Raw genomic sequence first — 57,671 nt, 5'->3', positions numbered from 1 at the left:
TAATGCACTACCTTGTAATAAATTACCTCTGATATATTCTACTAAAGTGTATGCAAGACCCGATAAAATCATTCTGAGCTGATTAGCCCACCATCTATGACAAGAAGTACGATCTGCAAATAATTCTAGTTGTTGCTCTTTTATACGGTTTTCCATATCACCACGACCACAGTAAACTTTGTCGTATAAATCTTCAGGTTTATCTGATAAATTAGTTACTATATACCTTGGATTTTCTCCAAGCATTGTCATTTCTGCCTTACCAATTATTCTACGTTCATGACTCCAACTACCAGCCTTATATGGAAACTCACTAAAAAGACGTTGCTTTTCTTGGGTTATAATAAATGCTGCTTTTGACTTCTCCATTGTAGGTTTCAGTAACTCATTTAGTCTGTTATTTTGGGGCATTCCTACAATATATTTTATATTATGAATATCACACCAATCAAACATCTGATGACGACAAAATCCACTATCACCACGAAAAATAATCTTTACCTCTGGCCAAGCTTGGCGAAAACGTTTTACTAACAATGATAATATTGCCCAAGAATTTTTGCTTGATCCTGCTTTGACGTCCTAAGATAACTAACTAACAGATGCTTTCCACAAAAAACATACAAAGGTAAAAAGCAATTATGACCGTAATAACCATGATAAAACTTACCTTCCTGTTGCCCATGAATTTCATCATCCGTAGCATCAAAATCAAGTATTAGCTGCTTTGGTACTATTTTATGAGACTTAATAAATTTATCAAGCATTAGTTCATGCACTTTAATTGCAAAGTGTCTATCAGCATTGTTTTCTATACGACATAAGGTAGAACTACTTGCCATATCATCAATTGTTTCCATAGCTGTTTGCATAGCAGGACATTTTCGTAGATAATTGTGGTCATTTAAATCTTCATAACCTAATGCAATACCATAAATTCGTTGCCTCAGCATTGTTGCCATATTATGGGTAATTTTACTACCATCTCGTCTATCAGGAAATATTTTAGCAAGCTCCTCTGTTATACCAAGCCTTTTATCTGCTTCTCTTAATAACAACACACCTCCATCGCTACTAATATCACCTCCAGTGAAATTTATCTCTATTGTCCGATTTTTTACTTTGGAAAACTGGTAACTATATGCTATACAATTTGTCATGACAAAATCCTTTGTATTATTCTAATGAAATACCAGTATTATACAGCTTTACGAGGATTTTGTCTCCTATATCTCATGCAATATCCGGGCTAGATTTACCGCAGCCGTTACGCCCCACTAGACAAATTTTATCACCTTTATAAAGGTAAAGCTCTAAGTCGGATAAAATAACTTTATCGGCAAAATGCAAATTACCGTTTTTAATATAATATATTGGGGTCATAAAATATGAAAAATAGTCATTGCGAGGAGACGTTGGCGTTGTTTCGTGGCTCTATGGTTGTTACAAGTATGGTGTCATGCAACAATGGATTCTTAGCTCACGGAAATGAATTAAACTTTCTTTAATACTAAACTTGCATTAGTACCGCCAAAGCCAAAAGAATTAGATAAAGCATAATCGATTTTTGCTTTTTTAGCTTGCAACCCTACTAAATCTATTTTAACTTCTTCCATGGGGTTTTCTAAGTTCAATGTCGGCGGTGCGATTTGATCTTGAATTGCTAGAATAGAAAATATTAACTCAACACTTCCGGCAGCTCCAAGTAAATGACCGATCGATGATTTGGTGGAAGACATTAAAACTTTTGGATTAGCTTCTAAAAATAATCTTTGTACCGCTGCTAGTTCAATTGCATCACCTATTATTGTTGAAGTTCCATGAGCATTAATATAATTAATCATCTCAACAGGGATATTAGCATCTTTAAGAGCATTACTCATTGCTTTATAAGCTCCTTTTCCTTCAGGATGCGGAGAAGTAATATGATAAGCATCGCCCGTTGAGCCATACCCGACAATCTCTGCGTAAATTTTAGCACCCCTTCGGACTGCATGCTCATATTCTTCCAAAACTACGACTCCGCCTCCTTCCCCCATGACAAAACCGCTGCGACCTTGATCCCAAGGTCTGGAAGCAAATTCAGGAATATCATTATATTTTGTAGATAAAGCCCTTGCCGCAACAAATCCCGCTACTCCTACCGGTGTTACCGGAGCTTCTGCACCGCCGGCAATCATAACATCAGCATAGCCGTATTTTATAAGACGCATAGCATCGCCTATAGCATGTGCTCCTGTAGAACAAGCAGTTACTGCCGCTTGATTTGGACCGCTAAAGCCGTATTTTATAGAAACAAGACCGGATAAAAGATTGATTAAGGAAGCGGGTATAAAAAACGGACTAACTTTTCCGTTATTTTCTTGATGCAATTTTACGGAGGTGTCCTCTATCATCTTAAGACCGCCGATGCCGGAACCTAGTATTAAACCGGTTCTATCGCAAGAGGCTTCATCCTTAGGTAGCCAGCTGCTATCTTCGATTGCTTCGGTTGCCGCAGCAACTCCGTAATGGATAAATCTATCCATTTTACTTAGCTTGTTTACTTCCTCGGGAGCGGTGAAATTCTCAAGCTTAAAACCGTATTCTTCTGAACTATCAATAAGACCGGCAATTTTACAGGCAAGATTTGAAGTATCAAATTCCGTAATAGTTTTGATCCCGCTACGCCCATTTACGATCCCTTCCCAAGATGTTTTTACATCAAGCCCTAGAGGAGTAACAAGTCCAAGCCCGGTAATAACTACTCTTTTAGTTGACATTTTCTTATATTTTCAAAAATTTCAGGTTAGAAAATTAGTTTACGCAGATATAGATTGTTGTTTTTGGATATAGTTTACAACATCGGATACGGTTAGTATTTTACTTGCTTCTTCATCAGATATATCAATTTTATATTTAGCCTCTATCGTCATCATCAATTCGACCGTACTTAAACTGTCAGCTTTAAGGTCCTCTTTTAATCGTGATTCAGCACTTATTGTATCTTTTTTTACTCCTAACGTATTAGCAACAATTTCAATAACATCTTGTTCGACACTATTCATTGTACTCATAATTGAACTCCGTAAATCGTTTAAACTAAATAAATTATTTATATTTCTATATCTTCAAGAATTAAATATTCTTGAAAGCAAAAAAATATATTCCCTTGAACTTAAAAAGAGCGGCTTATTTTTAGATAAACGCCATACTCGAGTGATTTGAAGAAGAGTATATCTTACCTAAATTCAAAAAAGCCTTACCTTAGATCAAAACTTTTAGCATAAAAAATTATTTTATGCTAGCATAAAATAATCATATTAACCTTTATAGTCAATCTATATAATAAATTTCCTTAAATTTAATTCAAATCCCCGCTAGTAAACTGATGGTTATACCGGTCTTGTTGTACGGCTCATAATTTACCGTATTATGGTTATTATAAGTACGGTGTCATACCGTGGCTTGACCACGGTATCCAGAAAAAACCTTAATAAAAAGACTAGATGCCGTGATCAAGGAACTAGAATGACACCGAACGCTTTGCAAAAATTCGATCCATGCAACAATGCCGGTTATACCATCAGCATACCGCCGTTTACGTGTATAGTTTGTCCCGTAATATAACCTGCTTCATTGCTTGCTAAAAAAGCTACCGCATTTGCTACGTCTTCGGGTTTACCGTAAGTTTTAAGGGGAATCTTTTGTAATATAGCTTCTTTTTGCACTTCATTTAATTTACCGGTCATATTTGATTCGATAAACCCAGGTGCTACTGCATTAATTGTTATCCCACGAGTTGCAACTTCATAGGCTAAAGATTTAGTCATGCCGATCAGTCCGGCTTTTGAAGCACAATAATTAGCTTGTCCGGCATTACCGGAAACCGCAACTACCGAAGCTATATTAATTATCCGACCGTATTTATTCGGCATCATTTTCTTTATAGCTTCACGATTTAAAATAAAATTAGCCTTTAAATTTATATCGATAACTTTATCAAACTCCTCATCTTTCATTCTTATAGCTAACATATCCTTAGTAATACCCGCATTACACACTAAAATATCTAGCTGCGGGGCAGCGGCTATTAAATTAGCACACTCATCGGGATTTGCTAAGTCGCATGTTACCGCAGTATAATTATCTTTTAAAATACTCCCTAGACTTTTTAATTTTTCTTCATTACTACCGCTAATAATTACATGACTTCCGAGTTTATGCATTAATTTAGCAATGGCACCGCCGATAGCACCCGTTGCTCCGGTAATTAAAGCCGTTTTATTTGTTAAATCTATCATTTTTATTTTCCTTTATAATTTCAACCTGATTACAAAAACATCGTCATTGTGAGGAGGTATTGGCGTTGTTGCGTGGCTCATAATTTACCGTATTATGGTTATTACAAGTATGGTGTCATACCGTGGCTTGACCACGGTATCCAGAAAAAACATAATAAAAAGACTGGATGCCGTGGTCAAGCCACGGCATGACACCGTACGCTTTACAAAAATTCGAGCCACGCAATAACGTCCCCCGGAATGACATAAAGACCTCTCTTTACTCTTCTTCACTATCTAAACTTACCTTACTGATTTGTGAAGATTTTTGGCGTATTAGCCGTTCAATTTCTGTAGAAATTTCCGGATGTTCCTTTAAATATTGTTTGACGTTCTCCCGCCCTTGCCCGATTCTTGTTTCTTTATAAGAAAACCACGAGCCTGATTTTTCAATTAGTTCAAGTTTAACGCCAAGGTCAATCATTTCTCCTTCCTTTGAAATACCGGAGCCGTACATTATATCAAATTCTGCAGTTCTAAAGGGCGGCGATACTTTGTTTTTAACGACTTTTACTTTCGTCTGGCTACCTACACTTCTTCTTTATCCTTAATAGCACCGGTTCTTCTTATATCAAGCCGTACGGATGCATAAAATTTTAACGCATTGCCGCCGGTCGTAGTTTCCGGGCTACCAAACATAACGCCGATTTTCATCCTGATCTGATTGATAAAAATAATAATACAATTTGTTCTGGAAATGGAAGCCGTAAGTTTCCGCAGTGCCTGACTCATGAGCCTTGCTTGCGAAGCCATATGAGAATCGCCCATTTCTCCCTCTATTTCCGCTTTCGGCACTAACGCTGCAACGCTATCTATTACTACCATGTCAATAGCACCGGAGCGTACTAAAGTGTCGGTAATCTCAAGAGCTTGCTCACCTGTATCGGGCTGCGATATAATCAGCTCGTCGATATTCACTCCTAATTTCTTGGCATAAGCCGGGTCTAACGCATGTTCGGCATCAATAAAAGCACATGTGCCGCCTTTTTTTTGTGCTTCGGCAATTAAATGAAGTGTTAACGTAGTTTTCCCTGAACTTTCAGGTCCAAAAATTTCAATAACTCTTCCTTTCGGTATGCCTCCTATCCCAAGTGCAATATCAAGCCCGAGCGAACCGGTGGATACAGCTTCGATATCAACATTCGGACGCTCTCCAAGTTTCATTACCGAGCCTTTACCGTAACTTTTTTCGATTTGTGCAAGTGCCGCCGCAATAGCTTTGTCTTTATCCATATTTATCCTTAATAATAACCTTAATAGTAATAAGATTTAAAATATAGGTTAAGCTCAAAAAAATCAAATTTATATTTGATATAATACAAAAAAAGTCATCCTAAGATATACTTAACATGACTTTTTAGTTGATTGATTTGTAAATCGAGTCGTGTTGTTGTATGGCTCGAGAAATTAATAAAAACCCGTCATGGCGAGACGACATTGTTGCGTGGATACCTGCAACGTCATTGCGAGCCGCTGCAAGCGGCGTGGCAATCTAGAAAATAATAATTTTCATAGCATTTTTTGCTGTTTTTTTTCCTAGATTGCCACGTCGGCACTACGTCCCTCCTCGCAATGACGGGGTTTTTTGTAATGATTCCGATCCACGCAACAACACCTGGCGAGACGCCCCTCCCCGTCATGACGTTATCAACCTACATTAAATCGCCGATATTTTCTAAGAACAGCCTAGCTCGATGCGATGCGGGTTTAGTAAAAAATTCCTTCACGGACTGATTTGCTAAAATTTGTCCTTGATCCATGAAAATTATCCGATCGGCTATGGCTTTAGCAAATTTAAGATGGTGAGTTACAACTACCATCTTCATTTGTCCTTTTAATAAAGTTATATTTTCTATAACGTCTTTAATATTTTCCGGGTCAAGTGCCGAAGTCGGCTCATCAAATAAAATAATTTCGGGATTCATCATCAAAGCCCTAGCTATTGCCACTCTTTGCTTTTGCCCGCCCGATAAATTAGTCGGAAAATAGGTAAATTTTTGCCTCAAACCGAATTTCCCGAGTAAATCTTCCGCCTTAAGGATAGCCTCAGCTTTTTGCATCTTTAAAACATTAATCGGTGCATAAATTAAATTATCGCAAACGTTTAAATGCGGGAAAAGATTAAAATTTTGAAAAACCATCCCGACTTTTAGCCGAAGTTTTCTTCCGGCTTTTGGGACTAATCTTTTACCGTCAACTAATAAATAACCGTTAGTCGGCTCTTCTAGATTATTTAAAACACGTAGCAAAGTTGATTTTCCACTACCGGAAGGTCCAATTATTACCACGGTTTCTTTAATGCTAAAATCTAAACTAATATTTTTAAGTGCATAAGCCTTACCGTAACGCTTACATACCTTGTCTAAAGCTATCATCAGTTGACCGTAAATTTATAGCCGTCATAAAGCGGCTTGATGTTACTCGGCAATATTTCCGTAATTTTATGATAATCAATTTCGTGACGCATATTGGTTAATAATATTTGTTGTGGTTTATATATTTCATTCCATTCTAGAACTTTATCAAGTCCTGCGTGGTTTTCATTTGACGTATAATCCATACAATCGATAATCCATATTTTTATATCTTTTAAAAATTTTTCCGATTCAAGCGGAAAATCACTTACGTCAGAAGAATAGACAAAGTCACCTATTCTAAGACCTAAACTATCTATATATCCATGATGCTGCCTGAAAAATTGTATTTCAATAGATTTAATTTTAACTTTATCAAAAAAATTGATAGGTTTCATAGACAACATTTGACCTGATTTAAATAATTTAGCATCAAATAAATAATTATATTTTTTATTTAATGTTCCTGCACTATTATGGTCAGTATAAATTTCCAACGGTTTATGTTGGATAAAAGAAAATATACGCAAATCGTCTATACCGTTAACATGGTCAGAATGATCATGCGTTAATATAGCACAATCCAATGCTTTTATCTTTTCACGAACTAGCTGATATTTAATATCATAACCGAAATCAACCAATATTTGAGTGTTTTCATCGTTAATATATATTGCTGATCTAGTCCTTTTGTTGTATTTTGAACTTGAGAGACATACCTCGCAATCGCAGCCAATAACCGGTACGCCGATAGATGCTCCGCATCCTAATATCGTTACTTGCAACATAAAATATTTAAAATAAATGCTTGAAGCTTTTTATAATTTTCACGGCTTAAATCAAGAAATATTTTTATTTCTTAATAGAATAACAAATATCGGTATATTACCATATTTTTTGGAGTTTATCTCCTTTTGTTTTAATATTATAAATTTTGCCGTAATATATATTTTATACTGGATATATTTTTATATTCAATTAAAGAAAATTAAAAATTTTAATCAACTGCAAGAAGCATTTTGGGGAAAATATAATAAACTAATGGAGATTGGGATAATTTATACAATCTTTGGTCTAACATTTACCGCACTTAAATTTTCGGTTAACTTTCCAAGACCCTTTTGTAGCCTGCCTTTAAATAGTTTTATAACAATTATAAATTTGCAGGTTGAAAGATGCTTATCAAGCTTTCCCAGCAGCCATGCAGGGCTTGCGTTTTTAGTTACTTACTTTGCCTGGTCTTATCTTAATTTGTCGTTAAAAATAATAGCAATTTTCATTATCGGCTTAGTATCACTAGCACGTATAAGCTTAGCTATGCATTACCCGGCCGATATAATTTACGGGATTATTATTACGGCGATAGTTATAGTAATCGGCAAACAAGTTTATAAAATTTTTGCCGATAATATAATAAGGTCTTTAGGAGAATTTATCGTAAATGCCGGTTTTAGAGAAAACTGAAGTTATAACCGACTTCAAAGCTCGGCCTCACAAGAAGCGTTGAGCGTTGTTGCGTGGATCATAATTTACCGTATTATGGTTATTACAAGTATGGTGTCATACCGTGGCTTGACCACGGTATCCAGAAAAAACCTTAATAAAAAGACTGGATGCCGTGATCAAGGAACTAGAATGACACCGTACGCTTTGCAAAAATTCGATCCATGCAACAACGCCTTCCAGCATAGGCGAGAATCCAGACTTTTTTTGTCATGCCGAACTTGATTTACAACTGTCCGAAGTTAAAAAATAAGTAGTGAAATGAAGCAGCAATTTCTATTTTTGATGTTATATTTTTATACCAAAATGACCAATCAAGGTTTAAGAACTCTTTTCCTTTCTAGAACTTCGGACAGTTGTAAACTTGATTCAGTATCTCTTGTAGTATATCCTGAAATAAATTCAGGATGACTATTATTTAACTGGATGGTCACAGCCACTTCGTGGCTTCGCCATGTCGATTCTGGAAGCCACGCAACAACACGGGTACCAGCCACGGAGTGACATTGCTAACTCTTTATTATAAGGTAATATGAATAACACTTACTACATCACCACCCCTATATACTATGTTAACGACGTGCCGCATATCGGGCATGCTTATACTAGCGTTGCGAGCGACGTGATCGCTCGGTTTATGCGTCTTAGCGGCAAGGAAGTTAGGTTTTTAACCGGTACCGACGAACACGGGCAGAAGGTAGAGAAGGCGGCATTAAATAAAAATATCGATCCACAAATATTTACCGATCAAACTTCGATAAGTTTCCGCAATCTTATGGCATCAATGAATATTTCTAATGATGATTTTATTAGGACGACGGAAACAAGGCATAAAGAAGCGGTTGCTATTTTTTGGCAAAAGCTACTGGCTAACGGTAGCATTTACGAAGGCTTTTATGAAGGTTGGTATGCGGTGCGTGATGAAGCTTTTTATGATGAATCGGAATTAACGAGTGACGGACTCGCTCCTACCGGTGCCGATGTCGAGTGGGTTAAAGAGCCGAGTTATTTTTTTAATCTGTCAAAATGGCAAGATAAATTACTAGCTTTTTATGAAGCAAATCCTGATTTTATTAGACCTATAGCCAGGCGTAATGAAGTGATCAGCTTCGTTAAATCGGGCTTACATGATTTATCCGTTTCACGCACTAGTTTTAATTGGGGCATTAAAGTCCCAAATGATGCCAAGAATGATGTTAGGCATGTAATATATGTCTGGCTGGATGCGTTAGTTAACTATATTTCCGCTTTAGGCTATCCTGATGAGAGCGGTAAATACGGTAAATTTTGGCCGGCTAATTTGCATGTTGTCGGTAAAGATATCGTTCGTTTTCATGCCGTTTATTGGCCGGCTTTTTTAATGGCAGCGGAAGTGCCTTTACCTATTTCTGTTATGGCTCATGGTTGGTGGACTAATGAAGGGCAAAAAATTTCCAAGTCGCTCGGTAATGTTATCGATCCGTTTGAACTAGTAAAAGAATTTGGAGTTGATCAAGTTCGGTATTTCTTAATGCGAGAAGTTACTTTTGGCTCAGACGGTAACTATTCTAGAGCAAGTTTAATTAGCAGAATTAATAGTGAGTTATCGAACAAAATCGGCAACTTAATGCAAAGGACTTTAGCCTTTGTTTATAAAAATAATGAAGCTCGTGTGCCTTTGATTGAGCAGAATATAATCGATCTGTTATATAAGTCGCCACTGTTAGCAACGGCTAGTAAAATTGCCGTGCAGAATCTGGAGCTAATGGAAAATCTTGAAATTAATAAAATACTCGAAAATATTCTTAATTTAACCGAAGAAGCAAATATTTATATTGATAAAGAAGCACCTTGGAATTTACGAAAAACCGACCCGATAAAAACGTTGGAAGTATTATATACTCTTCTAGAATCTTTGCGTTATATTGCTATCATGTTGCAGCCTTTTACTCCTACTGCGGCAAGTAAAATGCTTGACAAGTTAGGAATAACGAAAGAAGAGCGGAGTTTTAAACATTTAAGCCGTGAATATGCTGTAACGCCTTCCACAAGTATTTTAGAGCCTAGTGTGGTGTTTCCAAGAGTCCTAGATGTCATTCCTGCGTAGGCAGGAATCCAGAAAAAAGGTCATTCTGAATTTATTTCAGAATCTACTAAAAAAGATGATGAAACAAGTTCAGCATGACAAAAAAGTCTGGATTCCTGCCTACGCAGGAATGACATTGTACCAACTCTTTATTTACTTGAGGTATAATATGTTAATAGATTCTCATTGCCACCTTAATTTGCTTGCCGAAGCAGAGAATTTAGACGGAATAATTAAAAAAGCCGAAGGGAATAACGTTAAATATCTTCAAACTATCTGCACTAAATTAGAAGAATTGCCTGATATTCTACAGATAGCAGAGCAATATCAAAATGTTTTTGCCTCGGTTGGCGTGCATCCTTGCGAGGTAACAGATAGTGTGCGGCAATGTCATTCCCGCGAAAGCGGGAATCTAGAAAAAAAACAAGGAAGTATGGATTCCTGCCTACGCAGGAATGACATCGAGGAAAGTACAAATAAGTTATCAGATAAGCTTATTGCCTTAACTTCTCATCCTAAAATTATCGGAATCGGCGAGACCGGTCTTGATTATTACCATACGCCTTATGATAAACAGCAGCAAAAAGGTTCGTTTGTACAACACATATATGCGGCAAGCATAACAAAATTACCGATTATTGTACATACAAGGGATGCTGAAGAAGATACGATTGATATCCTAACTAGTGAAATGAAAAATGCTAATTTTCCCGGACTGATACATTGTTTTACTTCTTCTAAAGATTTAGCAAAAAAAATGTTGGATATCGGTTTATATATTTCAATGTCGGGGATCATAACGTTTAAAAATGCGTTAGAGTTACAGGAAATAGTTAAGTATGTACTGCTTGAAAGGTTATTAATTGAAACCGATTCGCCTTATCTTGCACCGACTCCTATGCGAGGCAAGCAAAATGAGCCGGCTTTTGTTCGATATGTCGCTGAAAAAATTGCCGAGTTAAAAGGCATAACTAGTGCAGAAGTAGCAAATGCTACTACACAAAATTTTATGACTTTGTTTGCTAAATTTAAAAATTTTGATGTCATTCATAACAATGGTGAGCGTCGTTGCATGGATACCCTAAACGTCATTGCGAGCGACTGAAAGGAGCGTGGCAATCCAGAAAAATAATAAATTTCATAGCACTTTTTGTCGTTTTTTTCCTAGATTGCCACGGAGATAGCTAGCATCTCCTCGCAATGACGAGGTAAAATCGAGCCATGCAACAACGTTGGAAGTGCCTCGCCATGACGATTTTGAGAGTCTCATGCAACAACGCTCGCCACAGCTAGGAATGACATCAATAGTAAAGCTAATTGCAAATAATACAAAGCTAGTGTATAGTTAGGGCTTGGAATTAGAAAATATAGGTTACTTTTAATGATAAATATACTTCTTTTTATTCATATTGTCATCGCAGTTTTATTAATTATAGTTATTTTAATGCAACGTAGCGGTTCCGACGGGATTAGCGGGTTAAGCGGCGGTAATAATATGGGAGTAGTCAGTGCTAAAACGGTCGGTAACTTTCTAACTAAAAGTACCGTGGTACTTGCAACGTTATTTTTGGTGAATGCTATAGTACTCGCTAATCTTTCATCCAAGAAAAAACCTGATTTAGCTATTAAGATTAATCAAGAAGGGAATAGTTTACCGATAGCAAAATGATTAAGATTTTTAAAGGTTAGGAATATATGCAAAAAATAGTAGAATTAAAGAATATAAAAATAGGAAACGAACTGCCTTTTACTTTAATTGCCGGTCCTTGTCAAATTGAAAATTTAGATCATGCATTATTTTTAGCGGAAAAAATTGTAAAATTAACTAGCAAACTCGGCATTCCTTTTATTTATAAATCTTCTTTCGATAAAGCTAATAGAACTTCAGCGGGTAGTGCTAGAGGTCTCGGAGTTGAACAAGGTTTAGAGGTGCTAGCTAAAGTAAAAGCAGCCTTTAATTGTCCTATTGTCACCGATGTGCATATGCCGGTGCAATGTGCTTTAGCAGCCGAGATAGTCGATATATTACAAATACCAGCTTTTTTATGCAGACAAACCGACTTACTGCAAGCGGCAGCACAAACCAAGAAAATAGTGAACGTTAAAAAAGGTCAGTTTTTAGCCCCTTGGGATATGAAAAACGTGCATGCAAAATTGCAGGCTTTTGGTGCAGAAAATATTTTACTGACGGAACGAGGTGCGTGTTTCGGTTATAATAATCTTGTATCGGATATGCGTAGCCTTGCAATAATGGCAGAGACAAACGCACCGGTAATTTTTGATGCTACCCACTCTGTTCAGCAGCCCGGTGGCTTGGGCAGTAGTAGCGGCGGACAGAGAAAATATGTTGAGCTGTTAGCTAAGGCGGCTATAGCCGTCGGTGTTGCCGGTATTTATATGGAAGTACACCAAGATCCCGACAATGCACCGAGCGACGGACCTTGTATGATAAGGCTTGATAATTTAGAATCAGTCCTTATTAAACTTAAAAAATATGATGAAATTACTAAGGAAGGATTATAAGATTTCTTAGAAGTATAAATCAATTATTATACCCACTTATTATTCTTCATAAATTCGTACCTTTGCCTTGGGGACTCGGTGTTGTTGCATGGCTCGAAAATTAATAAAAACTCCGTCACTAATTTAGGTATTTACTTTTACCTAAATTTAATTATACTTTAAATTAGCCGCGTCTAATTTAAAGTGTGGTATAAATTAGCCGCGTCTAATTTAAAGTGTAGTATAAATGAGACGAGTATATATATTATTAGTTCAAGAGCATTTTGCTAGTAATGAACAAATGTTATTTTTAGTAGGATCAAGGCAAGTAGGCAAAACTACAATTGCCAAGCTTATTGCTAAAGAATATCCAGAACACGTATATTTAAATTGGGATACGATAAAAGATAAGACGCTTATCTTACAAGGTCAAACCTTCATAGAAGAAATTTTACCTTTAAATAAGTTACGAAAAGAAAAACCGTTAGTAATTTTTGATGAAATACATAAGTTTAAGAGTTGGAAGAATTATTTAAAGGGTTTCTATGATCTGTATAAAGGTAAATATCATATCCTAGTAACAGGTAGTGCTAGGCTTGACGTATATCAAGCAGGAGGAGATAGTTTAATGGGGAGATATTTTTTGCAGCGTATTCACCCATTATCCGGACGTGAAATAGAAGAAGTTAGTGTTTCCTTAAACGAAATAAGTACATCCATAGAAATCAATACTGAAAAATTCCGTAATCTCTATGAAACGGGGGGCTTTCCAGAACCTTTTTTAAAAGCATCGAGAAATTTTGCTTATAAGTGGCATTCCTTAAGAGAAAAGCAGCTACTATATGAAGATATACGAAACTTATCCAACATACATGAAATAAGCCAATTGGAGACTTTAGCGGAGTTGTTAAAAGAACAAACGGGTCAACTTCTCAATAGAACTAGTTTAAGTAAAAAAATACAGGTAAGTGTCCCGACAATTTCCAAATGGATTAGCGTATTGGAAAAGTTTTTTTATTGCTTTATCGTCAAGCCATGGTCTACTAATATATCCAGGAGTATAATTAAAGAGCCAAAAATTTACCTAGTAGACTGGTCATTAATAAAAGATGAAGGTAGGAGGTTTGAAAATTTTATTGCCTCTCATTTATTAAAAGCACTAAACTGTTGGAGTGATAGAGGTTTAGGAAAATATGAATTATATTTTATTAGGAATAAAGATGGGAAAGAGGTAGATTTTTTAATTGCTAGGAATGATACACCATGGTTTTTGGTAGAAGCGAAATTATCGGATAATAATCGTATATCAGATAATTTAAGATATTTTCAAGAACAAACCAAAGCAACTCATGCGTTCCAGGTAGTATATAGCATGGAGTATATACAAGACGATTGTTTTAAATATCCTGATCCCATAATAGTTCCGGCTATTACTTTTCTTTCTCAATTGGTATAAAATCCAGGATAGGAGTGTGGTGGCCGCTAATTATTCTATAATTTATCTTATAGCATTTGTACTTATTATTAAATTTTCATATTGTTCTGAGAGCTTATATTTTCGTCCCTTGTTTGATGAATCAACTATCTCTAAAAAGCCGTTTTCTACCCAACTAGCACAGAGTGCAGCACTTGTTCGCGGTTTAAAGCCAAATAATTTACCGATTTGATTGCTTGTAATGGTTTCAAATTCTTGAAATAGCTGTAACGCTTTACGTTGCCGTGGATCAAGTTTTCGAAGGAGAGTAGTTTGATCCGGTGAACCTTGAGCCTCAGCTTCCACCATGCGTTTCAGTACATTTTCAAATGAAACTGCTATACCTTCAATAAAATACTCAAGCCATTTTGTAATATCAGCTTCAGCACGCCCTATATAGTAGTTGTGAGATTCACCAATGCTAATAGCTTCATAGTAAGCTCCTAAATTACGAGCATAGTATTCTTCTAATGAGTAAAGACCTTTCAAGTCATAGTTTCCAAGGTGCAGGATAAGCGTAGTAAGCAATCTAGCTGTTCTACCGTTACCATCATAATAAGGGTGAATAGTTGCAAACTGATAATGGATAATTCCGGCAATGATGGGGCAGGGCAGCTCGGTATTCTTCTCAATCCAATTTACCATTCCGGTCATGAGTTTGCTGACATCCTTAGCTTCCGGTGGCATATAGACAATAGCTTTTGTTCTTCCATCTCGAATAACGTTCTGACCGTCTCGATACTTTGTTGGCTTAACGTTTGATTTACCGTCTGCCATCACAAGTGCATGAAGAGTCTGAATCATTTTTTCTGTTAAGTTTGTACCTGAAGCTGCCCACCTCTCCACTTGAGTTAGAGCAGCATAGTAGCCTTTCACTTCATGTTCGTCCCGTTCACGTCCGGGAAAATGCCCTTCGTGTTTTAGAATCACTTCAATTTGGTCAGGTATCAGCCTGTTACCTTCAATCATTGTAGAATAATGAGTTGTATAAAGGCGTGCCGTTTCTCTTAAAGAATTAAGAACTGTTGGTGTTAAAGGTAAGTATAATACTCTTTCCTTTGCTGCCTCAATGCGCATAAGGCAATTCATAACCTTCGAAGTAATAATATAATTTGGCTTAAATTTTATCTGCATAATACCTGCATTTTATCGGCATAAACTAACCTTTATATAATGCAGATAAAACGCAGATAAAGCAAGGCTTTATTTTTTCAGTTGGATAGATTTATACATACGACGTTTTATCATCCTTGTATATTAAAAGGGTTAGTTATAATATGCAAGGATAAAATGTATTTTGTTGACATATCATTGTCCGTTAGCCATCTCTCCTAATATACCTACTTCTTCATCAAGCAACATGAAGAATATACGTGGTATTGATTCAGAAGCAAGGTCTCTTGTATAACAATTATCAGTGTCTAGAGATTCTAAGGTTTGTTCAATTATATTAAGCTCGTATCCAGGGTATCTAGTTTCTATTTTTTTCTTTAAGGTATCTTTAAGTATAGGGGGTATTTTTTGTTTTTCCGAATTTAGATAGTGTATTTGAATAATTTTGGCTTTTTCTTTGATTAATATCTCTGCCCCTATCCACCTTTCCCCCAATAAATTTAAAGGAATAATTATCTGCTTCATTGATGCATCTAGAGCAGCGGTAATGTCTTCTTTTAGTTTTTTTTCTGCGTCTATCTCATTGCTAATATAAATATAAGCAGGGTTTATGACCTTAACCCGGATATTGCATGAAGTGAGATTTAAAGTAAGAAATTGAGTAATTTATAATATTAGCAATGATACTTTTGTAAAAATTTTGCCAAAAAGTGCTTTGAAGCCGTTATTTTCAAATTTTAGATGTAATGCCCCTTACCCCATTTTTTCTAAGCACCGGGAACAGTGCTAATCTAGGTTATTCTAATGCTAATTTCTTCATCACATGATTCCATACCTGTCGGTAAGGATATGATGAAGATAACAAAAACTTAATACGCCTAGTATTACGGATAATTACTACCCCAATTTTTAATAATTTTAAACGTATTGTACCTATTTGTGCTTTTGCTAATGCACTACCTTGTAATAAATTACCTCTGATATATTCTACTAAAGTGTATGCAAGACCCGATAAAATCATTCTGAGCTGATTAGCCCACCATCTATGACAAGAAGTACGATCTGCAAATAATTCTAGTTGTTGCTCTTTTATACGGTTTTCCATATCACCACGACCACAGTAAACTTTGTCGTATAAATCTTCAGGTTTATCTGATAAATTAGTTACTATATACCTTGGATTTTCTCCAAGCATTGTCATTTCTGCCTTACCAATTATTCTACGTTCATGACTCCAACTACCAGCCTTATATGGAAACTCACTAAAAAGACGTTGCTTTTCTTGGGTTATAATAAATGCTGCTTTTGACTTCTCCATTGTAGGTTTCAGTAACTCATTTAGTCTGTTATTTTGGGGCATTCCTACAATATATTTTATATTATGAATATCACACCAATCAAACATCTGATGACGACAAAATCCACTATCACCACGAAAAATAATCTTTACCTCTGGCCAAGCTTGGCGAAAACGTTTTACTAACAATGATAATATTGCCCAAGAATGTTTTGCTTGATCCTGCTTTGACGTCCTAAGATAACTAACTAACAGATGCTTTCCACAAAAAACATACAAAGGTAAAAAGCAATTATGACCGTAATAACCATGATAAAACTTACCTTCCTGTTGCCCATGAATTTCATCATCCGTAGCATCAAAATCAAGTATTAGCTGCTTTGGTACTATTTTATGAGACTTAATAAATTTATCAAGCATTAGTTCATGCACTTTAATTGCAAAGTGTCTATCAGCATTGTTTTCTATACGACATAAGGTAGAACTACTTGCCATATCATCAATTGTTTCCATAGCTGTTTGCATAGCAGGACATTTTCGTAGATAATTGTGGTCATTTAAATCTTCATAACCTAATGCAATACCATAAATTCGTTGCCTCAGCATTGTTGCCATATTATGGGTAATTTTACTACCATCTCGTCTATCAGGAAATATTTTAGCAAGCTCCTCTGTTATACCAAGCCTTTTATCTGCTTCTCTTAATAACAACACACCTCCATCGCTACTAATATCACCTCCAGTGAAATTTATCTCTATTGTCCGATTTTTTACTTTGGAAAACTGGTAACTATATGCTATACAATTTGTCATGACAAAATCCTTTGTATTATTCTAATGAAATACCAGTATTATACAGCTTTACGAGGATTTTGTCTCCTATATCTCATGCAATATCCGGGTTAACACCGTTTATTTCTGTAGGACCAGCAAACTTAGATTTTATTTTTGCTTCAATAGTTTTTTCGTTGTGTTCAGCCAAACTTATTTCTGAAGGAGCATTTTTTCCTTGATCAGGATAGTTAGTAGGTTCTTCAAGTAACCTTTTTATAACTTTATCGTCTGTGATACACATCCGAACGATAGAACCATCGACAAAATATTCAGGATGTTGCTTTGCTATATTCTGGATTAATGAAGGATGTGCTTTAGCAAATTCTTTAACGCAAGTGTAATTTTTACTATTTATAGCCCCAAGGCAAATCGCTTCAAAACATAACATTTTGGCTATTTCTATGGTTTTATACAAATTCCCTAGTTGTTCTTTTAAATATTTATCCTCTAAATAACCCTTAACTCCCCAATCATATAAATTATATGATTTCTGATTACTCCATGTTCCTTCGCTTGATAATTTTGCTATTGTGCTTAAAACTTTAGTCTGTAGCTTTTCTTTAATTGCTAATATATATTCATTTGTGCTGCTTCTCTTTAATATAAATTCTCTTTCTTCATTGTTTTTTATAAATTCCGGAGCATTTTCCTTAAGGTAAGCTTCTATAGGTTCTAGAGCAAGATAATATTTTATTAAGCCTGAATAGGTGTTTTTCTTAATGTATTCCTTCATCAAGTCTTGAGCGTTTTCCTTAAAAACGTTAAAACTTGAAGGATTTTTAAAGCAATCTTGTATATATCGTATAGAAGGATACTTTATAAAACTTTCTCTTCCTATAACGTCTTCCTTCAAACAAAGCTTTGTCAATGTTGAAACATTTTGCTTTAAATAAAAGCTAAGTTGTTCCTCATACTCTTTTTCAGAGATTTTTCTAATAAGGTAAGCCTGTTTATAAAGTTCTAGAGCTTTATTGTTGTCACCTAAGCTATAATAAAGCGATCCGACATCATAAAAGGATTTAAAAATGTGATGGAGATCAGTTGTAGTATGGAGATGAGCTGTAGGTACTATTAACGTCGCTAAAGTTTGTTCAAAAGCTAGTAAAGCTGAATACAGGACGTTTTTATCACTTTCTGCCTTGATTTGATTGTGAGTTAAGTTATGTATTTCCAAATTCTGACTAGCATGTATACTATTTTCTTTCATAAATGTTTCAGTTTCAGTTTTAAATTTATAATTATCAAGATAAGTTAATAGATTAACTCCATTTTTACAATTAAAACTTAACTTACATAGTATTATTATTGGCAGCATTGTTTACATTTGCAACAAAGATATTTTTGTTTCGTTTTTAAATATTTCTGCTTGTATTAACGGCGTTGTTGCGTGGCTCATAATTTATCGTATTATGGTTATTACAAGTATAGTGTCATATCGTGGCTTGTACCTGTGTTGTTGCACGGCTCTAAAGAAGTGCTGTATGTCATTCCCGCGCAGGCGGGAATCCAGAAAAAACACTTAAAATAAGCAAAATTATATAAAAATTTACTATATAATTCGCTTAAATATTCTCTGGATTCCCGCCTACGCGGGAATGACACCGAAAAATTCGAGCCACCCAATAACGCCAGCCACTTCGTGGCTTCGCCATGACGGTTTGGGTATCCATGCAACAACATCGATCAAGCTACAGTATGACACCGTACGCTTTGCAAAAATTCGAGCCACCCAACAACGCCTGTATTAATATGCTGTGCAGACTCGCTTTTAAATTCATCTTGTCTAAAGCTTTCTGAATTTAGCTATAATATCTTTGATATCATATTAACGTTGACGTGTTAAGGGTGATTTCACATTATTAGGAGTGCTAGGCGGCGTAAGTGAGCTAGAGATATTTGTGCTAGAGATATTTGTGGCAGCAGGGTGATCTGTCCGAATTTTACGGATAGTTTGTTGTTGTTTAAGGTTGTTAATTTTTTGTATTCCGGCATTTGCTATGGATTTAGTGATTTTAGCAGTTTCTGCTAATAATTCCTTCGAGCTTTGTAGTCGGTCGATTTGTTCGTAGTGATTTTTAAGAAATTTTTCTTTAACCTTATTATCAACTCCTTTCAACTCGGCATATGTTTTGTATAATCCCTTTAAATTTGCTTTAGCTGCTACCATTTGTTTTTCAGGAGATTCTTTAAAGATTGACTTAATAGAATTTATAAAAGTACTACCTATTTCTTTGATTATATCTATTGCAGGTGATACTACTCCTTTTATTCCTCCGTAAATTTTTTGTAAGCCGTTAGTAATAATGCTTGATGCTTTAGCTTCGTATTCTTGAGGTATAGGGGAGGTGTCAGCAATTATATTACGCATTTCTTTTAGTTTACTAGCTAGATTCGTTAATGGTTTCTTTTCTTCTACGTCGTTATATTGATTAGCGAATGCATCGGCTATACCTGCTTGTACGTCAAGGTTAGCTGTGATGATTGATTGAGTATCATCAAAGGAAAATCCTACAGATGTTTTTTCGTTAGTTTCATTAGAAGTATTATGAGCGATATATGATAAGTCTGTTGCTGATGTCTTTTGTCTTATGGGACTATCAGCTTTTAGCCTGTTCAGTCTATCACGTAGTGCTTGATCTTGTCGGTTGCCTAATTCTGTACTTTTTGCTTCGAGTTTAACCTCCGACTATATTTGTGCTAGCAATTTATCTACTTCATCGTCGGAATGCGAATCTTTACCCCATAATTTATCTAATCTTGCATTAAATTGCTCAAAGTTGTTCATCTCATTTTGTAAATCTTTTTCTGATCGTTCTGTAAGTTTCGCAACCCTTGCTTCCAATTCTTGCAATGACCTAGCATTAAATATTTCGTTATTTCTTTTAGACATTGTTACCTATAATAAGGACTACTATATGTTGCCGACGGTGCGGTGTTCTTCTGCTTCTAAAAACTTCTCTAATTCATTTCTAGTATATTTTTTTTCAACAAGCTTTACTTCCTTATCAAAAATATGCCGGACGGCTTTTTCTTCTAGAGCCGGTCCTTTAAGCTGTTCAACTGCCTTTGGATTATTTTTATAAAATTCAAATATCATATTTTCTTGACCCGGGAAGTTTCTAGCTTGCGACATAATCACGTTTCTAAGGTCATCCGGCTCTATCCGTAAACCTTTAATTTTTACGTACTCTGCTAGCATTAAGCCGATTTTCACACGACGCAATGCTAATTTATTATAATATTCGCTTATTTCTTCCGGCGATTTACCTTTAAATAACGATTCTTCGCCGTCGCTTCCGTTGGTTTCATTTTTGTCGGTTTCGGACTTTAAAATATTCTTTTCTTGAACAAGTAAAGATGCCGGTACGTCAAAATTTAACAATTTATCTAGCTGATCGAATAAACTCATTTTCATGATAGTATTAATGGCTTCTTCTGCTTCGCTTTCTATTTTTTTTGTAAAATGACCACGTAATTCTTCTAAACTATTAGCGTGAAATTTTTTGGCAAATTCATCGTTAACAACGGTAGGCTCAGCGGTATGCACCGCTTTTATCGTTACTACGAAACGAGCCGGTTTACCGGCAATATCTTTTGCATGGTAATCTTCCGGAAAAGTCACGTTTACTTCTACTTCGCTTCCTACTTTTGAACCGATTAGTTGTTTTTCAAAACCTGGAATAAGGTTATTACTACCGATTACTAATTTATAATCGGTAAGTTTACTATCTTCAAAAATTTTATCGTCTATATATCCGACCGCATCAATAGTAGCTTGATCGCCTTTTTTAATTTTTGCCGTGCTTTCTTGAGTATAGCTTTTTGTTAATTCGGCAAGCTTGTTGATTTGTTCGTTAACATCATTTTCTTGCACTATCAATTTTGGTCTATCAATCGAAATTTTTGTAAAATCAGGCATTGCAATTTCAGGTAATAACTCTAGTTTTAAAGTAAATTCTAGGTCTTTGTTATGCTCATTTTGTAAATCTTCAACCTTTGGATTACCGATAATATTTAACTTCTTATCTTCAATAACATGGCTAACGTTATGGTTAATTTTATGCTCAACTATGTCTTGCCTAACTGATTTTTCGTATTTTTGTTTAATGATTGCAATAGGTACTTTACCGGCACGGAAGCCCGGCAGTCTAACTTTTGTTGTTAAATTAAGTAGTTCTTTTTGAATCTCGTTATTAATTTCATTTGCAGGAATTGAAATCTTTGCATGAAAATCCAATCCTTCGCTTTTCAGTACGGTAACTTGCATTCCATTAATCTCGTCAACTAAATGTTATAAATTTACTGGTACCTGCGGCCGGACTTGAACCGGCAAGGGTTTGCACCCCACGGATTTTAAGTCCGTTATGTCTACCATTCCATCACGCAGGCAAAACTACACAGTATATTAGTACACAGTATACTGTGTTTAATTCAAGGTGACAGACTAATAAAAAAAACATAAAAATGCAAGTACTTTTATAAACTTAACTTTGATAGTGACAAAATAGTAATAATGTGTTAAATTAAGGTCAGGAAGTAAAACTTTCTTTTGCATATTATTGACAAGTAGCACAATATGAGGTAGTTATTAATGTAATGAGTTTATGCGATACACTCTTTAACGGTATAAAGCCCTGTTATCAATTGATACTAGGTTTAATTTTCGCTAAAGATTTTACAATTAAATTCAGTTAAGCAATTTCTATCTCAATAAAGGTTTTTATGTCTACAGGTAAAGTTAAATGGTTTAATTCAACAAAAGGTTATGGGTTCATTCAACCGGATGACGGGAGTAAAGATGTGTTTGTTCATATCTCAGCTGTTGAAGAAGCTGGTATTCGCAATCTTAATGAAGGACAAAGTGTAAGTTTTGATCTCGAAGATAACAAAGGGAAAGTTTCCGCTGTTAACCTCAAAACTATATAAACATACTTAAATACCAAAAGCAGTTATCCAAAACTAACGTTAATAAAACCTTAAGTTTTGGGTAACCTTGTCACTATTCATCAAGATAAAAATATTTTGTTTTTATACATAATATACCGTTTTAGTTTTCAAGAATAAGTTTTTACTATGCCCTGAAGCTGAAAACTTAAGCTTATTTAAAGTACGTAAAGTATTCTTAAATAAATTATGTAGCTTATTCTCACAGATTATATAGGTCTTTTTGAAGTTATGATAAAAGTAGCTCTATAGATTAGAGGCTATTTTATTATAATAATTTAATATACTGCTTGTATTTCAAGGATTAGCTTTTAATTAAATAATTTTTGAAAGGCGGGCAGTATAATGTGCATATTCTAACTTAATCATATAGTCGATCCTGAAAAATCGGGTAATAAGATAATATTGTCTTAAAGTCCGAAGAAATTGACTATAAATAACAAAACTAATATTGGATTTATATATAATGAAAAATTTTAATTTACCTGATGAACTAATTACATCACTCGAAAAAATAAATATTACTATCCCGACTGAAATTCAAAAACAAGCAATACCGCTTGCGATGAGCGGTGCGGATATTCTTGCTTCCAGTCAAACAGGTTCAGGGAAAACCCTTGCTTATTTACTACCTATTATCAATTCTTTTATCAATACTAAATCTACTGCTTTGGTGCTGGTGCCAACAAGAGAACTTGCAAGTCAAATATGCAATGCTTTAAAAAGCGTAACCATGCAATTAAAAATGAATAGTGCAGTTTTAATCGGCGGTGAGCCGATGCCTCCGCAATTTATGCAGCTAAAAAATAACCCTAAAATAGTTATCGGTACGCCCGGACGAATTATTGACCATTTGACACGTGGAACTTTAAAGTTAAGTAATATCGGTATAGTAGTGCTTGATGAAATGGACAGAATGCTTGATATGGGGATGAAAGAACAGTTAGAAGAAATTAATAAATATCTTCCTGAAAGAAGGCAAGTATTAATGTTTTCTGCCACTATGCCGAAACACATTGTTAGTTTATCTCAAAAATATTTAAATAATCCTATTCGTATTACCGTAGGCTCAGCTAATAAGGCAGCTCCGGAAATAAAACAAGAATCTTTAAAGATATCGGATAGAGAGAAATTTAGTGAACTTACAAAACAGCTAGACACTCGCAACGGTTCAATAATTATTTTTGTAAAAACAAAACGTTCGGCAGATCAGCTTGCTAGGATGCTAAAATCTGAAAATCATAAAGCGGAAGCGATTCACGGAGATTTAAGCCAACGCCAACGTGAACGAGTAATTTTATCGTTTCGCCAGTCACGCCATAGAATAATGGTGGCAACGGATGTTGCGGCTCGTGGGCTTGATATACCTCATACCCAGCATGTTATTAACTATGATTTACCGATGTGTCCGGAAGACTATTTACATAGAATAGGTAGAACCGGTAGAGCCGGTGCAACGGGTAATGCGTTATCATTTATCTCTCCTGACGATACCATGAAATGGAAAGCAATTGATCGTTTGATAAATCAAGGAGAATCTACAGCACGTAGTGAATTTATGGGAAAAAATAATCGCAGAAAACCGTTTAATACTAATAATAGAAGAGAGGATAATAACTCAAGAAGTAATCCAAAGAATAACTCGCCAAGAGGAGCGGCGGCTTTTGACAATCCTCGCAAAAGAACTTTTAATAATAGTAATAGAAGTAGCAAAGCATCATAAAGATAATTTGCTTACGAGAAGGTGGCGTTGCACGGATCGAATTTTTGCAAAGCGTTCGGTGTCATTCTAGTTCCTTGACCACGGCATCCAGTCTTTTTATGTCATTCCCGCAAGGCGTTGTTGCGTGGATCAAAAAAAGTGCTGTATGTCATTCCCGCGAAGGCGGGAATCCAGAAAAAATACTTAAAATAAGCAAAATTATATAAAAATTTACTATATAATTCGTTTAAATATTCTCTGGATTCCCGCTTTTGCGGGAATGACATCAAAAATTTGAGCCATGCAACAATGCTTTTAGTCGCTCGCAATGACGTTTGGGGTATCCATGCAACAACGCTCGTACCTCCTCGCCATGACGACATATATCAATAAGCATCATTATAGACTCAAGAAAATAACTTACCTATACCATGACGCATCAAGCTTTTTGGATTCATATTACTTGCTTTTTTCATCACATCGCTTATTTGTTTAAATTGCTTTAGTAATATATTTACTTTCTGGACGTTTGTTCCTGCTCCTTGTGCAATACGTTTCCGCCTTGAAGCATTAAGTATATCGGGGTTTTTTCTTTCTTTCGGCGTCATGGACAAAATAATAGCTGCCTGCTGATCAATTAGTTTACCGCTTAATTTAGATTGGTCAATTTGATCCATAATCTTACCTGCCCCGGGTAACATACTAACTATACTACCAAAACCACCGAGTTTTTTTATACTTTTCATTTGCTGAAGATAATCATTTAAATCAAATTTCCCTTTTTTTATTTTAGCGGCTGTTTTTTCTGCTTCTTCTCTATCTACTATACTTGCTGCCTTTTCAACAAAAGATAGTATATCTCCCATATCCAGTATTCTTGAAGCTATACGTTCAGCGTCAAATTCTTCTAAATCGGTTAATTTCTCGCCGCTACTCAAAAATTTTATCGGTTTTTTGGTAATATATTTGACGCTTAAAGCAGCTCCTCCTTTGGAGTCACCATCAATTCGTGATAAAATTAGTCCTGAAATTTCTAATTTTTGATTAAAACTATTAGCCGTTACTACCGCATCTTGACCGGTCATACTATCAATTACTAATAATGTTTCAGAAGGCAAAACCAAGTTTTTTATAGCTAACGCTTCTTCCATCATTTCGTTATCAATTTGCAACCTACCTGCCGTATCATATATTACAACGTCATAAGCTGATATTTTTGATTCGGCAAGTGCTCTTTTGGCAATAGCAATGGGCTTTTCGTTTGGTATAATAAGAAGCGAATCAACTCCTATCGATTTTGCAAGTATGGCTAATTGTTCTTGAGCAGCAGGACGATAAACATCAAGGGATACTAGCAAAACTTTTTTATTTTGGTTCTTAAGTCGCAAAGCAAGCTTGCTACTTGCCGTAGTTTTACCGCTGCCTTGTAAGCCTACTGCCAAGATATTTACCGGCGGTTTTGCATTTAATTGTAACTTTGCATCATCTGTATTAGATGCAAGAAGATTTATCATTTCACCATGGATGATTTTAATTATCATCTGCCCGGGTGAAACGGATTTGATAACTTCCTGCCCTAAAGCTTTTTGTTTTACTTCCGCTATAAAATCTTTTACTACCGGCAATGCTACATCGGATTCCAGAAGAGCAACTCGTATATCTCTCATAGCATCGTCTATTTGAGTTTCCGATAAAGTACCGGAACTTTTAATACGGTCAAAAATTTTTGTTAAATTTTGCGTTAATGTTTTAAACATATTAAAATCATTTTATTAAATTATTAAAGTAACGCACTGGTATCTTAATATATTGACGCCCATATAATTTGGCAACAATATATAATATTTTATTTTTCTAGATTGCCGTGCTCCTTTTAGTCGCTCGCAATGACGTTTAGGGTATCCATACAACTTAAATCATCTTTGCTAAAGCTAGATAATTCTGAGGGGTAAGGTTTTCTGCTCTTTGGTTACCGTCAATTTTTAACTCAGCAAGTAACTCATTAATTGCAGGACTCAAGTTTTTTAAAGACGACTTAATCATTTTACGTCTTCCGGAAAATGCTAATCTCGTTATTAATTCCACTTTATTTATTAACTCTAAGGAGAACAAATTTTCTAAAGGCGTTAGCTTAACTATAGCAGAATATATTTTAGGCGGCGGATAGAAAGCCGTAGGTGCAACATCAAAGCATTTTTCCGTTTTAGCTATTAATTGACATATTACCGATAATCTGCCGTAAGCTTTAGTGCTTGGTACGGCACAAATCCTTTCGACGACTTCTTTTTGCAGCATAATGGTCATGCTATTTATCAATCTCGCTTGTTTTAGCCATCTAATAACTAATTCAGTACCTATATTATATGGTAAATTAGATATAATAGTTATTTTGTTACCCTGCGATAAGGCTGATTTGACTGTAAACAAATCAGCTAAATTAATTTTAAGTGCATCCCCTTGGATAATCTTTAAAACAGGGTAATTTTCTTTAATCTCTTCTAGTAACGGGATACATCTCTTATCGGTTTCAATGACGGTTAAGGATTTAGGATTTTTTTGCAATATCGACCTAGTTAAACCGGCAGTACCCGGACCGATTTCTAAAATATAGGTATTTTCTTCAAGACCGGATATGCGGACGATCTTATCGCATAAGCTGCTATCAAAAATAAAATTTTGTCCGTATCTTTTAAGAGCGATAATATTATGAGCTGCAGCATGTTTGGATATTGAAGGTAACATAGATATACCGGTTAACCAGAAGGGTTATTATCTCGTAGTCAAGCCGACATTGCTGTGTGGCTTGAGAAAAGTGCTGTATGTCATTCCCGCGAAGGCGGGAATCCAGGAAATGATAGTCATCCTGAATTTATTTCAGGATGAAATTATAAAGAGATGCTGAAACAAGTTCAGCATGGCAAAAAAAAGTCTGGATTCCCGCTTTCGCGGGAATGACATTAATTTTAACTTTTTAAATTAACTCAATATAACCCTACGACGGTAGCATTATTTTTATATAAGCTTTTTTATGTAAATTATCAAAAAACTTCTGAGCTTTTTGCGATACTTTTTTATTTGTTAAAAAATTCACTACGTAATTATTTTCGTCTTCACTGACATTTAAGATTTTTTTATTACATATTAATATTATTTGAAATTTATTATTCCTTTCAAAAACACTACTTGCCTGATCTATATTTAAATCTTTAGTAATAGTTTGCAAAGTTCCGTCTAAACTATTCAGCTTCCCGTCAACCAACTCCATAGTAGCAAAATTATCGTACATAGGTTTTTTTACGCTCGAACAACTTTTTAAGTGCTTCCTTAAATTATACATTTTCGTAAGCGTTTTATCGCTTTCATCTTTTGCAGTGAAGATTTGCATAGAAATTTCGGCGTCTTTCATATTACTTGCCAAAATTGTAGCATCTATTTCCTTGTTACTAATATTTATCGATCTTGATAAACCGGATAAGATATTCATCTTAACCAATTCAGCTTTAATTTGTGAGATAAAACTATTGGTGTCGACAGATTTACTTTTAAGATACTGAAGAAGGTAACCTTTCGGCATTTTATTACGCTCTTCGATAGTTCTTATAGCGTTATTTACTTCTTCCTCGGGAATAGCTTTATCTTTAGTATATTGAAAAAGCAGTGCCTCATCAATTAGGCTTTTGATTGCCAAATTGCTAAGCTGCTTATCTTGTGCAGCGTTTACGCTTTCAACATTATTTAGTGCCATAATCATTTTCTTACGAGCTCGAAACTCATTTAAAGTAATCGGCTCGTTATTCACTAGTGCAACTATATTTGGTAATTCTGCCTTTGCTATATTCAAAGTTAAAAAAACAGTAATTATAAACAATAATTTTTTCATATTTTTAAACTCACATATTTAATATTTTTAAACCGATAGTAACACTCCAAGAGGAAGTAGTTTTTTTTATCCCACGACTTGCATCCACCATATAGTCAGAAGAAATTTTTGCAGCAATTCTAACACAATCTTTAAAATATGTCACTTTAATAGTTCTTGAAAGTAATTGCGGTTTTTGTGTCGATATATCGATGCGTCCGCCGAAACCGACCAACCAATTTTCCGTTAACCGATATCCTAAATCTCCGTAAAATTGCCTTACTCTATTATTAGAGAGTTCTTTATTTTCTATACTATAATATTTTTTAAGGTTTGTAAGCTGAATAAAGCTACCGGCAATATTAATTTTATCATTTTGAAAATTACTGCCTATTTCATCACGAATAGGTTTAAGATGTTCATCTTTCCTAAAACCGTAAAATAATTCAAATTGCTCTAAAAATCTTGCGGAAATTTTCCCGACATTTTCGGTATTATGAACGGACTGATCAATACTATATTTAGTATTTTTTGACTGCCCCAAGAATAAACCTAAATAATTTTCATGTTTAGATATAGTAGTATTAAGCCCGTAATTCAACCTATTACCGAATTCATGACAATCAATCCCGCTATAACGATTTGAATAAAATATATTCTTCTCCGACAATTCATATTTATTAGGATCAATGATAATAAATTTATTATCTCGGTGCTGCAATTTTCGTCCCACCGTGAAAGAGGCTATGGGCTCGGTAAGTAAAGTAATATTATTAGCGATAACTCCCGCTAACGGATAACGCCAGACGGTTTGAAATTCCGGTATGTTTCTAGCTAAGGTTTTTTGATCTCTAATTTTATTTAGATACTCATGCCGAATAAAATAAAAATCACCTCTATCTTTAAGATTAAAATTAAAAATTTGTCCGGAAGGGGTTAACAAATTATGGATAAAAGATAACTGCAATGAAGTTCTTGCTAGTTGCTTACCTATTCTTTCTTTGTAAAATAAAGTATTATTTTCAATAACTATATAACTATCATCATTTAAACTTATAACATTTTTTGTGTTAATTTTTGGTAATACTAACGGATCGGTGTATTTGCTATCATTAGTGCCTAATCCTTGAAGGTCTATAGCTTCCGCTACTAAATAATCAGTATCGTGAATTTTATTTAAAAATACCTTAGAAGTTAAATAAGAACTATAATTATTATAATAGTTTTTTAAATATGCTTTATCGGAAGTACGCTCTAATTTAAATCCATAAGCATATTCTTTATTAATAAAATTACCGCTTGTTACATAATGATAGCTATTAACTTTTTCATTTTTTATTGTTTTACCGTTTTTTTCTAAAAAATACGGTAAATTACCATAATTACCTTCAAAAATTATAGAATCGGTATTATTAAAGCGATAACGCCCTTCAAGCTCAAAAATTTGATATTTTTCAAAAATCCTCGGAGTTAAGGTAAAATCCATATTAGGCTTGGCTCGCAAATATAGAGGTATGCCTAAACCTTCATTTTTTACATTAGGAATTAATATACCGGACGAAGCAGGAGCAGAAGGAGTAGGATGTGAAAAATACGGCAAATATATAATCGGTACGCCGTATACCTCAAAAAACATATTTCTGTAAGTTATCCTATTTGCATCAAAATCAACATAGGTATCTTTGGCGGCAATCTGCCAAATAGGGTTTTTATTGCAAGTAATTTCACAAGGCGTAAATTTACTATAATAAAGGCGAGCTTTGTTTTCATCAATCCTTTCGGCGAGTTTCGATACTAAAAGAGTATTATTACCGAAAAATAAAATAAAATCCGAAATCACCCCGGCTTTAAATTTATCCTTTAAAACTACTTTTTCACCTATAACAACTTTACCTTTTTCGTCCTTAATTTTAACATTTCCTTCTGCCCATAAAATATCATTTTCTATATCGTAAAGTAAATTATCCGCTATTAACAAATAATTATTCATGGTGATGCTAATATTACCTTTAGCGTATATTAGCTTTTCACTTTCATTATATTCAATAAAATCGGCAGCTACATTATCTATTTTAACGCCCTTAGCTTGTTTAACCGCATCCGAAAAACCTATAACCGGCAATATGATAATGATAATTAATAAGCTGCATACAAGACGCATTTAATGTTACTCAAGATATAATTATAGTGAAAAATAATAGCAAGCTATATTAAATATATCAAAGTAATTATAAAAGATTATAAAAATTTACTTGCTCTTGTTATAGATAGACTAGTATTCTAAGCTAAATGCTTGTCATTCCCGTGTGGTATTGACCTTATTGCATGTCTCTAAGAGTCGTCATGGCAAGGGGTATTGGTGGTGTTGTATGGCTCAAATTTTTGATGTCATTCCCGTGCAGGCGGGAATCCAGAAAAAAATATTTTTAAGTCATCCTGAATTTATTTCAGGATATACTAAAAAGATGCTGAAACGAGTTCAGCATGACAAAAAAAGCCTAGATTCCCGCCTTCGCGGGAATGACATACGGCATTTTTTAGAGCCACGCAACAACGCCTTCGTGGCTTCGCCATGACGGGGGTTTTATTAATTTCAATCCACGTAACAATGTATCGTTTAAGTAATATGTGCCATGTTAGATAATTTTATCGATAACCAATCGGCTAAAGAGTTTTCCGTTAGTGAGATTTCTAATAAAATTAAAGAATTATTAGAAAGTAATTTCGGTTATGTTAGAGTAAAAGGCGAAATTTCCGGTCTTAAAATAGCAAGTTCAGGTCACGGTTACTTTAATTTAAAAGAAAATACGGCTATTTTAGCTTGCACTTGTTGGCGTCCCACTCTTGCTAAAATTAAATTTCCATTGACGGATGGAATGGAAGTAGTCATCAGCGGCAAACTATCCGGCTATTCAGGCAATTCACGTTATCAATTATCGGTAGATAACCTTGAGCCGGCGGGTCTTGGTGCCATGATGCAAATTTTAAATGAACGTAAGGCTCGGCTGGACAAAGAAGGTTTATTTAATAAGGTAAGAAAAAAATTGCCTTTCTTACCGACTAAAATCGGTGTCGTTACGTCAATAACCGGTGCAGTTATAAAAGATATCATTCACCGAATTACCGACCGTTTTCCGTCTTGGATAATAATATGGCCTGTGAGCGTACAGGGAGAAAATGCCGGCAATGAAATTGCTGAAGCTATAGAAGGATTTAATAATTTAGAAGAAGTAAATAAACCGGACGTAATAATTGTTGCTCGAGGCGGCGGCTCAATAGAAGATCTTTGGCCTTTTAACGATGAGATATTAGTACGAGCTACTTTTAACTCAGAAATTCCTATTATTTCAGCAGTCGGTCATGAGGTAGATTATACTTTAATTGATCTGGCTGCCGATAAAAGAGCACCTACCCCGACTGCGGCAGCCGAATTTGCCGTGCCGGTACTTTCTATTTTAAATTATACGTTACAATCTCACTTGCATATTTTACTAAACCGTATTAATCAATTAATTAAATATCAACAACAACATATTTCTAACTATAACAAAATACATAGATATTTTGTAAATTATATTAATAATAAACAACAACTACTTGATGAAGTAGGTTTTAATTTGATAGATTCCTTACCTTATCTGATTAGTAAAAAACAAACAAAGCTTGAATATTTTACCAAAGATAGGATTAATCCCGTTAAAATAATTACTTATAAATTATTAGAATTGACACATCAAACCGGTTATATGATGAAATCAATCGATAATAGTTTGAAAAATTTTGAATATAAACTAACGTTAAATAGTTCGCTTCTAACAAGCTTAGATTATAATAACGTGCTTAAACGAGGCTTTGCTATGATTAAAAGCGAGGATGGTAAATTTTTATCTTCAAAAGCTGCGGCAGAAACTAAAGAAAAATTTAGCATTAAATTTTTTGACGGCGAAATGAAGGTGATTAGAGAGACATAAATGTTATTCTGTGGCTTGATCGGTGTTGTTGCGTGGCTCGAATTTTCGATGTCATTCCCGCGAAGGCGGGAATCCAGAAAAAAATATTTTTAAGCCATCCTGAATTTATTTCAGGATCTTTTATAATAGATGCTGAAACGAGTTCAGCATGACAAAAAAAGTCTGGATTCCCGCCTTTAGCTAGAATGACATACAGCACTTTTTTTGAGTCATACAACAATGCTTGAAAACGGCAATGGCATAGAACATGAAATTTATACAGGTAGGTTGGTATATGAAAATTTTTAAGCTTTTTGTTTTTATATTAATTATTTTAAAAACTTTTAATATCTTGAGTGACAATTTACCAAATCAACCTTTGGATAATAATCAAACATTTTTAGAATGCAACGATGTACCGGATAAGAAAACTTTAATAAACGGTTGGTATACAAATGTCCCTTATCAATATATTACTACTATTCCGAACGGTAATGTTAACGTCGCCGGCATGGATATTGAATTAATTAATGCTTTTGCTAAAAAAGCAGAAATTAATATAGTTGACGAAGAAAATAATTGGTTTCAAAACCAATTAGATATCGAACAAGGCACATTAGATATGGTAAGCGGAGCTACTTATACTAAAGAAAGAAGTGAATATGCTCATTTTTCAAAACCTTATAGGTCAGAAGAACTTTCACTATTTATTATCGATCCACTCGCAAAAAAACTAAATTTTCAAAACATTAATCAGTTTATGGCACAAGTACGTTTATTTAATCTGTATCTTGGCGTGATTAAAGGTAACGTATACGGTTTTCCGGAATTTACCGATTTTCTACACAGTGAAAAAAATAGCGATATAATTACCGTATATCAAAATGATATGGAATTAGTTAACGGATTTATGAAAAAAGAAATTGACGGGTTTGTTAGCGATAGAATCGTCGGTGCCGTAAATATTTTGAACGAGAAAGTTAAGCAAAAAGTAACGGAAGTTCCTTTAAACATAAAAACACCGATACATTTAATGTTTAGTAAAAAAACCGTATCTTTAAATGTCGTACAAAAATTTAATTATGCAATAGACGCATTTATTACTAGCAATGAATATAAGAAAATTACAAAAACTTACCTGTATCATATTTTATTACCTAAATCTGTCGACTCTACATGGTGTCATATTATCGTTATGATCGGAAGTTTAGCTTTTGCAGTTTCGGGTATTATAATAGGTGCCAAGAATAATAGTACTTTATTCGGTACTTTTTTATTGGCAATATTACCGTCTATTAGCAGCTGTATTATACTTGATTTAATAGTAAATCATGATACGGGGCATTTAAATTTTGATTTTACGCCCTTTTATTTTTACTATGTCTTTATATCCGTATTAATAAGTTTTACCGCTATTAAACTATTTAGCTCTTACAATAAACAAGCTTATGAAGATAGTTTTTTAGATCAAGTATTTATTAATGTCCTTGCTATTTGTGACGCATTTGGGCAGGCAAGTTTTATAGCTATCGGCGTTGTCATGATTATTATACAAAAAATTGAACCGCTTGGATTTTGGGGACCGTTTTTCGCCTGTATAACTGCCAATAGCGGAGTAATGTTCCGAGATTTTATCAGCGGAAGACAATTTACCAAAGGAGTCCCGAAAGGTCTAGCTATTGAAATATCAATATTATGGGGGGTATGTTTTAGCGTATTGCTTGATACATACGGCTCAAGTCCTGATTATAACACCATAGAATATTCTATGGTGGCGGTAATTGCCGGAGCATTTTTTACTCATCTTTTAGTTTATTATTTTAGTTTTCCGGAATTGAGATTTCGTAATGACAAAATAACGGAAGAAAATACGACAGGGCAGAAATGAAAATAGCCACTTGGAATATTAACTCCGTAAAAATAAGATTTGAGCATTTACGTAATTTTTTAACTGAAGTAAATCCTGATATTTTATTACTACAAGAAATAAAATGCGAAACCGATAATTTTCCGTTTAACGAACTATCCGACCTACCTTATAACTTTTATGTTCACGGACAAAAATCATATAACGGCGTTGCTATTTTATCGAAATTTCCCGCAGACGAAGTAATAAAGGATTTTCCTGCTAATTATTGCTTTGATCAATCAAGATTTTTGGAAATTAACGTATCCACTCCTATTGGTTTTTGCAAAGTAATTTCATTATACGCTCCTAACGGTTCACTAGTCGGTAGCGATAAATTTGAAGCAAAACTAAAATTTTATGATAGCTTTATCAAATATTTATCCTTGCAAAAATCTTTTGAAGAACAAATCATCATAGGAGGAGATTTTAATATTGCACCGTTTGATATTGATGTATATTCTCCGCTAGCACTTAGAGACACTACCTGTTTTACTCTTGACGAGCAAAAAAAATTCCGAACAATTTTGAATCTAGGATTTGAAGATTTATATAGAGTCGGCAACCCTAATACTCAAGAATTTTCCTGGTGGGATTATAGAGCCGGATGCTTTGAACAAAATAAAGGTATGCGTATTGATATGCTACTTGGCTCTAGCGGCACAGTTGACTATTTAGAAAATTGTTATATGGATTATAGTTTAAGAACTAAAGTAAAACCTTCTGATCATATACCGATAGTGGCAAATTTTCAAAGGACGAAGTAATAACGTCATTACAATGAAGCAATAGCGTTGTGTTGCATGGCTCGAATTTTTGATGTCATTCCTGCGAAAGCAGGAATCCAGAAAAAAATATTTTTAAGTCATCCTGAATTTATTTCAGGATCTATTAATGAGATGCTGAAACAAGTTCAGCATGACAAAAAAAGCCTGGATTCCCGCCTTCGCGGGAATGACATACGGCACTTTTTTAGAGCCGCACAACAACACAAGTACAAATCACGGCATGACACCATACTTTTAAATAGGATATTAAAATAATGTCACCGAAATTTATGAATTTTTATGAAAAATACATGACTGTTGCAGGAACAATAGGTAATTTCATGTTTTACGTACAGGCATATAAAATATTTACCTGTAAATCTGCAAGTTCGGTCTCTCTACCGGCTTTTACGATTAGTGCCATTGCCCTTAGCAGTTGGCTATTATACGGTATTTTATTAAAAAACACTCCTATCATAATAGCTAATATAGTCGGATTAGTGGGGGCTTTGATTGTTTTAACGGCTATATTAATATATTAGCAAGCATTATAGCAACAACGCCTTTTCATGTAGCATTGTTGCGTGAATACCCAAACCGTAAATGATACTTGTTGCCCCTATGCCGGTATATCCTCTACCATCCGTTGTTTTTTAGTAGGCTTAGCCGCATTATTAGGAGTAATTGCCAGCTGCGTTAGACCGTTTACTACATCCTTTGTAATATGAACCCGCATTTTTTTTAGCTCTGCAACTTTATACATGCTATCTAATAACAGATTCTCAAGAATTGAGCGAAGCCCCCTAGCACCTGTTTTCTTAGCTAGAGCTTTTTCGGCAATCGCCTCTAAAGCATCTAAATCAATATTAAGCTCGGTCTCGTCTAATTCAAATAGTTTTTGATATTGTTTTATTATAGCATTTTTAGGCTGAGTTAAGATCGTAACTAATGCTTGTTTATCCAGATCGTCCAAAGTAGCTACTACCGGCAATCTACCGACAAATTCAGGTATTAAACCGAATTTGGTTAAATCCTCAACCTCAAGTAATTTTAATAATTCACCGCTATTTTGCTCTTTATTCATATTAACGTTGGCAGCAAATCCCATAGAACTTTGGTTTGTCCTTGCCGTTATAATGTTATCTATACCCATAAAGGCCCCGCCGCAAATAAACAAAATGTTAGAAGTATCTAGCTGAACAAAATCTTGTTGCGGATGTTTTCTTCCTCCCTGAGGCGGCACGGAAGCAACAGTTCCTTCCATAATTTTAAGCAAAGCTTGTTGCACTCCTTCGCCCGATACATCCCTTGTAATAGAGAGGTTTTCCGATTTGCGGGCTATTTTATCGACCTCATCAATATAAATTATGCCTTTTTGAGCTTTGGCTATATTAAACTCGGCAGATTGTAACAACCGCAATAATATGTTTTCAACATCTTCTCCGACGTAACCTGCTTCTGTTAAAGAAGTAGCGTCCGCCATTGTAAAAGGTACATCAAGAATTTTAGCCAGCGTTTGAGCAAGTAATGTTTTTCCCGAACCGGTAGGACCGATTAGCAAGATATTTGATTTAGTAAGCTCAACGTCGTTATTGCCTGATTCAAGATATTCAAGCCTTTTATAATGATTATAAACCGCTACCGCTAAAACTTTTTTAGCTTGATCTTGTCCAATGACATAATCATTTAATATTGCACAAATTTTTTGCGGTGCCGGAATCGAAGAAGTAATTTGCTTAAGTGCAACTTTAGTTTCTTCCCTCATAATATCGGTGCAAAGGTCAAGACATTCATTACAAATGAAAACGGCCGGTCCCGCTATTAATTTTTTTACCTCATGTTGTTTTTTACTGCAGAAAGAACAAATTAATCCTTTTTTATTAATTTCCGTTGCCATTAAATCTTCCCTTTTTATTTTTAATTAATAATTTATAAAACTCTTGCATACATGTAATAATCCTTATGTTGTCCTGCAACAATTTCATATTTTTTTAAGATGCCTTCCGGAGCAAAACCGCATCTCTCTAAAAGATTAATAGAACGACGATTATCAGTTATCACCGTTGCTTGTACTCTAATTAACCCCATATAATCGGCAAATCTTAAGATATTCTTTATAGATTTCAGCATTATCCCCTGTCCCCAAAAATCAACATCAAGGTCAAAGCTTATTTCCGCTTTTAGGTGCGTAGTTGTTATTATATTAAATCCGGCAGTACCGATAAGCTTATTATTATCTTTAAGGGCTATCCCCCAATAAAAGCTTATCCGATTTTTATATAAACTAGCCCAATAATGAACTTCCCTAAGTGCCTCTTCAAGACTAGACGGTCTATTATTATCCGTTAAATATAACGCCATTTCCGGCTTGTTCATATAGTTAAAATAGTCTTCCGCATCCGCATCAGTTAACTCTCTTAGAACTACGTCATTTAAGTCTAATACGGGAAACGGTCCATATAAATATTTTCTAATTGTCATATATATTTGATAGGGTCTTGCATATTATTTTTTTTAAAGGCGTCTAACCTAATAAGGCAAGAATGGCATGTTCCGCACGATAGCCCTTCTTCTGTCGGATCGTAACAGGATATTGTTTTAGAGTAATCTACTCCAAGATCGAGGCCGGCTTTAATAATTTCTTCTTTCGTCATATGGAGTAGCGGTGCATGAATTTGAATGCGTTGCCCTTGCACCCCTGCAGCAGCAGCTAAATTTGCCATTGCTTCAAAAGATTTTATATATTCCGGACGACAATCCGGATAATTAGCGGAATCACTTGCGTGTACGCCAATAAAAATATCTCTTGCTCCTATTATTTCAGCAAAGCCGAGTGCATAACTTAAGAATATGGTATTTCTAGCCGGTACGTAACTTAGGGGTATATTAGTACCTATTTCATGATAGTCCTTATATTTCGGAACGTCTATTTGATCATCGGTTAGAGCCGAACCGCCAAACTGGCGTAAATCAATATCGATAATTCTATGTTGCTTTACATTATATAGCTTTATCAATTCCTTGATTTTTTGTAATTCTACCTTATTACTATTACGTTGCGAATAATCGAAACTTATTGCATGAATTTCGTAACCCCTATTTTTTACCATAGTAAGGACAGTAGAGGAATCCGGTCCGCCGCTTACTAAAATTACCGCTTTTTTCATTTCCTACACTAATTTGCTTACAAAAATAAATTATAATGCAAGTAAAGGAAATTATGAAATAAAAAATATAATTTTTATTACCATATTAATTGCCCTTGACTAAATCCTTCGAATAATCTAAGTTTACGTTGTTAATTTACGGCGGGTGTAGCTCAGTTGGTTAGAGCATCAGATTGTGATTCTGAGGGTCGCGGGTTCGAGCCCCGTCACTCGCCCCATACTATACTAACTATAGCGTTGTTGCATGGCTCATAATTTACCGTGTTATGGTTATTAAAAGTATGGTGTCATGCCGTGACTTGATCACGGCATCCAGAAAAAACCTTAATAAAAAGACTGGATACCGTGGTCAAGCCACGGTATGACACCGTACGCTTTGCAACATTTCGAGCCGGGCAACAACGCCCCTACGCAAGAATGATATAAACTTATACTTTTTAGATTAACTGAACAGTATAGGCTACATTTCTCACTCCTTTCGCCTAAATCAATGACATCATGAATATCACATTTTTACATAGGCTGATTAAATATTTAGGGTGCTATAAAAAAGACCTTATTATTGTTATGGCGTCTTTATTATGCGTATCAATTTCATTATTATTAATGGGCGGTGTTTTTAGGAAGCTAGTTGATAACGGCTTAACCGAAAATTATCAGCTATCAATTAATAAATCCATATTATTTATTTGCCTATTAATTGTTATCTTAAGTATAAGTAGTTTTTTTCGCTCTTATTATATTAATAACGTTGCCGAAAAAGTAGTTACTCAAATTAGAAAGGAGGCTTATAGCAACTTAATTAATTATGAAATTGCCGAGTTTGAAGAATTAAAAATCGGTGAAATTATTGCACGCCTTACCGGCGATATAGATTTAATAGCTAAACTTATCGTTAATTTTCTATCTTTTTTCATTCGTAATTTAGTGATGTTACTCGGCGGTATCGCCTTAATGTTTTTTGAAAGCTACAAGCTTGCGGCAATCGTAATTATTACTATTCCCTTATTATTAATCCCGTTAATTAAATTCGGCAAACATGTAAAAGCTCTATCAAAAAAGACTTTAAATGCTCAAGCGGAAATAGCCTCTAATATAGAGGAAAGCTTTACTAATATCCGTGCTATCCATGCTTTTAATCGCCAGGTAAACAAAATTGCCGATTTTGATAAACAAGCGTTTTCTTATTTAAAACATTCTGCTAGCCGTTTAAAAATCCGTGCATTATTTTTTGCCGTCTCGATAGCGGTGATACTTACTTCTATCACCCTAGTTATTTGGATCGGTAGCATGGACATAGTCGCAGGGAATTTATCTGCCGGCTCTATGGTGTCATTTATTTATTATGCCGTTATTGCCGGAATAAGTAGCGGCGGAATTTTTGAACTCTTAAGCGAGATGCATTTACCGCTCACGGCACTTGAAAGAGTGTTAACCTTGACTAGTTCATACGATAAAACCGCTCTATGTCATACCCGCGAAGGCGGGTATCCGGGTATTAATGTGGAAAGCAAGAAGGAAGTACAAATTACCCTAGAATTTAAAAATATAAATTTTGCTTATCCTTCAAGACCGAATTTAAAAATTATCAATGATATATCTTTTAAAATATCCGAGGGTAAATTTAGCGGTATAGCGGGCAGGTCAGGCTGCGGCAAAACTACTTTAATGCAGCTATTATTAAAATTTTATTTCCCCGATAGTGGTTTAATTACTATCGCTAATCAAGATATATCACTGATAAACTCTAGTTTAGTTAGGAATTTAATTGCTTATGTTCCGCAAGAAGCTAGTATTTTTTCAGGTACTGTTAAATCAAATATTATTTTTGCCAAACCTGATGCTACCGATGAAGAAATAGCAAAAGTTACGGAAATAACAGGCATAACGGAATTTACTGCCAAAATTCATGACGGTATTGACACGAAAATCGGCGAAAGAGGGTTAAGATTGTCAGGCGGTCAGAAGCAAAGAATAGCACTTGCACGTGCTTTGCTTCGTAACCCGCAAATTTTACTTCTCGATGAAGCAATGAGTGCTTTAGATAGCGAAAGCGAGCAAAAATTACTAAGTTCAATAAAACAAATAATGAAAGGAAAAATTATATTATCGATTGCCCACCGCATTAGCGGCATCGAGCACGCCGATAATATTTTAGTAATAGATAAAGGGCATTTAGTTGCCGAAGGCTCTCATGATGATTTACTATTAAATTCAGAAATTTACCGCCTAATTTGTCGTGAGCAACTGACAACAGCAAAAGACGAGTAGCATATTTGTTGCAATAATAATTCATTTTCGATAAAAAAATTAAATTGTTATATAATTTATCTTGAAAGCTCCTATACTTAAGTTATAATCACTTATACAAAAACAATAAAGGTTCATAAAAATGAAAAATTTACTAAAAGTTCTACTAGTTCTAGCTTTCTCAACATCGGCTTTTGCTGACATGGTAAAAATGCCTGCACCGGAAGCTGTTACTACAGATTCGATCATGCAAATGAATACTGCAGATCAAAAAAGTTGGGTTGATAGCTTAACTTCCGATCAGTATAATATGTTAAGTGCTGATGTTCAAAAGTGGGTTATGGATAATACTACTCCTGAGCAAAAAACAAAATTAGGTCTTTCTCAATAATATTATTATTTAGATTAAGCTATTCTTAAATAGTAAATTTAATATAATAATATTATTTTAAATTCTGGGCATTGTTGCGTGGATACCCAAATCGTCATGGCGAGGCATCTCTTGGCATTGTTGCATGGACCGAAAAAAGTGCTGTATGTCATTCTAGCTAAAAGCGGGAATCCAGAAAAAACACTTAAAATAGGCAAAATTATATAAAAATTTACTATATAATTCGTTTAAATATTCTCTGGATTCCCGCTTTTAGCTAGAATGACATACAGCACTTTTTTCGGTCCATGCAACAACACAGGTACAAGCCACGGTATGACATTGAGACCATTTCTTAATCCATGCAACAATTCCTAAATTCCGACAGAATGCCGGTATAAAGTATATGTTTATTTTATGCCGGTTATTTATTTGTATAATAATTTTGCAAGTTTCTAAGTAACATATCATCCCTATCCCTCTTTTTTATTTTTCCACCGATATTGAAATAGCTATAGTAGTTCTTAAAATAATGTCATTTTAGTGTGGCATCGGTGTTGTTGCGTGGCTCGAATTTTCGATGTCATTCCCGCAAAAGCGGGAATCTAGAGAATATTTAAGCGAATTATATAGTAAATTTTTATATAATTTTGCTTATTTTAAGTGTTTTTTCTGGATTCCCGCTTTCGCGGGAATGACATATAGCACTTTTTTAGAACCAGATAAACTTTTGAATAAAGCATATGAAACTCTTTTTTACTGTTATAATTATGGAAATTTTAGCGGGTGCGGAAGTAGATTTATTCGTCCCGAGTTTCCCTGATTTACAAAATACCTTTAATCTTTCTCCTTTTATGGTAGAGTGGTTATTAGGAGTGAATTTAATAGCCTATTGCATAACGTCGCTTATAGTCGGTAATTTAGGAGATCGCTACGGGCGTAAACCGATTATTATTATCGGACTATTTATTTTTAATTTAGGTAGTTTATTATGTATAGTTGCAAATAGTTACCAGCTGTTACTAGTAGGCAGGTTTTTGCAAGGTGCCGGTATATCATCGGTAGCGGTGCTTGTATATGTAGTGCTGGCAGATATTTATTCATTGCAACAACAACAAGAAATGATGGGAGTATTAAACGGCACTATTACTCTTTCTATGGCTTTTGCACCGGTTATAGGTAGTTACGTAAATTTATTTTGGGGTTGGCACGGTAATTTTATCTTATTATTTTTATTCGGTATAGTTAGCCTAATACTAGGTTTATTATTTATTCCGGAAGGTAAAACAAACAAAGAAATACGGATTTCTTTAAAAGAATATTTACCGGTTTTCAAATCACGAAAAGCGATTTATTATTTACTTACATTGATGTTCCTTGCAGAAGGATATTGGGTTTTTATCGGTATAGCACCGATCTTATATATGCAAGATTTAGGGGTATCACTTCAAAATTTCGGGCTTTACCAAGGCTCACTAGCGGCATTATTTGCAGCTATGAGTTTCACTAGCAGTTATTGTTTTAAAAAATTCGGCATTAAAAATTGTTTTTATTTTGGAATTTCATTTATAGTATTATTCTTAATTGCCGATACTATTCTAATTATAGATAAAACCACTAATCCACTTATAATAACAATAGTTATGTTGTTACTGTCACTAGGGATAATATATCCGTTTAATATATTATGGCCGTTATTACTCGAAGCGATCCCTAACGGTAAGTCTCGTATGACGGGCGTTTTTACTTCCGCTAGGTTAGTTGCAACGGCAATAGGTTTACAATTGGTCGGCTGGTTGTATAACGGCACTTATGCACCTTTAGGTATAACTATATGCATTATAACCGTATTTGGGTTATTAACATGTTACAAATTATTTCAGTATGATAAAATTTTTGAGCTTTCTATTCAAAAAGATTAGTAAGGCAACACTTGATATCAAGCCGTGGTTAAACCGGCTTTGTTGCGTGGCTCATAATTTACCGTATTATGGTTATTACAAGTATGGTGTCATACCGTGGCTTGACCACGGTATCCAGAAAAAACTTTAATAAAAAGGCTGGATGCCGTGATCAGGTCACGGCATGACACCGTACGCTTTGCAAAAATTCGAACCATACAACAATGCTTCTTCACAATAACATAGTAAAAAATTTAACTTAAATATTCAAGATGACTAATAAAAATTTTATTTTAAAAGTAGCGTTTAGATATTTTAGAGCCAAGAAAAATGAAAAATTTGTTTCTATTATTGCCGGTTTTTCATTGCTTGGAGTAACTATCGGCGTTGCAGCTTTGATAGTGGTAATGTCGGTCATGAACGGCTTTCATACCGAGCTTACCAAAAATATTATCGGTCTAAACGGTGATATAGTGGTCAGCCCGACGGCAAGCGTTATCGATGATTATCAAGAAATTAAAACTAAGTTGCTTAAGCAGGATTACGTAAAACACGTAACTATCATGGCACACGGACAAGCTTTGGCACTTGGAAAAAAAAATAATAGCGGTGCACTTATCAAAGGTATTGATATAAAAGACTTAAAGGTTAAAAACGAAATCTTAAAAAATGTCAATTTCGGTAGTTTTAACAATTTTCACGGTAAAAACGTCATAGCTTTAGGGAGCCAGCTAGCAAGTAATCTCGGCGTTAATGTCGGCGATAAGCTTAAGCTAATTTCACCGAATGCGATTTCGACGGCTTTCGGTAGTATACCACGTTCGAAAGAGTTTAAAGTTATCGCTATTTTTACCAGCGGCATGTATGATTATGACAGTACAGCTATCTTGATGCCTCTAGAAGCCGCACAAAATTTTTTATCACTTGGCAATAATATTAACCTTATTGAGCTCAATACCGCACGCCCTGACCAATCTCTTCTCTATTCATATAAAGTGCAGCAATTACTAGGTAGCGACGTAAGAGTAACTAGCTGGCAAATATTACACATGCAATTTTTAAATGCACTAGCGGTTGAGCGGATAGCAATGTTCACCATTCTTTCCTTAATTATTACGGTTGCTGCTTTTAATATTATTTCTAGCTTATTTATGCTAGTTAAAGATAAAACTTCGGATATCGCAATATTGCGAACTATCGGTGCAAGTACTAAACAAATTATGATAATTTTTATTTGTAACGGTATGTTTATCGGTCTGCTCGGTACTATGCTCGGCGTAATACTCGGTACGGGATTTTCCTATAATATTCAAACTATTAAAACTTGTTTAGAAAAAATAACCGGTACTAAACTTTTTGAAGCTGCAATTTATTTTCTCTATACTCTACCTTCGGAAGTAAGAATAGAGGATATAGCATTAATTACTTCTTTATCGATAATATTATGCTTCTTGGCAACAATTTATCCTTCTTACAAAGCTTCTAAATTAAATCCTGTGGATGCCCTACGTTATGAGTAAAGCTGTTTTAATTTTAAAAGACATTTCAAAACAATATAAGCAAGGAAACACGCTTGTTAGAGTGCTAGACGATCTTAACCTGACCGTTAACGAAGGTGAATTAATTGCAATAATCGGCTCTTCCGGTAGCGGTAAATCGACTTTACTACATATTGCAGGTCTCCTTGATAAACCGACAAATGGAGAAGTCACTATACCGAATACGGATCAGAAACAAAACCATCTAATCCGGCTGTATCATTTAGGCTTTATTTATCAACAACACCATTTGCTTAAGGATTTTACCGCTCTTGAGAACATTATCTTACCGAAATTAATCGCCGGAGGTGATGAAGAAGAAGCAATAAAAGAAGCAGAAGAGATTTTACTTAGCCTTAGCTTAGTTAAAAAATCACATAATATGCCCGGAGAATTATCAGGCGGCGAGCAGCAGCGTGTTGCTATTGCTCGCAGCTTAATTAATAAACCTAAAATCATTTTAGCGGATGAACCCACAGGTAACCTTGATCCTAAAACTAGTAATGAAGTATTTAATTTGCTCCTTAAAGTTGCAAAAGAACAAAATACCGCTATTATTATGGTCACCCATAACCACGAAATAGCTTATAAAATGGATAAAGTATATGAGTTGAAGCATGGAACATTAAAAATAAAATAATATTATATTTTTTAGTCAACCGTTATAAAGACAAAGGTTAGTAATAAACCTTGATTTAAGTTTTAAAAATTATCATAATGGGGTAAATTATTTAATACTTTTTAAATAAGGTTAATACATGACTAAACAAAAAGAAAATGTTCCTATAATATTTACTCTTTCTTTAGGCGGTAAAGATGAAATATTACAAAGAGTAAATAAAAAAGAAGCTGAACAAAAAATATCCGTTATTGCACTTAAACCAAACAAAGAAAGCAATATATCTGATAAAGATCGAATTTTAAGAGAAATAATTGAAGAATCAGGGCGTCGAATGCCGATACTCAATATTCAACATCCTTCAAATGATCATTACCCTATATTTGATTTACAAGATTTAACAAATTTTGAAATTCTTGGCATAAAAACTTCTCTCACCTTTGGTAATTATAAACCGTTACTACAAAATCCGAAGTTAGAAAATATTTGGAAAGAGCTGTTAGCAAAAGTTGAGCATGTATTTTTTGCTAATGAGCAAGATCAAAATTATGCTATTTCTCACGGAGATATAGCTAGAGAGAAAACTACTAATATTCAAACTATATCAGACGCAAATAGCGTAATATCAAAAATTTTACAGAAACCGGTTAATATTTTAATTTCAGGGTCATTACCTGATAAAGCTAAATTAGACGAACTAGTAAAGACTGCTAAAAATCAAAATAGTCGGATAGTTATAAAGAGCAACCCGCTTTCAGTAGAAGGAGCTAGTAATGCCATAGCCCTCAAATTCGGCATTGAAAACCCGGAGCAATTATTCGGTATAAAATTAGAAGTTGAAGAAATTTTAAAAGATCAAACAAACGGTGCTAAGAACTTAGAAAAATACGTATCGCAATTATCTGAACAATTCCAAAAAGATTTAAGTAAAGCCGAAATAAATCCCGTGGATATATATTTTGATCTTTCGGATAAACAAAAAATTTCAAATATGGAGAAAGGTATGAGTCCTACTTTGCCGAGTAATAACGATCAATCACCTTCTAGTCTTGCAAATAAAAATATCCCGAATATAGCTCCTTTACAAGGTGCAATAAAGCCGGAAGCGGTAGAAGAATATAATCCACGATCTGTAAGCTTTTTTAGGAAAGTTTTTAATTATTTTAAAGAAATAGTCAGTACAATTAAAGAAATATTTGGCAAGAAGCAAGAAGAATCTAAAACAATGAATGCACAATTAACAACGCCTTCTAATAAAACCCCTTGGGAAGAAATAGGTATTACGCAAGAAGAATATACAAAATCCATACAAGCGGAACAACAATTAACAAAGTCGACTGAAGAAAGAAGAAGCAGTATTATTGCTCCTCCTATTTCATCTATTTCTATTGCTCCTAACTCTACACAAGACAAAGGTCTTCTTTTAGATATTAGTGCCGGTGATATTGATAACGTAAAAAAAGCTAATTACCTATATGAGGATTATCAAATTCAACATATTTTGAAAGGATCTTTGGATGAAAATAAAGTATCTATTCAACCCGCTATATCGTTAGCTTCAAATCCTAGTAGAGATGAAATAGTTACAGCAGTCTTGAATAATACTATTGCTCAGGTGAAGGCGGGGAAAGAAGCTGCCGTTATTCCTATTGAAACCGGCGGAGAACACTGGACGGGCTTAATAGCAACTTACAATAAAGAAAATGAGGAAGTAACGTTTACTTATAATGATCCTATAGGTACTCCTATAGAAAATAGACCCGAGTTACTAGATTTAATTAAGAAAGCGGCTCCAACAGCAATAATAGTAGATTTAGAAACTCCCCAACAAGAAAATGCACATGATTGCGGGGTATTTGTCTGCGATAATTTAATTAAACTCGCTAAAGGTCAAGAAATTCTTTCTACAGACAGAGCTAAAAATATGGGAATAGAATTAAGAAAAGCTCAAGCAGGAATATTAAGCCAAGAATTCGCAAAACAACAAGCTAAAGAAGTTGGCAATAATATGAACATGCAAGATTCAAGTTTTACCTCACGTATTAATACCGGTAGCAACAACAAAGAACGAACACGCGGATGATTAGGCAAGTTAACAGTGACGATAGCGTTGTTGTGTGGCTCGAAAAAAGTGCTATATGTCATTCTAGCTAAAGGCGGGAATCCAGAAAAAACACTTAAAATAAGCAAAATTATATAAAAATTTACTATATAATTCGCTTAAATATTCTCTGGATTCCCGCCTTCGCGGGAATGACACCAAAAATTCGACCCATCAACAATGCCGATCAAGGAACTAGAATGACACCGTACGCTTTGCAAAAATTTGAACCATGTAACAAGGTCAAGGCAAATAAGCTTCTACCCATCCTTCATGCCCACATAATAATAAAAAAACATTAGGTAAAAAATTTTATTACTAATATAATCTAAGTTCTATAAACAAATTTACATCTGTGTCAAAAAAATGACTACATTATTAGTAATCATTATTATTATAATGATGGGTATATCTGCACTCCTTGCCGCTACAGAAACTGCTATTACCGCCTCATCTCCGGGAAAAATTCAAAAGCTAAAAATAGAAGGTAACAAACGTGCAACACTCGTTTTGGAAGTCCTTAAAAAGAAAGAAAAAGTTATTGGGACTTTATTAATCGGTAATAGTTTAATTAATACCGTTTGCACCACTATTGCAACCTCATTATTTATTAGCTTTCTCGGGCATAGCGGCACAATAGTTGCCTCAGCCGTCATGGCTTTTATAATAATCGTTTTCGGTGAAGTAGTACCGAAAGCAATAGCGGTTGCTAAAGCCGAACAATTAGCATTATTTATGGCTCCGACTATTATAGTTTTTTTGAAAATCCTAAAGCCCATTAATGCCACCCTTGATTATATTATCAAAATATTTTGTTTCATATTTCGTATTAACTTAAAGTCCCAAATATCAGGTACCGAAGAAGTTAGAGGAGTGATTGAGCATTACCATCAGGAAGGCAATGTTTACAAGTCCGATCGTAATATGTTAGGAGGGATTTTAGATATCCGAAATATGGTGGTATCGGAAATTATGACGCATAGAAGTAATATTATAGCAATCAATATAGATTTACCGAATGAGGTAATAGTAAAAAATGCTTTAGCCTTAAGTTCCAATACCCGTGTACCTTTGTGGCAAGATAATAGGGACAATATAATCGGTATTCTGCACTTAAAGGATTTACTACGTGCTTTATATGACAATAACAATGACGCAAAAAAAATTAACATTAAGGAATTAGTAACTCCTCCTTGGTTTATTCCGGAAAATGCTTTAGTCGTCCACCAATTACATGCTTTTAGAGAACGCAACAACCATTTTGCTTGCGTCGTTGATGAGTATGGCGATCTGCAAGGTATTATTACGCTTGAGGATATTTTAGAAGAAATTGTCGGACCAATTACCGATGAGCATGACCGCCACAATAACGAAATTATTAAACAATCCGATTCAGAATTTATCATTAACGGCACTACGACCATCAGAGATATTAATAGAGAATTAGACTGGAATTTACCGGATAATAACGCAAATACTATCGCCGGCTTAATTATTCATAAAATTGCCCGTATTCCAAGCCAAGGCGAGGTAATTGAAATATTTAATTTAACTATTGTTATTAATAGAAAAATAGCCAACAAGATTGAGAGCGTAAAAATTACCGTTCTACCGGCAACCGAAGGAATAATTAACGGTGAGTGATATCGGTAATTTTTTTCAGATACTTGCAATGATTGCAAGCGGCATGGCGGTGGTTTTGTTTTTTTTGCGTGGTATTGCTGAAAAAATCAAAATTAATGATGTCATTCCCGCGAAGGCGGGAATCCAGAAATCCTTTAAACAACTCAATAGTGGAACTGCTTATATAATTCCACTCGTTTTAAGCTTTTTTCTGGATTCCCGCCTTCGCGGGAATGACATCAAAGCCTCCTTCTACCTTAGCGTTTTCAGCACTTTATTATCCTTCACCCTGCTAATTTATAGTTTTGTCATATCAGACTTCTCTTTGCAAACCGTTTTTTTAAACTCTAGCACGCTAAAACCCTTGCTATTTAAAATTGCCGGCAGCTGGTCAAGCCATGAAGGTTCAATTTTATTATGGTTATGTTTACTACAAATTATTAGCTGCTGTTATGTTTGCTTAATTAACAATAAACAAGACAAGCAGCTAGCCATTCTTATTTTATCGATATTACAATTACTATTCGGCAGTTTTATTTATTTCACTTCCAACCCGTTTAATGCTTTTTCATTTGCACCGACTCAAGGTTTAGGGTTAAACCCGATGCTGCAAGATATCGCACTTAGCATCCACCCCCCGATACTATATTTGGGATATGTTAGTTATGTAGTACCTTTTACCTGTGCGTGTATAATTTTATTACGCTCCATTACGTTATTTTCCGCTCCTTTGTCATTATCCTCTCTTTTGTCATTCTCTTCTCCTTTGTCATTCTCTTCTCCTTTGTCATTCCTGCGAAAGCAGGAATCCAGAAAAAAACACTCAAAATTAAGCCTGGGTTCCCGCCTTCGCAGGAATGACATAAAACTATTAAAAACTTTCGCCAATATCGGTATTTTATTTACGACTATCGGCATTGCCTTAGGTTCATGGTGGGCTTATAGAGAACTCGGTTGGGGTGGATTTTGGTTTTTTGATCCGGTCGAAAATATTTCGTTATTTCCGTGGTTATCAGCTATTGCTCTCCACCACTCAATTTTAGTGACGATAAAAACAGAACGAATGCAAAGCTGGACAATAATTTTATCGATTCTTACTTTTTTATTAGTAGTATTTAGCACCTTTTTAGTGCGTTCCGGTTTTATTACTTCTATCCATTCTTTTGCTTTTTCTCCAGAGAGAGGGATTTACCTACTGACTATATTTGTAATTATTGCGTTTAGCTCGATCGGATTAATGTCATACCGTGGCTTGACCACGGTATCCAGAGAATCCTTGATAAAAAGACTGGATACCGTGGTCAAGCCACGGTATGACATTAAAGAAAAAGGAATAACACTCGGCAATATCTGCTTTCTAACTAGCTTAGTCATACTAATATGTGCTACTCTTTATCCGGTAATTTACTCTTTATTTGATGACAAACCCGTTATTATTAATGAAGAATTTTTTGTTAATAATTTTATTATTTTCGTTATTCCAATTCTTTTTATTGCCGGCTTTTTTACTAGTAAAAGCTCTTTAAAAAAACATAGTTTGATTTTATTACTCTCTTTAGTAATATGCTATGCTATTTCTTTTAAAGTAAAATATGGTTTTATTTCGGCGGGAACTATAATATCTGCTGTTTTTTTGATGCTACATAATATTTATTCGCTACTTACTAAAACGGCATATTTGCGAAAAAGTTTAAAAGCCGGTAGTGCAGCAGTGATTTTAGGGCATTTCGGTTTTGCACTAATTGCTTTTAGTGTTACTATTAATTCATTATTACAAAGTGAAGTCGATTTTACGGGCAAGGTAGGAGAAACCAAAATACTTGGAGAATTTAAAGTTACTTTACAAAATATTAAATTTGCACAAGGAGAAAATTACTACCGACAAATTGCCGAATTCTGGCTTGAAGATAGAGAAGGGAAAATTACTATATTAAAACCGGAAAATAGATTTTATATAATTGAGAAAACTTTATCGCAGGAAAGTGATATTTATTCTTATTTAACATACGACCTTTACGCCGTTTTAAGTAATATAGATAATGATATAATTCATGCTAAAATATATTATAGACCCATGATGAGCTTCATCTGGCTTGGGGTGATTATCACCGCTAGCGGGTTTCTAATTGGGTTAGTTAATAGAAGAAAATTTAAATAATATTTGACTATTACCGGTGGCTATATGTTATAATATTAATTATTAACCGATAATATTATAAATATGTCTACTAACGTAGCTATTAGTGAATTTAAATCTCATTGCTCAGAGATACTTGAAGACCTACAAAAAACTCATCAATCTATAATTATTACTAAAAGAAACATACCTATTGCTAAATTAGAAGCCTTAAACGTACAACCTAAAGCTTCTAAGAAACCTAAAACTTCTATAGTAGGCATATTTAAAGGTCAAGGCAAAATAACAGGAGATATTATTAGTCCTATATGGGATACTGGAGATGAATGATCTTATTCTTCTTGATACTTTAATCACCAGAGAGGCATTGTTGCATGAATCGAATTTTTGATGTCATTCCCGCGAAGGCGGGAATCCAGACTTTTTTTGTCATGCTGAACTTGTTTCAGCATCTTTTTTAGTAGATCCTGAAATAAATTCAGGATGACTTAAAAATATTTTTTTCTGGATTCCCGCCTTCGCGGGAATGACATATAAAGTATAAATACATTATCAATGCAAAATAAATCACCAAACATAGATTTAATTACCGAACCCGAAGCAAAAGAGCTATTAAAAGAGCTAGCCTATAAAATAGCAGAGTATAATCATGCTTATTATATGGAAGATGCACCTTTAGTGTCGGATGCCGAGTATGATCAATTATTTAGCCTAAATCTAGCACTTGAACAAAAATTTCCTCACATAATTTTAGAAAACAGCCCAACCAAAAAAATAGGCAGTATAGTTCAAAGTAAATTTGCCAAGGTTAAACACGCTACGCCGATGTTATCGCTCGGCAATGCTTTTGACGAAAAGAATGTTAAAGACTTTATCGATAGAATAAAAAATTTTCTACGACTAGAAGAATTTACGCCTATTTTTTGTGAACCTAAAATAGACGGCTTATCTTTTGCAGTTACTTATGAAAACGGCATACTCGTAACAGGTGCAACAAGAGGTGATGGGTATATCGGCGAAGATATAACGGCTAATATTAAAACTATCAAAAATTTTCCTCATAAAATTGTAAATGCTCCTGCAAAATTGGAAGTGCGAGGAGAAATTTACATCGATAAAGCAGATTTTGCTATATTAAATGAGCAGCAAGAATTGCTAGGCAAAGATAAGTTTGCCAACCCACGCAACGCCGCTGCCGGCTCGCTTCGTCAACTTGATGCAGCTATTACTAAATCTAGACCGCTAAAATATTTTGTTTATGCAATAGGCGATAATAGTGCAAAGCTAGCAAGCTCACAAGATGAGTTGCTTACAAAGCTTAAAGAATTTGGCTTTATCGTCAATGAGTTCGGAAAGTTAGCTCGGTTAGAAGAGGAAATATTTGCTTTTTATGAATATTTAAAAGCAAAAAGGGAGCAATTACCCTACGAGATTGATGGAGTAGTTTACAAGTTAAATGATTTTTCTCTGCAAGATCGTATGGGCTTTATCGCCAGAAGCCCGAGATTCGCTATAGCTCACAAATTCCCTGCCATAATCGGACAAACAAAATTGCTATCCGTTACTATACAGGTCGGAAGAACAGGAACCTTAACGCCCGTAGCCGAACTAGAACCTATATCGATCGGCGGGGTTATGGTCGCCAGAGCAACTTTACATAATTATCAAGAGATTGCTCGAAAAGATATTAGGGTTGGGGATTATGTATTTTTGCAACGTGCCGGCGATGTGATCCCGCAAATTACCGGTGTCGATTTCACTAGGCGTCAAGAGGATAGTATAAAAATTGAGCCACCGCCATTTTGTCCTTCATGCAATTCTACGCTACATTATGACCTAGACGCAATAATTATCAGGTGTGACAATGGTTTGAATTGTCCTGCACAAAATTATGAACGAATCCGCCATTTTGTTTCAAAAAATGCTATGGATATTGACGGGCTTGGTAAAAAACAAGTAGAGTTTTTAATAGATAAAGGCTTAATCAAAAACCCATTCGATATTTTTTTCTTGAAAAATAAAAATGAAGAGAGCTTAACAAAACTTGAAAATATGGACGGATGGGGCAAAAAATCCGTCGAGAATCTTTTTACTAATATTGAAAAATCAAAGAATGTTAGCTTAGCAAGGTTTATATATTCTTTGGGTATCAGACATATCGGCGAGCAAAATGCCAAGCTACTAGCTCGAGAATTTCAAACTTATAATAACTTTATAACGCAAATGACCTCACTTGCCGAAGGTGATACGGATATCTATCAAAAGCTAAATAATTTAGAAGGTGTGGGCGATAAAATTTTAGTAGATATTATTGATTTTTTTGATGTTAAAGAAAATATTGACCTTATCCGTAAACTTGGCGAAGTGTTAACTATTGAAGATTATCAAGAGCATATTAAACAAAGCAATTTAAGCGGTAAAGTATTAGTATTTACCGGCTCACTGCCGACTCTTTCAAGAGCCGAAGCAAAAGCTCAAGCAGAGAAATTAGGTGCAAAAGTAACGGCTAGTGTCTCGGCTTCTACCGATTTAGTAATTGCAGGTGACGATGCCGGTAGTAAATTAAAAAAAGCTAAAGAGTTAAATATTAAAATTATCGACGAACAAGAATGGTTAGAGCTTACTACAAAATCTAATAATAAGGATGTCATTCCTGCGAAGGCAGGAATCCAGGCTAAAAAGCCTTAGCTTATAAGGCTTTTTTCTATATAATTGCAAGTTATATACTTTTAGTTTAATTTTTCTGGATTCCCGCCTTTAGCTAGAATGACATCAAAAATTCGAGCCATACAACAATGCCTACAGCGGTGAGCCATAACATTTGAAGTATCAAGGCAGACATTGCCCCATCACAATAACGATTTAGACCAATTCTTAAAATTAATCGAAATATCGTATGAATTATCGCCATATTTACCATGCAGGGAATTTTGCCGATGTCGTAAAGCATTTAATACTAATTGCAATCTTAGAGCAACTAAAGAAAAAAGAAAAACCTTTTGCAGTTTTGGATGGTTTTGCCGGAATCGGTATTTATGACCTTAATTTAGCAGCAGCTCAAAAAACTTCCGAGAGCATAACCGGCATAAAAAAATTACAGAGCTTTACGGAGTCTGTTGCCGACTTACCGCATATTTTACAAATCTTTTTAGATATAGTAAATACGATTTCTACAGACCATTACCCCGGTTCACCTTTAATAATTACTAAACTATTAAGACCGCACGATCGTTTAATTGCCTCTGAACTTCACCCGGCAGATTATTTAAGCTTAAAGAATTTATTAGGAGAAACCGCAAATATACATAATTTAGATGCCTATAAAGCCGTGAAAGCGTTTGTTCCTTTTAAAGAAAAAAGAGGTTTAATTTTTCTCGATCCACCTTTTGAAGTAAAAAATGAATTTGATAAGCTATTAGAAGTAATAACGGCAATAAAATCCCGTACACTTAATAACTGTGTTCTTATTTGGTATCCAATTAAAGATCGGACTTTGGTTCGGGATTTTTATCACAATTATAAGCTGATAGGTTTCAAAGAAACGCTTATTATTGAATATGAGCTTCTACATTCCGATAAAAATATGGTAAAATGTGGGTTGATGACAATTAACCCACCTAATATTAAAGGTGACATAATGCAATTAAGTGATTACCTAACTAATGCCTTAAATCTAAAATTCACTTATAATTATTTATAATGCGATTAAAGTATAAAAATTATCTATTGCTATTAATTGTATTTTTTATTCAAGGATGCAATTGCTTTAATTTATCTCTAGATAAAACTTTACTTGCTACTACTACCCGTGAATTAGAAAAAAAATATAAAATAAATCATGCCGAATTAGTCGTGCAGTATGACCTTGCTAATAACGCCGGTAAGACAAAATGTTTATATGCTAAAAATCTAGTGGTAATAATTAATAATCCTAATCAAAATAAAATTTTCTTACAAAAATTTCACAATAGAAAGCCACAAGAGTTTAATCAAGCTGCCGGTACGAAAATAGTCATGATCAAGGATTTATTATCGCAATTACAGATAAAATATAAATTCCTCTCTAGTGCTGAAGCTCGTTACTTTGCAAAAAGCTATAATATCACCGCTCAAAAAAATAATATATCCGAACTTTTAAAAATTGATAAAATAATTAGTTCTATACCTTTGATGACACCGGAATACGAGGCAAAAGTTACCAGCCATTACGGTCCCCGCAAAAGCCCTCATAAAAAGAAAAGAAAGAAAAATTGTTTTCATAGAGGTATTGATTTACAAGCTAAAAAATCGTCATCGGTCTATGCAGCGGCAAGCGGAGTCGTTACTAAAGTCGCAAGAGTTCGTGACTACGGCAATTTTATAGAAATTAAGCACTTTCGTAAAATTACCACTAAATATGCCCATCTAAAGGAAATACATATTAAAGAGGGATGCCGCATAACAAGAGGGCAGCTTATCGGAATCCAAGGCAGAAGCGGCAATGCGACGGGCGAACATTTACATTTTGAAATTTTATTAGATAATAAGCCTATTAACCCGTTTGATTTTATATCACATTGCTATAAATGTTAGAGTCTGTTAAAATGTCGTATTATTGCGGGAATAGTTAAAACAACCGATGATTAAGCTTTTATATCCTAAATTCTGGCAAAGTAGAAATATTATTGCTTATCTATTATGGTCATTTAGCCTTATATATTTATTTATAAGTTCTTTAAGGAAATTTTTTGCACAGACCGTTATTTTTCCTGCTAAGGTAATCTGCGTCGGTAATATTAGTGTCGGGGGGACGGGTAAAACGCAAATAGTTATTCACTTAGCAAAATTATTATCGGCACAAAATATAAAATTTGTTATTATTACTAAAGCTTACGGCAGCAGCCTTGTTACGGCAACTATAGTAAGAAAGCACCATACTGCTATAGAGGTGGGGGATGAATCATTAATATTATCCGAGTACGGCACGGTTATTGCTACCAAGAAAATTCAGCAAATCATTCCTTTAATTAATGACATTAAACCTAGTGTAATCATAGTTGATGATTTCTTACAAAATCCTAATTTTCACAAGGATTGTACTATTTTAGCAGTTGACGCTCATAGACTTTTCGGTAACGGCTTTTTAATTCCGGCGGGACCTTTGCGGGAATATCCAGAGAAAGCTCTAGCAACTGCTGATTTAATTATGGCAATAAGTGCTGAAAATTGGAAGCTACCTAATATTTTAACGCCTTATGCTGCTATAGTGCAAGCGAAAATTATCCTCTTAAAAAAAATAGACAAAACAAAAAATTACTTTGCCTTTAGCGGTATCGGCAATCCGGAGCGTTTTTTTCTCACTCTAAAAAATTATGATTTAACGCTAGCCGGATGTCAAATTTTTCCTGATCATTATAATTATTCGAAGAAAGATTTAGAAAATTTGCTTGCAAACGCAAAAAAACATAACGCCGTGCTTATCACTACCAGAAAAGATTACGTTAAGCTTTCATCTTTGAAGGATCCAGATACTGAAATAATTTGTTGCGATGTGGAGCTATCTATTGATAAGCCGGAAAAATTAACTAATTTAATTTATGCAAAAATTTTTAAAAAATATTAGATATTTATTTGAATATTTTGTTGTTATTACGGCAATGAAAATATTAAGCCTATTCGGTATTGATCGAGCCGGAAATATCTGTAGCTTTATAGCCAGAAAAATCGGCATATTACTTGCCGTTAATAAAATTGCTCGAAAAAATATTCATGCTGTTTTTGGAGATAGTCTTGATATCGAGAATATTATCGATCAAACTTGGGATAATTTCGGTCGTTTTATCGGTGAATTCCCATATATTAGCACTATGTCCGAACAAGAATTATTGCAAAGAATTGAAATAATCGGCACAGAAAATATAGATGAATTTAGAAAAGCCGGACAACCGTTTTTATTATTTACCGGTCATTTTGCCAATTGGGATATTGCACTTAAACTTATCCATAAATTTTACCCTAAATTTTCTATAATATACCGTAAAGCTAACAATCCGTATGTTAATCGGTTAATTAATGAAATTCGCAGTAGCGATAAATTAAAGTTGATTCCAAAAGGAGCAGAAGGAAGCAGAGGTTTAATTAATGCGATAAAGCAAGGCGATGCTATTGCTATGCTTGTCGATCAAAAAATGAATGACGGTATAGAAGTGCCGTTTCTAGGAACTCCTGCCATGACTCCGCACGCCATTGCTAAAATTGCTCTGCAATTTAAATATCCGATTATACCGTGTCAGATAGTCCGAACACGGGGTAGTCATTTTAAAGCAATAATTCATCCCCCCCTTATGTTTCAGCAAACAGGTGATGATAAAGTTGATTACTATAATATAATGCTAAATATTAATCAAATTTTGGGAGAATGGGTTAAACAAAACCCCGGACAATGGTTTTGGTTTCACAATAGATGGAAAAAGTGATTATAGTTTTGTAAAAGAAGAATTTTGCAAGACCCTTTGAAAGCCCGATAGGAACTGGTGGAATCAGGGGGCCTCGAACCCCCGACCTCTTGGCTGCCAGCCAAGCACTCTACCAACTGAGCTATGACCCCGATTATGGATAGTATTGTTATGTGGATAAGGTTTAAAGCATGTTCTATGCATTCTTGTAAGGCTTCCGAAATCGTCATGGCGAGACGCCTCTTGGCGTCGTGGCCATCCAGTTTTTGTCATGCTGAACAAGTTTTGTGCATCTCGTATAGTAGATCCTGAAATAAATTCAGGATGACTATTATTTTCCTGGATTGCCACAGCCACTTCGTGGCTTCGCAATGACGTTTGGTGTGTTTATACTATAATTATAAAGTTGAATCCATAAATTTCTTAAATATATTGCTTTTTTCTAATATATTTATTTCTTCGATACACCAAGGAGTAAAATTTGGCAAAGATTCTTTTAAATAAACTAAAAAATCGTTCCATTGAAATAATTTTATTTCTTCAACTTCATCTTTATTTATTCTTATATCATCATTTGACAAAGCTAAATAAATTGGACATATTTCATTCTCTATAATATTATTTAAGGCAAATTTGTAACGATAACTATCTATAAAATATAATTTTTGTAAGGTCATACCTAATTCAAACTTACCGTGTCTATACACCCCATCTTCATATGTTTCGTTAAGCCTCGGGTGACCGCAAAAACTATTTGACCAGAATGCCGGCCAAGTTTTTTTATTGGGGTTTCTTTTTTGTATTAACAATTCTTTTTTATTATTAAAAAGAAAAACTGAAAAACCTCTATGTAACGGCGTAGCAGAATTATGAACAGTAGCTTTGTCCTCTATCCCTAGCACATTATCTTGTTCATCAACTAATACAACGTGATTATGC

The 57,671-nt window shown here is 34.6% G+C and carries 52 protein-coding genes, 3 tRNA genes and 2 pseudogenes (2 of these 57 cut by a window edge); 32 read left to right on the top strand and 25 right to left on the bottom strand.

What is annotated here, in order from left to right:
- The 8 genes and pseudogenes from AAGD48_RS00535 to AAGD48_RS00500 form a co-directional block, all read right to left on the bottom strand.
- Positions 1–1,160: pseudogene (locus AAGD48_RS00535) on the bottom strand (IS1380 family transposase); it reaches 153 nt to the left of the window's first position.
- Between the two features lie 73 nt (positions 1,161–1,233).
- A complete protein-coding gene (locus AAGD48_RS00530; protein WP_341790035.1) occupies positions 1,234–1,383 on the bottom strand; it encodes a hypothetical protein in 150 nt (49 codons plus the stop codon).
- A 110-nt stretch (positions 1,384–1,493) separates the two neighbouring features.
- A complete protein-coding gene (gene fabF / locus AAGD48_RS00525; RefSeq protein ID WP_341790034.1) occupies positions 1,494–2,762 on the bottom strand; it encodes a beta-ketoacyl-ACP synthase II in 1,269 nt (422 codons plus the stop codon).
- A gap of 39 nt (positions 2,763–2,801) precedes the next feature.
- Positions 2,802–3,056 carry an acyl carrier protein gene (gene acpP / locus AAGD48_RS00520; protein ID WP_341790033.1) on the bottom strand — a complete coding sequence of 85 codons (255 nt, stop codon included), beginning with the start codon at positions 3,054–3,056 and terminating at the stop codon, positions 2,802–2,804.
- Between the two features lie 501 nt (positions 3,057–3,557).
- Positions 3,558–4,283: a 3-oxoacyl-ACP reductase FabG gene (fabG, locus tag AAGD48_RS00515; RefSeq protein WP_341790032.1), complete on the bottom strand. Its 726-nt coding sequence runs from the start codon at positions 4,281–4,283 to the stop codon at positions 3,558–3,560.
- A gap of 259 nt (positions 4,284–4,542) precedes the next feature.
- Positions 4,543–5,555, bottom strand: a pseudogene (recA, locus tag AAGD48_RS00510) (recombinase RecA).
- A gap of 419 nt (positions 5,556–5,974) precedes the next feature.
- Positions 5,975–6,697: an amino acid ABC transporter ATP-binding protein gene (locus tag AAGD48_RS00505; RefSeq protein ID WP_341790031.1), complete on the bottom strand. Its 723-nt coding sequence runs from the start codon at positions 6,695–6,697 to the stop codon at positions 5,975–5,977.
- Complete coding sequence (locus AAGD48_RS00500; RefSeq protein WP_341790030.1) at positions 6,697–7,464, bottom strand: MBL fold metallo-hydrolase; 768 nt, start codon at positions 7,462–7,464, stop codon at positions 6,697–6,699. The genes AAGD48_RS00505 and AAGD48_RS00500 overlap by 1 nt, the downstream gene beginning before the upstream one ends.
- A 16-nt stretch (positions 7,465–7,480) precedes the next feature.
- Between AAGD48_RS00500 and AAGD48_RS00495 the strand changes: the two genes are divergently transcribed.
- The 6 genes from AAGD48_RS00495 (at position 7,481) to AAGD48_RS00470 (ending at position 14,202) form a co-directional block, all read left to right on the top strand.
- Positions 7,481–8,140, top strand: a complete 660-nt coding sequence (locus AAGD48_RS00495; RefSeq protein ID WP_341790029.1) for a phosphatase PAP2 family protein — start codon at positions 7,481–7,483, stop codon at positions 8,138–8,140.
- A gap of 571 nt (positions 8,141–8,711) precedes the next feature.
- The gene (gene metG, locus AAGD48_RS00490; RefSeq protein ID WP_341790028.1) at positions 8,712–10,265 is read left to right on the top strand and encodes a methionine--tRNA ligase; all 1,554 of its coding nucleotides are present in this window, start codon (positions 8,712–8,714) and stop codon (positions 10,263–10,265) included.
- Between the two features lie 148 nt (positions 10,266–10,413).
- On the top strand, positions 10,414–11,349 hold the full coding sequence (locus AAGD48_RS00485) for a TatD family hydrolase (RefSeq protein WP_341790801.1): 936 nt from the start codon (positions 10,414–10,416) through the stop codon (positions 11,347–11,349).
- 276 nt (positions 11,350–11,625) lie between these two features.
- Positions 11,626–11,913: a preprotein translocase subunit SecG gene (gene secG / locus AAGD48_RS00480; RefSeq protein WP_341790027.1), complete on the top strand. Its 288-nt coding sequence runs from the start codon at positions 11,626–11,628 to the stop codon at positions 11,911–11,913.
- Between the two features lie 26 nt (positions 11,914–11,939).
- Positions 11,940–12,767 carry a 3-deoxy-8-phosphooctulonate synthase gene (kdsA, locus tag AAGD48_RS00475; protein WP_341790026.1) on the top strand — a complete coding sequence of 276 codons (828 nt, stop codon included), beginning with the start codon at positions 11,940–11,942 and terminating at the stop codon, positions 12,765–12,767.
- 226 nt (positions 12,768–12,993) lie between these two features.
- Positions 12,994–14,202 (top strand): ATP-binding protein, encoded by a 1,209-nt coding sequence (locus AAGD48_RS00470; RefSeq protein WP_341790025.1) that lies wholly within the window; start codon positions 12,994–12,996, stop codon positions 14,200–14,202.
- 42 nt (positions 14,203–14,244) lie between these two features.
- Here AAGD48_RS00470 and AAGD48_RS00465 read toward each other — a convergent pair whose 3' ends face one another.
- The 4 genes from AAGD48_RS00465 to AAGD48_RS00450 all read right to left on the bottom strand — a co-directional run bounded on the left by AAGD48_RS00465 (position 14,245) and on the right by AAGD48_RS00450 (position 18,671).
- On the bottom strand, positions 14,245–15,354 hold the full coding sequence (locus tag AAGD48_RS00465) for a Fic family protein (RefSeq protein ID WP_341790024.1): 1,110 nt from the start codon (positions 15,352–15,354) through the stop codon (positions 14,245–14,247).
- A gap of 174 nt (positions 15,355–15,528) precedes the next feature.
- Positions 15,529–15,858 (bottom strand): hypothetical protein, encoded by a 330-nt coding sequence (locus tag AAGD48_RS00460; protein WP_341790023.1) that lies wholly within the window; start codon positions 15,856–15,858, stop codon positions 15,529–15,531.
- 271 nt (positions 15,859–16,129) lie between these two features.
- Positions 16,130–17,443, bottom strand: coding sequence for an IS1380 family transposase (locus AAGD48_RS00455; RefSeq protein WP_341789277.1), 1,314 nt, complete (start codon positions 17,441–17,443; stop codon positions 16,130–16,132).
- Positions 17,444–17,516: 73 nt separating this feature from the next.
- The gene (locus AAGD48_RS00450) at positions 17,517–18,671 is read right to left on the bottom strand and encodes a hypothetical protein (protein WP_341790022.1); all 1,155 of its coding nucleotides are present in this window, start codon (positions 18,669–18,671) and stop codon (positions 17,517–17,519) included.
- Between the two features lie 388 nt (positions 18,672–19,059).
- On the opposite strand from AAGD48_RS00450, the gene AAGD48_RS00445 reads away from it, so the two are divergent.
- Positions 19,060–19,212 carry a hypothetical protein gene (locus AAGD48_RS00445; RefSeq protein WP_341790021.1) on the top strand — a complete coding sequence of 51 codons (153 nt, stop codon included), beginning with the start codon at positions 19,060–19,062 and terminating at the stop codon, positions 19,210–19,212.
- A gap of 77 nt (positions 19,213–19,289) precedes the next feature.
- Here AAGD48_RS00445 and AAGD48_RS00440 read toward each other — a convergent pair whose 3' ends face one another.
- The 4 genes from AAGD48_RS00440 to AAGD48_RS00425 form a co-directional block, all read right to left on the bottom strand.
- On the bottom strand, positions 19,290–19,832 hold the full coding sequence (locus AAGD48_RS00440; protein ID WP_341790020.1) for a hypothetical protein: 543 nt from the start codon (positions 19,830–19,832) through the stop codon (positions 19,290–19,292).
- Positions 19,833–20,150: 318 nt separating this feature from the next.
- Positions 20,151–20,354, bottom strand: coding sequence for a hypothetical protein (locus AAGD48_RS00435; RefSeq protein ID WP_341790019.1), 204 nt, complete (start codon positions 20,352–20,354; stop codon positions 20,151–20,153).
- Positions 20,355–20,375: 21 nt separating this feature from the next.
- Positions 20,376–21,731 carry a trigger factor gene (gene tig, locus AAGD48_RS00430; protein ID WP_341790018.1) on the bottom strand — a complete coding sequence of 452 codons (1,356 nt, stop codon included), beginning with the start codon at positions 21,729–21,731 and terminating at the stop codon, positions 20,376–20,378.
- A 36-nt stretch (positions 21,732–21,767) separates the two neighbouring features.
- A tRNA-Leu gene (locus AAGD48_RS00425) sits at positions 21,768–21,853 on the bottom strand.
- A gap of 333 nt (positions 21,854–22,186) precedes the next feature.
- On the opposite strand from AAGD48_RS00425, the gene AAGD48_RS00420 reads away from it, so the two are divergent.
- A complete protein-coding gene (locus AAGD48_RS00420; RefSeq protein ID WP_341790017.1) occupies positions 22,187–22,390 on the top strand; it encodes a cold-shock protein in 204 nt (67 codons plus the stop codon).
- A gap of 484 nt (positions 22,391–22,874) precedes the next feature.
- On the top strand, positions 22,875–24,131 hold the full coding sequence (locus tag AAGD48_RS00415) for a DEAD/DEAH box helicase (RefSeq protein WP_341790016.1): 1,257 nt from the start codon (positions 22,875–22,877) through the stop codon (positions 24,129–24,131).
- A gap of 386 nt (positions 24,132–24,517) precedes the next feature.
- On the opposite strand, the gene ffh is transcribed toward AAGD48_RS00415, so the two are convergent.
- The 4 genes from ffh to AAGD48_RS00395 all read right to left on the bottom strand — a co-directional run bounded on the left by ffh (position 24,518) and on the right by AAGD48_RS00395 (position 30,130).
- Positions 24,518–25,867 (bottom strand): signal recognition particle protein, encoded by a 1,350-nt coding sequence (gene ffh / locus AAGD48_RS00410; protein WP_341790015.1) that lies wholly within the window; start codon positions 25,865–25,867, stop codon positions 24,518–24,520.
- Between the two features lie 154 nt (positions 25,868–26,021).
- Entirely contained in the window at positions 26,022–26,852 is an 831-nt protein-coding gene (gene rsmA / locus AAGD48_RS00405; RefSeq protein ID WP_341790014.1) for a 16S rRNA (adenine(1518)-N(6)/adenine(1519)-N(6))-dimethyltransferase RsmA, read from the bottom strand.
- 250 nt (positions 26,853–27,102) lie between these two features.
- Positions 27,103–27,990, bottom strand: a complete 888-nt coding sequence (locus tag AAGD48_RS00400) for a SurA N-terminal domain-containing protein (protein WP_341790013.1) — start codon at positions 27,988–27,990, stop codon at positions 27,103–27,105.
- 10 nt (positions 27,991–28,000) lie between these two features.
- Positions 28,001–30,130 carry an LPS-assembly protein LptD gene (locus AAGD48_RS00395; RefSeq protein ID WP_341790012.1) on the bottom strand — a complete coding sequence of 710 codons (2,130 nt, stop codon included), beginning with the start codon at positions 30,128–30,130 and terminating at the stop codon, positions 28,001–28,003.
- Positions 30,131–30,338: 208 nt separating this feature from the next.
- Here AAGD48_RS00395 and AAGD48_RS00390 point away from each other — a divergent pair, with 208 nt between their 5' ends.
- The 6 genes from AAGD48_RS00390 (at position 30,339) to AAGD48_RS00365 (ending at position 35,134) form a co-directional block, all read left to right on the top strand.
- Positions 30,339–30,545 carry a hypothetical protein gene (locus tag AAGD48_RS00390; protein WP_341790011.1) on the top strand — a complete coding sequence of 69 codons (207 nt, stop codon included), beginning with the start codon at positions 30,339–30,341 and terminating at the stop codon, positions 30,543–30,545.
- Positions 30,546–30,602: 57 nt separating this feature from the next.
- Positions 30,603–31,940, top strand: coding sequence for an exodeoxyribonuclease VII large subunit (gene xseA / locus AAGD48_RS00385; protein ID WP_341790010.1), 1,338 nt, complete (start codon positions 30,603–30,605; stop codon positions 31,938–31,940).
- A 331-nt stretch (positions 31,941–32,271) separates the two neighbouring features.
- Entirely contained in the window at positions 32,272–33,807 is a 1,536-nt protein-coding gene (locus AAGD48_RS00380) for a transporter substrate-binding domain-containing protein (protein ID WP_341790009.1), read from the top strand.
- Positions 33,804–34,592 (top strand): exodeoxyribonuclease III, encoded by a 789-nt coding sequence (gene xth / locus AAGD48_RS00375; protein WP_341790008.1) that lies wholly within the window; start codon positions 33,804–33,806, stop codon positions 34,590–34,592. The genes AAGD48_RS00380 and xth overlap by 4 nt, the downstream gene beginning before the upstream one ends.
- Before the next feature lie 36 nt (positions 34,593–34,628).
- Entirely contained in the window at positions 34,629–34,868 is a 240-nt protein-coding gene (locus tag AAGD48_RS00370; RefSeq protein WP_341790007.1) for a hypothetical protein, read from the top strand.
- Positions 34,868–35,134: a SemiSWEET family sugar transporter gene (locus AAGD48_RS00365; RefSeq protein WP_341790006.1), complete on the top strand. Its 267-nt coding sequence runs from the start codon at positions 34,868–34,870 to the stop codon at positions 35,132–35,134. The genes AAGD48_RS00370 and AAGD48_RS00365 overlap by 1 nt, the downstream gene beginning before the upstream one ends.
- A 77-nt stretch (positions 35,135–35,211) precedes the next feature.
- Here AAGD48_RS00365 and clpX read toward each other — a convergent pair whose 3' ends face one another.
- Genes clpX through queC form a run of 3 tightly spaced genes read right to left on the bottom strand, consistent with a single transcriptional unit; the run spans position 35,212 to position 37,759 of the window.
- A complete protein-coding gene (clpX, locus tag AAGD48_RS00360; RefSeq protein ID WP_341790005.1) occupies positions 35,212–36,489 on the bottom strand; it encodes an ATP-dependent Clp protease ATP-binding subunit ClpX in 1,278 nt (425 codons plus the stop codon).
- A gap of 32 nt (positions 36,490–36,521) precedes the next feature.
- Positions 36,522–37,073 carry a GNAT family protein gene (locus AAGD48_RS00355; protein ID WP_341790004.1) on the bottom strand — a complete coding sequence of 184 codons (552 nt, stop codon included), beginning with the start codon at positions 37,071–37,073 and terminating at the stop codon, positions 36,522–36,524.
- Complete coding sequence (gene queC / locus AAGD48_RS00350) at positions 37,070–37,759, bottom strand: 7-cyano-7-deazaguanine synthase QueC (protein WP_341790003.1); 690 nt, start codon at positions 37,757–37,759, stop codon at positions 37,070–37,072. The genes AAGD48_RS00355 and queC overlap by 4 nt, the downstream gene beginning before the upstream one ends.
- Positions 37,760–37,900: 141 nt before the next feature.
- On the opposite strand from queC, the gene AAGD48_RS00345 reads away from it, so the two are divergent.
- The 17 genes from AAGD48_RS00345 to AAGD48_RS00265 all read left to right on the top strand — a co-directional run bounded on the left by AAGD48_RS00345 (position 37,901) and on the right by AAGD48_RS00265 (position 56,753).
- A tRNA-His gene (locus AAGD48_RS00345) sits at positions 37,901–37,977 on the top strand.
- Between the two features lie 280 nt (positions 37,978–38,257).
- Entirely contained in the window at positions 38,258–40,030 is a 1,773-nt protein-coding gene (locus tag AAGD48_RS00340) for an ABC transporter ATP-binding protein (RefSeq protein ID WP_341790002.1), read from the top strand.
- 121 nt (positions 40,031–40,151) lie between these two features.
- The gene (locus AAGD48_RS00335) at positions 40,152–40,400 is read left to right on the top strand and encodes a DUF2673 domain-containing protein (RefSeq protein ID WP_341790001.1); all 249 of its coding nucleotides are present in this window, start codon (positions 40,152–40,154) and stop codon (positions 40,398–40,400) included.
- A gap of 673 nt (positions 40,401–41,073) precedes the next feature.
- Positions 41,074–41,202: a hypothetical protein gene (locus tag AAGD48_RS00330; protein WP_341790000.1), complete on the top strand. Its 129-nt coding sequence runs from the start codon at positions 41,074–41,076 to the stop codon at positions 41,200–41,202.
- A complete protein-coding gene (locus tag AAGD48_RS00325; protein WP_341789999.1) occupies positions 41,150–42,301 on the top strand; it encodes a multidrug effflux MFS transporter in 1,152 nt (383 codons plus the stop codon). Before AAGD48_RS00330 ends, AAGD48_RS00325 begins: the two co-directional genes overlap by 53 nt.
- Positions 42,302–42,552: 251 nt before the next feature.
- Positions 42,553–43,800 (top strand): lipoprotein-releasing ABC transporter permease subunit, encoded by a 1,248-nt coding sequence (locus AAGD48_RS00320; RefSeq protein ID WP_341789998.1) that lies wholly within the window; start codon positions 42,553–42,555, stop codon positions 43,798–43,800.
- Positions 43,793–44,458, top strand: a complete 666-nt coding sequence (locus AAGD48_RS00315; RefSeq protein ID WP_341789997.1) for an ABC transporter ATP-binding protein — start codon at positions 43,793–43,795, stop codon at positions 44,456–44,458. Before AAGD48_RS00320 ends, AAGD48_RS00315 begins: the two co-directional genes overlap by 8 nt.
- Positions 44,459–44,576: 118 nt before the next feature.
- Positions 44,577–46,520 (top strand): Ulp1 family isopeptidase, encoded by a 1,944-nt coding sequence (locus tag AAGD48_RS00310; RefSeq protein ID WP_341789996.1) that lies wholly within the window; start codon positions 44,577–44,579, stop codon positions 46,518–46,520.
- Between the two features lie 170 nt (positions 46,521–46,690).
- On the top strand, positions 46,691–46,840 hold the full coding sequence (locus tag AAGD48_RS00305; protein ID WP_341789995.1) for a hypothetical protein: 150 nt from the start codon (positions 46,691–46,693) through the stop codon (positions 46,838–46,840).
- 64 nt (positions 46,841–46,904) lie between these two features.
- The gene (locus AAGD48_RS00300) at positions 46,905–48,182 is read left to right on the top strand and encodes an HlyC/CorC family transporter (RefSeq protein ID WP_341789994.1); all 1,278 of its coding nucleotides are present in this window, start codon (positions 46,905–46,907) and stop codon (positions 48,180–48,182) included.
- Positions 48,183–48,246: 64 nt separating this feature from the next.
- The gene (locus AAGD48_RS00295) at positions 48,247–50,319 is read left to right on the top strand and encodes a heme lyase CcmF/NrfE family subunit (protein ID WP_341790800.1); all 2,073 of its coding nucleotides are present in this window, start codon (positions 48,247–48,249) and stop codon (positions 50,317–50,319) included.
- 63 nt (positions 50,320–50,382) lie between these two features.
- Positions 50,383–50,628 carry a type II toxin-antitoxin system prevent-host-death family antitoxin gene (locus AAGD48_RS00290; protein WP_341789993.1) on the top strand — a complete coding sequence of 82 codons (246 nt, stop codon included), beginning with the start codon at positions 50,383–50,385 and terminating at the stop codon, positions 50,626–50,628.
- A gap of 225 nt (positions 50,629–50,853) precedes the next feature.
- The gene (gene ligA / locus AAGD48_RS00285; RefSeq protein ID WP_341789992.1) at positions 50,854–52,986 is read left to right on the top strand and encodes an NAD-dependent DNA ligase LigA; all 2,133 of its coding nucleotides are present in this window, start codon (positions 50,854–50,856) and stop codon (positions 52,984–52,986) included.
- Positions 52,987–53,194: 208 nt separating this feature from the next.
- Positions 53,195–53,998 carry a 23S rRNA (adenine(2030)-N(6))-methyltransferase RlmJ gene (gene rlmJ / locus AAGD48_RS00280; RefSeq protein ID WP_341789991.1) on the top strand — a complete coding sequence of 268 codons (804 nt, stop codon included), beginning with the start codon at positions 53,195–53,197 and terminating at the stop codon, positions 53,996–53,998.
- The gene (locus AAGD48_RS00275; RefSeq protein WP_341789990.1) at positions 53,998–54,870 is read left to right on the top strand and encodes a M23 family metallopeptidase; all 873 of its coding nucleotides are present in this window, start codon (positions 53,998–54,000) and stop codon (positions 54,868–54,870) included. Before rlmJ ends, AAGD48_RS00275 begins: the two co-directional genes overlap by 1 nt.
- 46 nt (positions 54,871–54,916) lie before the next feature.
- Complete coding sequence (lpxK, locus tag AAGD48_RS00270) at positions 54,917–55,900, top strand: tetraacyldisaccharide 4'-kinase (RefSeq protein WP_341789989.1); 984 nt, start codon at positions 54,917–54,919, stop codon at positions 55,898–55,900.
- Positions 55,875–56,753, top strand: a complete 879-nt coding sequence (locus tag AAGD48_RS00265) for a lipid A biosynthesis lauroyl acyltransferase (RefSeq protein WP_341789988.1) — start codon at positions 55,875–55,877, stop codon at positions 56,751–56,753. The genes lpxK and AAGD48_RS00265 overlap by 26 nt, the downstream gene beginning before the upstream one ends.
- 55 nt (positions 56,754–56,808) lie before the next feature.
- Here the strand turns inward: AAGD48_RS00265 and AAGD48_RS00260 are convergent.
- Together AAGD48_RS00260 and idi are read right to left on the bottom strand one after the other, a co-directional pair.
- Positions 56,809–56,884: transfer RNA gene (locus tag AAGD48_RS00260), tRNA-Ala, on the bottom strand.
- 246 nt (positions 56,885–57,130) lie between these two features.
- A protein-coding gene (idi, locus tag AAGD48_RS00255; protein WP_341789987.1) for an isopentenyl-diphosphate Delta-isomerase crosses the window boundary here: on the bottom strand, positions 57,131–57,671 show its 3' portion. It continues 8 nt past the right edge of the window; the window shows 541 of its 549 coding nt (coding positions 9–549); the start codon falls outside the window, past its right edge; its stop codon occupies positions 57,131–57,133.

Origin of the sequence: Rickettsia endosymbiont of Polydrusus tereticollis (assembly GCF_964026385.1) — a bacterium.
GTDB lineage: Bacteria > Pseudomonadota > Alphaproteobacteria > Rickettsiales > Rickettsiaceae > Rickettsia.
This window is presented reverse-complemented; position numbering and strand designations above follow the sequence as displayed.

Coding starts and splice junctions, on each gene's coding strand:
- tig (WP_341790018.1), bottom strand. CDS start 21,731: ATGCAAGTTACCGTACTGAAAAGCGAAGGATTGGATTTTCATGCAAAG.
- AAGD48_RS00470 (WP_341790025.1), top strand. CDS start 12,994: ATGAGACGAGTATATATATTATTAGTTCAAGAGCATTTTGCTAGTAAT.
- AAGD48_RS00325 (WP_341789999.1), top strand. CDS start 41,150: ATGGAAATTTTAGCGGGTGCGGAAGTAGATTTATTCGTCCCGAGTTTC.
- fabG (WP_341790032.1), bottom strand. CDS start 4,283: ATGATAGATTTAACAAATAAAACGGCTTTAATTACCGGAGCAACGGGT.
- AAGD48_RS00320 (WP_341789998.1), top strand. CDS start 42,553: ATGACTAATAAAAATTTTATTTTAAAAGTAGCGTTTAGATATTTTAGA.
- AAGD48_RS00340 (WP_341790002.1), top strand. CDS start 38,258: ATGAATATCACATTTTTACATAGGCTGATTAAATATTTAGGGTGCTAT.
- xseA (WP_341790010.1), top strand. CDS start 30,603: ATGTTAGATAATTTTATCGATAACCAATCGGCTAAAGAGTTTTCCGTT.
- rlmJ (WP_341789991.1), top strand. CDS start 53,195: ATGAATTATCGCCATATTTACCATGCAGGGAATTTTGCCGATGTCGTA.
- fabF (WP_341790034.1), bottom strand. CDS start 2,762: ATGTCAACTAAAAGAGTAGTTATTACCGGGCTTGGACTTGTTACTCCT.
- AAGD48_RS00435 (WP_341790019.1), bottom strand. CDS start 20,354: ATGTCTAAAAGAAATAACGAAATATTTAATGCTAGGTCATTGCAAGAA.
- AAGD48_RS00400 (WP_341790013.1), bottom strand. CDS start 27,990: ATGAAAAAATTATTGTTTATAATTACTGTTTTTTTAACTTTGAATATA.
- metG (WP_341790028.1), top strand. CDS start 8,712: ATGAATAACACTTACTACATCACCACCCCTATATACTATGTTAACGAC.
- clpX (WP_341790005.1), bottom strand. CDS start 36,489: ATGGCAACGGAAATTAATAAAAAAGGATTAATTTGTTCTTTCTGCAGT.
- queC (WP_341790003.1), bottom strand. CDS start 37,759: ATGAAAAAAGCGGTAATTTTAGTAAGCGGCGGACCGGATTCCTCTACT.
- AAGD48_RS00505 (WP_341790031.1), bottom strand. CDS start 6,697: ATGATAGCTTTAGACAAGGTATGTAAGCGTTACGGTAAGGCTTATGCA.
- AAGD48_RS00485 (WP_341790801.1), top strand. CDS start 10,414: ATGTTAATAGATTCTCATTGCCACCTTAATTTGCTTGCCGAAGCAGAG.
- AAGD48_RS00460 (WP_341790023.1), bottom strand. CDS start 15,858: ATGAAGCAGATAATTATTCCTTTAAATTTATTGGGGGAAAGGTGGATA.
- AAGD48_RS00455 (WP_341789277.1), bottom strand. CDS start 17,443: ATGACAAATTGTATAGCATATAGTTACCAGTTTTCCAAAGTAAAAAAT.
- AAGD48_RS00305 (WP_341789995.1), top strand. CDS start 46,691: ATGACACCAAAAATTCGACCCATCAACAATGCCGATCAAGGAACTAGA.
- AAGD48_RS00310 (WP_341789996.1), top strand. CDS start 44,577: ATGACTAAACAAAAAGAAAATGTTCCTATAATATTTACTCTTTCTTTA.
- AAGD48_RS00335 (WP_341790001.1), top strand. CDS start 40,152: ATGAAAAATTTACTAAAAGTTCTACTAGTTCTAGCTTTCTCAACATCG.
- AAGD48_RS00465 (WP_341790024.1), bottom strand. CDS start 15,354: ATGCAGATAAAATTTAAGCCAAATTATATTATTACTTCGAAGGTTATG.
- kdsA (WP_341790026.1), top strand. CDS start 11,940: ATGCAAAAAATAGTAGAATTAAAGAATATAAAAATAGGAAACGAACTG.
- AAGD48_RS00450 (WP_341790022.1), bottom strand. CDS start 18,671: ATGAAAGAAAATAGTATACATGCTAGTCAGAATTTGGAAATACATAAC.
- AAGD48_RS00415 (WP_341790016.1), top strand. CDS start 22,875: ATGAAAAATTTTAATTTACCTGATGAACTAATTACATCACTCGAAAAA.
- ffh (WP_341790015.1), bottom strand. CDS start 25,867: ATGTTTAAAACATTAACGCAAAATTTAACAAAAATTTTTGACCGTATT.
- AAGD48_RS00395 (WP_341790012.1), bottom strand. CDS start 30,130: ATGCGTCTTGTATGCAGCTTATTAATTATCATTATCATATTGCCGGTT.
- lpxK (WP_341789989.1), top strand. CDS start 54,917: ATGATTAAGCTTTTATATCCTAAATTCTGGCAAAGTAGAAATATTATT.
- xth (WP_341790008.1), top strand. CDS start 33,804: ATGAAAATAGCCACTTGGAATATTAACTCCGTAAAAATAAGATTTGAG.
- AAGD48_RS00495 (WP_341790029.1), top strand. CDS start 7,481: ATGCTTGAAGCTTTTTATAATTTTCACGGCTTAAATCAAGAAATATTT.
- AAGD48_RS00265 (WP_341789988.1), top strand. CDS start 55,875: ATGCAAAAATTTTTAAAAAATATTAGATATTTATTTGAATATTTTGTT.
- AAGD48_RS00300 (WP_341789994.1), top strand. CDS start 46,905: ATGACTACATTATTAGTAATCATTATTATTATAATGATGGGTATATCT.
- rsmA (WP_341790014.1), bottom strand. CDS start 26,852: ATGTTACCTTCAATATCCAAACATGCTGCAGCTCATAATATTATCGCT.
- AAGD48_RS00500 (WP_341790030.1), bottom strand. CDS start 7,464: ATGTTGCAAGTAACGATATTAGGATGCGGAGCATCTATCGGCGTACCG.
- AAGD48_RS00390 (WP_341790011.1), top strand. CDS start 30,339: ATGGCTCAAATTTTTGATGTCATTCCCGTGCAGGCGGGAATCCAGAAA.
- AAGD48_RS00530 (WP_341790035.1), bottom strand. CDS start 1,383: ATGACCCCAATATATTATATTAAAAACGGTAATTTGCATTTTGCCGAT.
- acpP (WP_341790033.1), bottom strand. CDS start 3,056: ATGAGTACAATGAATAGTGTCGAACAAGATGTTATTGAAATTGTTGCT.
- ligA (WP_341789992.1), top strand. CDS start 50,854: ATGCAAAATAAATCACCAAACATAGATTTAATTACCGAACCCGAAGCA.
- AAGD48_RS00290 (WP_341789993.1), top strand. CDS start 50,383: ATGTCTACTAACGTAGCTATTAGTGAATTTAAATCTCATTGCTCAGAG.
- AAGD48_RS00370 (WP_341790007.1), top strand. CDS start 34,629: ATGGCTCGAATTTTTGATGTCATTCCTGCGAAAGCAGGAATCCAGAAA.
- AAGD48_RS00275 (WP_341789990.1), top strand. CDS start 53,998: ATGCGATTAAAGTATAAAAATTATCTATTGCTATTAATTGTATTTTTT.
- AAGD48_RS00420 (WP_341790017.1), top strand. CDS start 22,187: ATGTCTACAGGTAAAGTTAAATGGTTTAATTCAACAAAAGGTTATGGG.
- AAGD48_RS00440 (WP_341790020.1), bottom strand. CDS start 19,832: ATGCGTAATATAATTGCTGACACCTCCCCTATACCTCAAGAATACGAA.
- AAGD48_RS00315 (WP_341789997.1), top strand. CDS start 43,793: ATGAGTAAAGCTGTTTTAATTTTAAAAGACATTTCAAAACAATATAAG.
- secG (WP_341790027.1), top strand. CDS start 11,626: ATGATAAATATACTTCTTTTTATTCATATTGTCATCGCAGTTTTATTA.
- AAGD48_RS00330 (WP_341790000.1), top strand. CDS start 41,074: ATGACATATAGCACTTTTTTAGAACCAGATAAACTTTTGAATAAAGCA.
- AAGD48_RS00355 (WP_341790004.1), bottom strand. CDS start 37,073: ATGACAATTAGAAAATATTTATATGGACCGTTTCCCGTATTAGACTTA.
- AAGD48_RS00445 (WP_341790021.1), top strand. CDS start 19,060: ATGACACCGAAAAATTCGAGCCACCCAATAACGCCAGCCACTTCGTGG.
- AAGD48_RS00365 (WP_341790006.1), top strand. CDS start 34,868: ATGTCACCGAAATTTATGAATTTTTATGAAAAATACATGACTGTTGCA.